This is a genomic window from Advenella sp. FME57 (assembly GCF_014897675.1).
Taxonomy (GTDB): Bacteria; Pseudomonadota; Gammaproteobacteria; order Burkholderiales; family Burkholderiaceae_B; genus Advenella.
In genome coordinates this window covers 574,974-632,644 of the sequence record NZ_JABUXU010000001.1, presented here as the reverse complement: position 1 = coordinate 632,644, position 57,671 = coordinate 574,974, and the positions used below count along the sequence as shown (strand labels likewise).

Sequence of the window (57,671 nt, the reverse complement as noted above, 5' to 3'; positions counted from 1 at the left end):
ATCGTGGCCGGTCACATGGTGGAATATTCCGGCATGGGTTTCGCGCTGTTCTTTCTGGCTGAATACGCCAACATGATTCTGCTGTCTGCCATCGCTGCGGTGATGTTTCTGGGCGGCTGGTCTGCGCCGCTGGATATCGTACCCTTTACCTGGGTCCCAGGCTGGTTGTGGCTGGGCTTGAAAGCGTTTTTCGTAGTGTCGTTGTTTATCTGGTTCCGCGCTTCCTTCCCCCGCTACCGTTATGACCAAATCATGCGTCTGGGCTGGAAGGTATTCATTCCGCTCACAGGGGTCTGGCTGCTGGTGGTTGCGATCTGGATGCAGACGCCCTTTAATATCTGGAAATAGGCTGACAGAGACATGAGTGCAATTAAGGATTTTTTTGGCAGCCTGTTATTGACTGAATTGCTGAAAGGCATGAGTCTGACGGGCAAGTACTTCTTCAAACGCAAGATTACGTTGCAGTACCCTCACGAGAAGACGCCGGCTTCGCCACGTTTCCGTGGCTTGCATGCGCTGCGCCGCTATCCCAATGGGGAAGAGCGTTGCATTGCCTGTAAGTTGTGCGAAGCGGTGTGTCCGGCCCTGGCGATCACCATTGAGTCGGAAGAACGTGATGACGGTACCCGTCGCACCACGCGCTATGACGTTGATCTGACCAAGTGCATTTTCTGCGGCTTTTGCGAAGAAAGCTGCCCGGTCGATTCTATCGTCGAAACACATATCCACGAGTACCACGGTGAGAAGCGGGGCGACCTGTACTTCACCAAGGATATGCTGCTCGCCGTAGGGGACAAGTATGAATCCGAGATCGCTGCGCGCCGCGAAGCTGATGCCCGGTATCGATAAAGGCAAATGAGAAGATAACCATGTTTACAACTGTTCTCTTTTATATTCTGGCCGTTATCCTGATCATTGCAGGTGCGCGGGTCATTACTGCGACCAGCCCGGTAACGGCGGTGCTGCACCTGATTTTGACGTTTTTTACTGCGTCCATGCTTTGGATGCTGCTGGGCGCAGAATTTCTGGCACTGCTGCTGGTTCTGGTTTATGTTGGCGCCGTGATGGTGCTGTTCCTGTTTGTCGTCATGATGATCGACATTACGCCAGCCAATTTGCGTTCCGGCTTCAAAACCTATCTGCCGCTGGGACTTGTTGTCGGTGGCGTCATGGTCCTGGAAATTGCCTTTGTACTGGGCAATATGTATCTGGGTTCCGGTCCGTCCATCTCCATGCCGGCTGATTACGACAACACCCGCCAATTGGGTATCGCCTTGTATTCCCAGTATTCCTACGCGATCCAGATTGGTGCAATGACGCTGCTGGTGGGCATGATCGCCGCGATTGCACTTACCTTGCGCGAGCGCCGTAATCGCAAGTACGTGACTTCCGATCAGCAGTTGCGCGTAAAGGCGTCCGATCGCCTGAAAATGGTCAATATTCCATCGCAGAGTGAAGTGCCGACAACAGAAGCACAGGATGTGAAACCAGCAGGGGAAGGCAAATGACCATATCACTCGCTCATTATTTAATCCTTGGCGCAATTATGTTTGCCATGGGCGTCTTTGGTATTTTTCTGAACCGTCGCAATCTGATCAGTCTATTGATGTCGATCGAGCTTATGTTGCTGGCCGTCAATATCAATTTCGTTGCTTTCTCCAGCTGGATGCCGGGTGCCGATGGCATGCCCGATACAGCAGGACAGGTATTCGTGTTTTTCATCCTTACGGTGGCTGCTGCCGAGGCGGCTATCGGTCTGGCGATTCTTGTGATGCTGTTCCGTAAAATCAATTCAATCAATGTGGACGACATCGGTCGTTTGAAAGGGTAAGGATCCGGAATGAACAACTCCTTATCATCTTCACTGCTTCTGGTCATTGCGCTGGCTCCCTTGCTGGGCGCCATCCTTACCGGTTTTTTCGGGACCGGCTTTGTCGGTCGCTCGGTCAGCCGCCGCGCCTCCCACATGATCACGATCGTCCTGGTGGCTGTGTCGTTCTTTGGTTCGGCCTACGTGTTGTATCAGGTCGGCTTTAATGGCGCTTACTATAACGATACGGTCTATACGTGGAGCCTGATTGGTACCCGCGTCGCAGAGGTGGGCTTCCTGGTTGATGCGCTGACTGCGCTCATGATGGTCGTGGTCACTTCCGTATCGCTGATGGTTCACATCTATACCATCGGCTATATGTCCGATGATCCGGGCTATCAGCGCTTCTTCTCGTATATTTCGCTGTTCACCTTCTCCATGCTGATGCTGGTGATGGCCAACAACATGCTGCAGCTGTTCTTTGGCTGGGAAGCGGTGGGTCTGGTCTCTTATCTGCTGATTGGTTTCTGGTACACGCGGCCTACGGCGATTTTCGCCAACATGAAGGCGTTCCTGATCAACCGCGTGGGCGATTTCGGCTTTGTGTTGGGCATTGCGCTGCTGTTTGCCTATACCGGCTCACTGAACTACACCGATGTTTTTGCCCAGTCTGACAAACTGGCAGCTACCGCATTTCCGGGTACCGACTGGCATCTGATCACCGTTGCATGTATCTGCCTGTTTATCGGTGCCATGGGTAAATCGGCCCAGGTGCCGCTGCATGCCTGGCTGCCCGACTCCATGGAAGGCCCGACACCCATCTCTGCCCTGATTCACGCGGCAACGATGGTGACTGCTGGTATCTTCATGGTCGCGCGTTTCTCGCCCCTGTTCGAATTATCTCCCACAGCGCTTTCATTTGTGATTGTGATCGGCAGTATCGGTGCGCTGTTCCTGGGTATTCTGGGGATCATCCAGAACGACATCAAACGTGTGGTTGCCTATTCGACCCTGTCTCAGCTGGGTTATATGACGGTGGCGCTGGGTGCATCGGCTTATCCGATTGCCATTTTCCATCTGATGACACACGCTTTCTTCAAGGCGCTGCTGTTCCTTGGCGCCGGTTCCGTGATTATCGGCATGCACCATGATCAGGACATCCGTAATATGGGTGGCTTGCGCAAGTACATGCCGATTACCTGGATCACCTTCCTGATCGGTACCTTGTCATTGGTCGGTACGCCATTTTTTGCCGGTTTCTACTCCAAAGAACATATCATCGAGGCTGCCGGTGCAGCAACGGTATGGGGTAGCGGATTTGCCTACTGGGCAACGCTGATTGGCGTATTCGTAACGTCACTGTACTCTTTCCGCGTGTACTTCCTGGTGTTTCACGGCAAGCCGCGATTCAATACAGATGGTCATGCACATCATGCCGCAGATGATACACAAGGCCATGATGACCACCACCACGGCGGCACGCCACACGAGTCTCCATGGGTTGTGACACTGCCTCTGGTATTGCTGGCGATCCCGTCCATTGTGATTGGCGCCTGGGTGATTGATCCGCTGCTGTTCGGCGATTTCTTCAAGGGCGTAATTGCGGTTTCCGAAGTGCATCCGGCCATGCAGGAACTGGCGCATGAATTCCACGGCTGGGTCGCATATGGCCTGCATGCTTTCGTCACGGTGCCGTTCTGGCTGATGATCGCCGGACTGGTAGTTGCGTGGTACTGCTATCTGGTCAATCCGGCGCTGCCCGCACGCGTGTATCGCTCGCTGTCGGGCATCAACCGGATCCTGGAAAACAAATACTATGTAGACTGGGTCAACGAAAACATCTTTGCGCGTGGTGCCCGCGGTCTGGGCACGTTGTTCTGGAACGTCGGCGACAAGGGTGTGATCGATGGCGGACTGGTCTCGGGCAGTACGCGTCTGGTCGGGCTGGTGGCTGCCCTTAGCCGTCATCTGCAGTCTGGTTATATTTACCATTATGCATTTGCCATGATCGTTGGCGTAATTGCCTTCATTTCAATATTTGTGCTGGTACTTTAAGATGGGCGAAATGACTTCTACCTTACCCTGGCTGTCCCTGGCAATTTTTGTGCCGATCGTTGCCGGTATTCTGGTTCTGATCATGGGCAGCGATGAACGCGCCGATTTCACACGCAAGCTGGCACTTTTTGGCTCCGTGATCAGCTTTCTGGTCACCTTGCCGGTGTATTTCGGTTTTGACGGCTCGACGGCGCAAATGCAGTTTGTCGAAAAAACGCCCTGGATCGATGCCTTCTCTGCGACCTATCATCTGGGCGTGGACGGTATTTCAATGTGGCTTGTGCTGCTCACGTCCTTTATCACCGTGATTGTCGTACTGGCTGGCTGGGAAGTGATTACCAAGCGTGTTGCCCAGTACATGGCCGCGTTCCTGATTCTGTCTGGCCTGATGGTAGGGGTGTTTGCTGCGCTGGACGGCCTGTTGTTCTATATATTCTTCGAAGCCACACTGATTCCGATGTATATTATCATCGGCGTTTGGGGCGGCCCGAACCGTGTTTATGCAGCGTTCAAGTTCTTTCTGTATACGCTGCTTGGCTCATTGCTGACGCTGGTCGCTTTCATTTATCTGTATACGCAGACCGGGTCATTCGACATTCTGGTCTGGCAGCAGGCCAAGCTGGGCTACACACCGCAAATGCTGATCTTCTTTGCATTGCTGGCAGCCTTTGCCGTCAAGGTGCCCATGTGGCCGGTGCATACCTGGCTGCCGGATGCCCACGTGGAAGCGCCTACCGGTGGTTCTATCGTGCTGGCCGCGATTATGCTCAAGCTGGGCGCATACGGCTTCTTGCGTTTTTCTCTGCCCATTGCTCCGGACGCATCGCACAGCATGGCCGGCCTGATGATTGCGCTGTCACTGGTTGCTGTGATCTATATCGGCTTGGTGGCGATCGTTCAGGACGACATGAAAAAACTGGTGGCGTATTCATCGGTCGCCCACATGGGTTTTGTCACACTGGGCTTTTTCCTGTTCAATACGGCAGGGATGGAAGGCGCGATTATTCAGATGATTTCGCACGGTTTTGTTTCGGGCGCCATGTTCCTGTGTATCGGCATACTGTATGATCGCCTGCATACGCGTCGCATTGCTGACTACGGTGGTGTGATCAACACAATGCCCAAGTTTGTGACATTCTTTGTGTTGTTTTCGATGGCCAATAGCGGTCTGCCTGCGACCAGCGGATTCGTTGGTGAGTTCTATGTAATTCTGGGCGCAGTCGAGCATAACTTCTGGATCGGCCTGTTGACGGCAACCGCACTTATCCTGGGTGCATCGTACTCGTTGTGGATGGTCAAGCGCGTTGCCTATGGCGATATTACCAATGAAGCAGTAAAGCAGATGAAAGACGTCAATTGCCGCGAATATGCACTGCTGGCGATCCTGGCGATCTTCGTGCTGGTAATGGGTATCTATCCGAAACTGTTTACCGATGTGATGCACGTGTCCGTCCAGCAATTGCTGGATCACGTCGCCGTTTCTAAATTGTAAGACTGAGTCATCATGGAAAATCAATTTAATTTTGCACTTGCGGCGCCTGAAATCATTCTGGCGATTATGGCCATGGGCATTCTGGTTTACGATGCACTCAGTCATGAAGTCAGTCGCAAAACCACCTATGTTTTCTCTCTGTGTGCGCTGATCATTCTGACAGTGGTGTCGCTGATGCAGTGGAATAGCGGTATTGGCGGCACGACCTTTTATGGCATGTATGTTGCCGATCCGCTGGCGCACTTTCTGAAGATTGCGTCATATCTGGCGGTGCTGGTCACGCTGATCTACAGCCGCCAGTATGTGGTGGATCGTGACATGTCCAAGTCGGGAGAGCTGTATCCGCTGACGCTTTGCGCGCTGTTGGGGCAGATGGTGATGATTTCCGCCAGCAGCATGCTGACTATTTATCTGGGTCTGGAGCTGATGTCTCTGGCTCTGTACACGATGGTTGCGCTGCGCCGTGATTCATTGGTTGCCACTGAGTCGGCCATGAAGTACTTTGTGCTGGGTGCATTGGCTTCAGGCTTCATGCTTTACGGTATTTCAATGGTGTACGGTGCGACCGGTCACGTGGATCTGGCCGGGGTAATGCAGGTCATCCGCAGTGGACAGGCGGGTGAAATGACCCTGGTTCTGGGTACGGTCTTTATCGTTGCCGGTCTGGCATTCAAACTGGGTGCCGTGCCATTTCATATGTGGATTCCCGACGTATATCAAGGGGCGCCCACAGCTATTACGCTGACTATCGGCGCCGCACCGAAGCTGGCCGCGCTGGCCATCACGCTGCGTCTGCTGATCGAGGGGCTCAATGGTGTTGCCTTAAGCTGGCAGCCCATGCTGATCATTCTGGCGGTACTGTCGCTGGCCATTGGTAATTTGACGGCGATCATGCAGACCAACTTCAAGCGGATGCTGGCTTATTCCACCATATCGCACGTCGGCTTTGTGCTGCTGGGACTGCTCTCGGGCGTTGCCGCCAACGGCACGGTCATGAGTGGTGCCTATGCTTCGTCGCTCTTTTATATCGTGACTTATGTGCTGACCACTCTGGCCAGTTTCGGTTTGGTGCTGTTGATGAGCCGTCAGGGTTTTGAATGCGAAAACATCGACGATCTCAAGGGCCTGAATCAGCGCAGTCCGCTCATGGCCTTCGGCATGTTGTTGCTGATGTTCTCGCTGGCAGGTATTCCGCCACTGGTAGGCTTTCACGCTAAGCTGGTCGTCTTGCAGGCAGTGGTGTCCGCCGGACATGTGTGGTTGGCGATCTATGCAGTCCTGTGCTCGCTGATCGGTGCGTTCTATTATCTTCGCGTTGTCAAAGTGGTGTACTTTGACGAACCGGTGCAAGGCGTACCGGCGCCTGATACGGCCTGGTCATTCCGCAGCGGCGTGATGTCCGTCAATGGTCTGCTGATCATTGTGCTGGGTATCTTGCCGGGCGGCCTGATGACCCTGTGCGTGCAGGTCATTGACGCTTCACTTAAATTCTGACGGACTGATCCTTTATGTATCCTGCTGAGTCGATCTGGATTTTCATAGCGCTGGCTTTTGTGTTTGCCATCGCACCGTTTCTGACCGAAAGAGCCTTTGTCTTTACGCTATGGTCGCAAGCGGGTGAGGGGCAAAAGCCATTCTGGTTCTATCCGCTGCGAGCTTTGCTATCTTATGCGGCGCTTGGCGCCGGTTGCTGGCTGCTTGGCACACAGGCTGGAAATCTGCCCTATATGCTTGCCGGTGTGCTACTGCTGGGTCTGTCGCTCTATGTGCCCGGCACCGTGGTCACGCCACACGTGCCGGTCAAGCATGTCAGTACGCGCCTGCTGGAAGTACTGGTTGGCTATTTTGTTGTGGGCGCCATCGGCTTTGCCATCGAGGCCAACTACGCGAACCCTTCAGTAAAAAACTGGGAGTTCTACGCCATTGCGGCGTGTCTGTACGTGGTGCTGGCTTACCCGGGCTTTGTCTGGCGCCATCTGATGAAGCATCCCGGGCGACATAAAACGGCCTGAAGGCAAGCTGGCTAGCAGACCGGATCCTGGCAGTGCGCGCACTGGCCGGGATTTTTTTATGGATACCGGCAATGCGATGTATAGGCCTGCGTTTATGTCCCTGGCGATGCGATGCCTATATCTACGTGTAGGCATTTGGCGTTGCTTGTATGTTTTCTGTGACGTCGCCCTGCGGTGCATCACAGCGCCACACCGCTATACTGCCACACTTTATTCCACCGTACTACACCGCACTGCATAGCAATGCACGGAAGCGTAAGCGGCGATCAAGCGGTCCTTCGCCTGTCTACTGCCCGAGTATTTGTCGGTACTGCCGTTCTGCGGCGCCCAGGGTGTTGAGCGTGCGCCAGCCCTGTTGCTCGCATTTCTTGTTGATGCACAGAAACAGCTCGGCGGTAGCCAATGCATCGGCCACTGCGTTGTGACGCCGATGGTTGTGTATCTGGAACAGGCGCATCCAGTCGTCCAGCGTTCTGTGATTCAAGGCTTGCTCGCGCAACAGGGCAGGGGCCAGATAGGCCAGGTCTATCCATTGTCTTTTTTTAAGATCGGTTTGTAGCCACATTTTCAGGCTTTTTTCGAGCATGGTCTGGTCAAAGGCGACGTGGAAGGCCAACAGGGGATCGGAGCCGATGTATTCAAGAAACTGCATGAGGGCCTCGGCCGGCTCAATGCCGTTGCGTTGTTTGCCACCGGCAATGCCATGGATCAGAATATTGCTTTTGCTGCTGATCTGCTCTTGCCGCAGAACAATATCGAAGGCATCGTCCAGCATGATGCGCCCGCGCTCGATGGCAACCGCGCCAATCGCGATCAAGGTATCTTTTTTTAGATTCAGGCCACTGGTTTCCACGTCCAGCACAACGATTCTGCTGTCGTGAACCGCCTGGGCACCAACGGGTTGCGGCAGCGCGCACCACGCCTCGAAGCGCGCTTGCAGCGAGGCAGGACGTGGATGTGAATTGCGCGAATGGAAAAAACCCCGCAAACTCATGTCTGTTGCCTCTTGACGGCTAATCGGTACGTCCCTGATGGCTGTGGCAGCGTCTTATAGTGCATATTTGACCGCCAGCATGCTTTGCAGGGACTTGGCCAGCCGGAAGGCTTCACGCAGGATCCGATTATCCAGGGCATTCAGCGTGCCAGGATCGATCTGGTTGGTGTAGGGCTGATTTTTTGCGGCTGCCTGATGATGTAATTGCATTCGTAATAACTGGATGTACAGGAATGCTTCGGCGTAGGCGTCGGCCTGTTCCTGTCGCAGTCCGGTTTTCGGTCCTGCTTCTTTGAGGCGCAGCACCGTATTGGTGTGGCTGCTGCCCGTCTGCAGCGCCAGTATGCGTGCGGCGTCAACAAAGAGCACAGCCGCCTGAGTCTTCAGATCCACGGTGTTATCCTGGCTGGTCACGAAATCACGGAACAGACCCAGTGGTGGTTTGCGTGACAGCGCAGTCTGGGTCAGAAAGCGCAGGAACAGCGGGTGTTGTGTTAGCGTCTGATTCAACCATTGGCGCAGTGACGTGGCCAGTTGCTCATTGCCATCAAGCGCACGAAAATCAAAGAAGATGGTCGAATGCATGATTGCCTGAGGATCGGGGCTGCTGATCCAGGCGCTGAAGCGGGCTCGCCATTCTTCGGTGCTCAGGCACCATTGCGGGTTCGACGCCATGATATTGCCTTTGCACAAGGGAAAGCCGCAGGTATCCAGCGCCTGATTGACCTCTTTTGCAAACGCCAGCAGGATAGGACGCGCCGCTTGGGCTTGCTGCGCATCGTTGGCGCTAAAGAGAATGCCGTTGTCCTGATCGGTATAGAGCATCTGCTCCATGCGACCTTCGGAGCCCAGCGACAGCCAGCAATAATCCAGGGTCTGCACCTGCGGGTGCCGTTCGCGCATCAAGCGGGAAAGCTGGCTTAGCGTCAGATCGTTCAAGGCCGAAATAATCTGCGTAATCTGCTCTACGGCGATACCCTGAGCCATCATATTGTCGCCCAGCTTGCGGATATCTTCGCAGCAGGCGGCTACATCTTGAACCGATTGGGCTGCCTGCAGGCGCAGATTGATTTGCCGCAGGCTGATTCGCTGCAGCGAGAACAGGTCCTTTTCCGATACCATCCCGCGTAGCCTGCCAGTGTCGGCATCGGCAACCACGATATGCCTGAATCCGCGCTTGGCCATGATGAGCGCGGCTTCGGAGGCAGGTGCGTCCGGCGGCAGCGAAACAGGCGCAGCCGTCATATAGCTGGCAAAGGGTGCATCCAGATCGGCCTGCGGCAGCGCCACCCGGGTAAGCAGGTCCTGCAACGTGAAAATGCCGACGGCCTGCTTATTGTCGTCTACCGCGATGATGGAACCCACCTGCTGTTCCTTCATGTGTTGCAAGACGTCGTGCAGAGGCAGGCTGGACGAACAGGTCACAGGTTCTCTTCGGATCAGTTGCTGCAGGGGCATGGTCAGCGCCGGGTGTTCAGCGCTGCTGCGGCTGTATTGCGCCTGGATAATCTGTTTGGAGTATTCAAGAAGCAGGGCGGTGCGCTGTTCGCAATAATCCCGGAAAACGGGCGATTCTGCGCGCAGTTGGGCAAAGCCTGCAAGGCTCAGTTCATAGACAAAGGTATCGGTCGCCGCGACAAACTGACTGCCAGGGGATCGACTGGCCAGGATCGCGCCCAGGGGGAAGCATTCGCCTTCGTGCAATTCGAACGTATTGCGATACTGACGGGCTGAACTGGCCAGCTGTTCGGTCTGGACAATACCCTGTTTGACGATATAGAAGGTTTCAGGTGGTGGCGCGTTGGCCGGGATAATGGTCTCGCCCTTGGCGAAGTAATTGATGGTCAGTCGGCACGCCAGTGCTTCCAGTACGTGCCCCTGCATGTTCTGAAAGGGTGAGAAGCGTTTGAGATGCTCAACAATGGCCTGATTCAACTGCATGATGTGTCCCTGGCATTGGGTTGTCGTCTGTCGGGCAGTATGCGATCCCGTCATGGGCAAGGTTATTTCAGGGTTATTTTATACCTGCTTGCGTCATTCAGAGATGAACAAGAATATTGACCAGGCGGTCAAAGGGATCGCGCACGTAAAAGCGGCGCACCCCCCAGGGCTCGGTCACCGGCCCGTATTCGGGTGTAATGGCTGCCGCCTCGCAACGTTGCAGGGCCTCATCCAGATCGTCAACTTCAATGGATAGATCGGGTACCGGGGCCCCTGATCCGCCTTCACTGGCGATACTCAGTTGTGTTTGCATGGTCTGGCCCGAACCGTAAGTGGCCAACCAGCCATGGTCCATCAGCAGGTCCAGGCCCAGGACGTCCTGATAAAACGCTTTGGCGGCAGCGACATTGGGACTTTGGATATTGGCGACAATACGTTTGACTTTCATGGATCCGGTTCCCTCTCAGCGGGAGTGCGTTGGCCACGGCTTGACGGCGTTGGCGACAAAGGGCTTGTGTGTCGGGTATTTAACAGTCCTTGCGCTGACCTGCGGCCGGACAGATGGACTGCTGCCCCTGTGGCCCGGTATTGGTTAATGGGGTCGTTCTGGCAGCGCTTCACCGTTGATTTCAATGATTTTAACTGATCTGGACTCAAGCGCATACAGTGCATATTGCACATTGGCGCTGGTCGGTTTGCGTGGTTGGTTTAGGCATAGGTTGTGGTTTCGGTCAGGTTGGCCTGTATATGTCGCCTTTTGCGGTGCTGGCTGCCGGGTCAGCGTTGCTTTGTCAGACTGCAGACTGTCGCGGCTGTGCTCGCCTGCGTCGGTGAAACGGCCAGGGCGGCAATGGGCAAGCGCGCAGCAAGAGTGGCTGAAGTCATGGTCTTGACGCGCTACGGATCGATTGTTAATCTGTTTCGCATCGTGACACGCTGAAGTTCAAACTGAAATGCAGCCGTGCAGGCGGGGTGCGGCTGAAGCACAAACTGAAGTGTACTATTGAACCGGGAGGAGCAATGATCGTGGCACACGCTATCGTCGTCCAATACGCAAGGCCAGGGCGCAGGCGCCGCCTTGCCGCCGTAGTGCAATGACTCCCACCATCACTGCCTTTGCGCACTCTCCCGATGGCGGCAGGGGGCTGGCGCGTGATATGCGTGTGCGCTGGGCGCTTGAAGAAGCCGGGCAACCTTATTCTGTACGTTACCTGTCGTTTGCAGACTTGAAAGAGCCCGGGTATTATGCGCAGCATCCTTTCGGACAGATACCCAGTTATGAAGAAGGCGACCTGGTTCTGTTTGAGTCAGGCGCAATCGTGCTGCATATTGCCCAGCAGCATGCGCAACTGCTGCCGGAAGATCCCAATGCTCGGGCGCGTGGTATTGCCTGGATGTTTGCCGCGCTCAACTCCATCGAACCACCGATCTGGGAATGGACCATGGCCACTGTCCTGGAGTCCGACCAAAGCTGGTATGAGCAACGCCAGCATATTCTGCAGGAGCGGGTGCGGGCCCGGCTGGAACAATTCAGTCGCCGGCTTGGACAGGCTGATTGGATTGAAGACCAGTTCAGTGTCAGTGACCTGCTGGTGATAACGGTGCTGCGCATTTTGAAGGAATCGACCCTGTTGGCCGAATACCCGAACCTGTCCGCCTATGTGGCGCGAGGCGAGGCGCGACCTGCTTTCAAGCGGGCGTTCGCTGCGCAATTTGCTGCATTCACCGGGCAAGTGCCGGCCGATTAAAGCGTGCATGGTGTACTACACGCAGCGGTGCCGGTGGCCAAAAGGCGCGTGCCTGGCGGCTGTATGGCGTGCAGCGAGGGTTGATCAGCGTGTTGCCAAAGCGATTAGCCTTGGTGGCGCTAACAACGCCAACAACGCCAACAACGCCAACAACGCCAACAGCGCCAATGACGCTAACAGTGTAAGTAACGCAAGCAACGCGGCGCAGGCGCGCCCGATTCCGACCAGGCCCCCGTCCGCGCTCCGATCGATGCCCGGCCGGCAGTGAGGTGATATCTGCGACGTGATCTCAACGCCCTCATGTCAGCGACATGATATCAACCTCAATATCAGTACCTCGATACCAACGACCCCATATCAGCGGCGTTGTGCTGCCTGCACAGCGTCCTTGCTGTCAAACCAGTTCAGCACGGCATCCAGACCCGCGTAATTGATCTGAAATGCGGCTGCTTCCTGCAATACAGGTTTGGCGCGATAGGCCACAGAATAGGCAGCATGGGACAACATGTTCAGATCGTTTGAGCCATCGCCCATGGCAATGCACTGGGCCGGCGTGGCATTGAGCGACGCCGCCAGTGACTTGAGGTATGCGGCCTTGCGGTCACCGTCGACGATATCGCCCACGACCTGTCCGGTTAATTTGCCATTTTCCACTTGCAGAACGTTGGCGTGGGCACTAGCGAGGCCCAGGCGGGCTTGCAGTTTTTCCGTAAAGAAGGTAAAACCGCCAGAGACGACCATGACGTGGACACCGGCCGCCTGCATGGTGCGAATCAGTTTTTCGGCGCCCGTATTCAGTTGCAGGCGTTCATCGTAAACGCGCTGCAGATCAGCTTCGGCTACGCCCTTAAGAAGGGCAACGCGCCGGCGCAGGCTTTCACTGAAGTCCTTGATTTCGCCGCGCATGGCTGCCTCTGTGATGGCCGATACCTCTGCTTTTTTGCCTACCATGTCGGCAATTTCGTCAATGCATTCAATATTGATCAGGGTCGAGTCCATATCCATGGCCAACACTTTTATCTCATCCAGGGGGCGGATGGTCTGCAGTGCGGCCAGATCGACATGGCGGGTTTTGGCCCACTCCTGCAACTGGGGCAATGCCGTTTCATCAACGTCTTCCAGGCGCATGGCGCAGGCATTCAGTGGTGTAATGCGGTTGGCGCTGGCCAGCGCAGCGGCCTGTTCGATCAGATCATGGCGAATGCCGGGGGCTTGGAGTACGAGATGCATGTTAAGGAAAATCCGGATAAAAAAGAGTCAGGCCGCCAGCGTCTTGAGCAGCAGGCGAATGGTATCGATGCGGCGACTGATGTCGGGCATATTGTTCAGTTCAATACGTAATTTATCGGCCCCCGAAAAACGGATGTGCTTTTGTTTTTGCACCAGCTCAATCATTTTAAGTGGGTCGGCGCAGGTCTTGGGGCCAAAGACAAGCAGCGCCTGTTCATCGCTGATATCGACCTTGATGATGCCCAGCGCTTCAGCCAGGATGCGCAGACGGTGCGTTGCGATCAACATGCGCGCCGGGTCTGGCATTTTTCCAAAGCGGTCGGTGAGCTCTTCCTGGATGGCCAGCAAGTCATCTTCGGTCTTGGCGTGGGCCAGCTGCTTATACAGGGACAGGCGGGCATGGATGTCGGTACAGTAATCGGCCGGCAGCAGGGCAGACGTATGCAGTTTGACTTCGCAGACGGAATTGAACGGGGTCTCCAGATCCGGCTCTTCGCCGGCCTTGAGCGCACGCACGGCTTCGTTAAGCAGATCGCTGTACATCGTAAAGCCGATTTCGTTGATATTGCCCGATTGCGAGTCGCCCAATACTTCGCCCGTGCCCCGGATTTCCAGATCGTGCATGGACAGAAAGAAGCCCGAACCCAGTTCTTCCAGGGACTGAATGGCCTCCAGCCGCTTTTTGGCATTGCTGGTGATGGCGTCTTCGCCCGGCGTGAGCATATAGGCATAGGCCTGATGGTGCGAGCGGCCGACGCGCCCGCGCAGCTGATGCAGCTGCGCCAGGCCCAGCCGATCTGCTCGATGAATAATGATGGTATTGGCGCTGGGGACATCAATACCCGTTTCAATAATGGTGGTGCACAGCAGAATATTAAAGCGCTGCTGATAAAAGCCCTTCATGATTTCTTCGAGTTCACGTTCGGGCATCTGGCCATGGGCCACGGCAATGCGCGCTTCGGGCAGGAGCTCTTCCAGGCGCGCACGGCGGTTCTGAATGGTTTCCACTTCGTTGTGCAGGAAGTAAACCTGGCCGCCGCGTTTCAGTTCACGCAGGGCGGCTTCACGGATGGTGCCATTGTCTTCGCGGCGTACGAACGTTTTGATGGCCAGGCGCTTTTGCGGCGCAGTGGCAATTACGGAAAAGTCACGTATGCCTTCAAGGGACATGCCCAGTGTGCGCGGAATCGGCGTTGCGGTCAGCGTGAGAATGTCCACTTCGGCGCGCAACGCCTTGAGCGCCTCTTTCTGTCGCACGCCGAAGCGATGTTCTTCGTCAATGATGACCAGCCCCAGCCGCTTGAATTTGACTTCCTTGCCCAGCAGTTTATGCGTGCCGATGACAATGTCAACCGTACCGTCCTGCAGCCCGTCCAGCGACGCCTTAACTTCCTTGGTGCTGCGAAAGCGCGACAGTTCTGCCACGCGCACCGGCCAGTCGGCAAACCGGTCGGCGAAGGTCTGAGCATGTTGCTCGGCCAGCAGCGTGGTGGGGCACAGCAGTGCGACCTGCTTGCCATTGGCGACGCACAGAAAGGCCGCGCGCAGGGCGACTTCGGTCTTGCCGAAACCCACATCGCCGCATACCAGGCGATCCATCGGTTTGCCGGAGGTCATGTCGCCAATGACAGCATCAATGGCGGCCTGCTGGTCGACAGTTTCCTCAAATCCAAAGCCTTCGACAAAGGTCTGGTAGTCGGAAAAGGGCAGCTTGAAAGAAAAGCCTTCACGCGCTGCGCGCAGTGCATACAGGGCCAGCAGCTCGGCGGCTGCATCGCGGATTTGCTTGGCAGCCTTCTTGCGGGCCCGGTCCCATTGGCCGGATCCTAATTGATGCAGCGGCGCATGCTCAGGATCGGCGCCACTATAGCGGGAGATCACGTGCAGTTGCGAGACCGGAACGTATAGCGTGCTATTGCCTGAGTATTGCAGATGCAATAGTTCGATATCGCCTTCGCCCAGATCCATCGTGACCAGGCCATGGTAGCGCCCGATACCGTATTGCATATGAACGACCGGATCGCCCTCCCGCAACTCGGACAGGTCGCGCACCATGGCGTCAACGTTGCTGCTGCGTTCCTGTTTCTTGCGACGGCGCTGGGCGACCGATGCGGAACCGGGATACAGGTCGTTTTCGGTGACCAGGCACAGCTGTCGGTCGCGAATGATAAAACCGGTGTTCAGCGGCGCAATGGCAATGCCAAAATCAATATCGGAGGCGACAAAATCCTGGACGTTGTCAAAGGCTGCACTGGGCTCCAGCTGTTGTTCGCGCAGCAGTTGCAACAGCGTTTCACGGCGGCCGGCTGAATCGGCACAGAGCAGCAACCGCTGTTGGCCGCTCTTGAGCCAGGCGCGCAGGCGTGCAAAAGGATCATCGCTGCGTCTGAGCACGGCAATATCGGGGGCCGGCGCAAATTGTGCATTGGGGGAACTTTCGTCCAGGTGCAGTCGGGCGAAGGATTTCAGATGGACGAAAAACTGTTCTTCAGACAAAAACAGGAGCTCGGGCGCCAGCACGGGCCGTTCGCGATCGCTTTTGAGGAACCGGTAGCGACTTTGCGTGTCGTCGTGAAATTGCCGGATGGCCTCTTCGATCGTGCCGACGGTGACCGTGATGGTTTCGGGGCGCAGATAGTCAAACAGCGTTGCAGTATCGTCAAAGAACAGCGGTAGATAATACTCGATACCGGCAAAGGCAATGCCGTTGCCCATGTCTTTGTAGGGCATGGCGCGGGACGGATCGCCTTCGAACAGGTCGCGAAAGCGCGAGCGAAAATGATTGCGGGCGGTTTCGTCCATGGGAAACTCGCGGCCGGGCAGCAGTTCCACTTCATTGACCGGGTACAGGCTGCGCTGCGTGTCCATGTCAAAACTGCGAATGGATTCGATTTCGTCGTCAAACAGGTCAATGCGGTAGGGCAGCACTGAACCCATGGGAAACAAATCGATCAGCCCACCCCGGATACAGAATTCTCCGGGAGCGGCTACCTGCGAGACGTGTGCATAATTGGCCAGCATCAACTGGTCACGCAGGGCGGATTCGTCGAGTTTGTCACCCTTTTTGAATGAAAAGGAATAGGCTGCCAAAAATGCAGTGGGCGCCAGGCGATACAGGGCTGTTGTGACCGGCACCGCCAGAACGTCGACTTTGCCTTGCATGAGGGCCGACAGCGTTTTAAGCCTTTCTGAAATCAGATCCTGGTGTGGCGAAAAGCCATCGTAGGGTAGTGTCTCCCAGTCTGGAAACTGGCGTACCCGCAGCTTTGGGTCAAACAGCACAATTTCGTCATGCAGCCTTTGTGCCTGCAGGGGATCGGCGCAGAGCAGCACAAGCGGCCTGCCGGCGGCCCGGGCAAGTTCGGCCGACAGCCAGGCGTCACCCGAACCCGGCGGGCGTGGGTAGCTATAGCGTTGACCGGGTTTAAGCGTGGAAAGGAGCGGGGTGAGGGCAGTGTTTGACACAGAGGCGGAAGCAGGGAATCGAATCTGCTCATTTTATCAGATACCGGGGTGTCGCCGCCCGCCAGGACTGCAGTTCGCGGCGGGCGGGGCAATGGCCTGCTGCTGCTTGCCCCGGCCTGCGCTGACAGAAGCTGACCGGCGCTGCGCGAGCCACCGCATCGCCCGCTGCAATTTGGCTTGGCAGCGGGGCGGCGTGATATTATCTGATCTCTTGAATGATGCAATTGCCGCTTCAATGGCGGCGACCTCTATGACTGACAACATCTTTGCGATTATTCCCGCAGGCGGCGTGGGCAGTCGGGCCCTGACTGCCGGCCGGCAGATCCCCAAGCAGTATTGCACGATCAACGGCGTGGCGATGTTGCAACTGGCCGCCGATGCCCTGCGCGCAGACGCCCGGGTTGCTACTGTCCATATCGGGGTCACGGCTGAGGACACCTGGATTGATACACTGAACCTGGGCAGCAATGTCTACGTTCATCGCACTGCCGGCGCTACGCGGGCGCACACCGTAAGCAGCACGCTGCAGGCTGTTCTGGATGGTGACGATCGCGATGGCTGGGCGCTGGTGCACGATGCGGCAAGGCCGGGGTTACGGGCCGATACGCTCACGGCATTGATTGATACCTGCCTGAGTCAAAACAAGGGCGGGTTGCTGGCAGTGCCTGTGCCCGATACCGTCAAACGCGCAACCGTGGATGAACAACAGCAGGTGTGTGTGGCGCAGACCATTCCGCGTGAAGGCTTGTGGCTGGCGCAGACGCCGCAGCTTTTTCCTGCACGTGCCCTGCTGGACGCGCTGAATGCTGCGATCGACCAAGGGCTGGATATTACCGACGAAGCCTCGGCCATGGAAGCGGCGGGCATCCATCCCCTGCTGGTGCGTGGTTCGGCAGAAAATATGAAAGTGACCTGGCCTGCAGATTTTGCCATGGTGCAACGGTGGTTGGCATTCGCTGGAGCGGCGTCGGGGCAGGCGACAGGATAAAGTACGGTTGAACGGTTGATCTGCTACGCGGCATGGATGCCAAATGAAGTTAAAGAAATGATGTTGACGCAATGATATGGAGAGTGCTGTATGACAATTGGCTTGCGGGTTGGGCAGGGGTTTGATGTCCATGCGTTACAGGAGGGGCGGCCCCTGATATTGGGGGGCGTTACCATTGCCCACACCCATGGTCTGCTGGGACACTCGGACGCCGATGCGCTGTTGCATGCGATTACCGATGCTATCCTGGGTGCGGCAGCGCTGGGCGATATCGGCCGTTTGTTCCCTGATACCGATCCGGCATTCAAAGGCAGTGACAGCCGAGTATTGCTGCGCGAGGCGTACCGTCGTGTCTGCGAAGCCGGCTGGCAGGTCGTGAACGTGGACGCCACCATTCATGCCCAGGCGCCGAAAATCATGCCCTATGCGCCGGCCATGGTAAGCAATATTGCCGCTGATCTGGCGCTGGACCCCGCCTGTGTGAATGTCAAGGGTAAAACGAACGAGCACTTGGGGTATCTAGGGCGCAAAGAGGGCATTGCGGCCACGGCTATCGCCCTGCTGGCCAGACAATAAGATGCCCAGCGGACGGCAGCACGCACGAAGCGCTGGCTGAGGCGTGCTCACCAAACAAAAAAATGCCGCGACATAGGGTCACGGTATGACATTATTTGAGAGGCAGACTGATTTATTTGCCTTCGGCTGTCAGGGCCAGCGCGGCGGCGTTGACTACAGCGGCGATACGTCCGGCATCGCGCAACTGCTCAATCGTGAAGCCCGCTTTTTTCAGATTGTCAAAATGCGATTTAACGCAAAAGTGGCATTTGCCGACAATCGAGGCCGCCAGGGCAAACAGTTCAAAGCGTTCATGCTCAATGCCCCCATGCGAGGAATAGGCATTCATGCGCAATAGCGGTGGCAGGGTTTTGAGTTGACTGTCGTCAGTCATTTCGACATAGGGATACCAGATGTTGTTCATTCCCATCAGGGCCGCAGCGGTCAGAACACCATTGACATCTTCTGGCGACAAACCAGACTTGAACTGTTCGATCAGAAACGGATTCTTCGCAGCATAGGCGGCTGCCAGGGCCACACCAACCGCATCGGCCGGTTTCAGGGAGGAGCGGGCAATGGTGCCATCCAGATTCAGGCGGATATCTTTGGCCCAATCGGGAATTTCATTTTTTATCGTAGTTAAAAATTGCATAGTTTTTTCCTATTAAAAAGAGGAGGAAAAACCCGGCGAACCGGGTTTGATGCAAATTACAGTGTATCGCCACCGGCAACGCGGTTGCATGGGCACAGTTCATCTGTTTGCAAGCCGTCCAGAATTCGCAGAACTTCTTCTGGATTGCGTCCCACGTTCAGGTTATTGACTGAAACGTGCTGGATGACGTTGTCCGGGTCAACAATGAATGTGGCGCGCAGGGCAACGCCCTCATTGCGTTCACGCACACCCAGCTGATCGATCAGCGAACCGGTAGAGTCGGCAAATGAGTAGTGACCCAATTTGTTCAGATCAGGGTGCTCACGGCGCCATGCCAGTTTGCAGAATTCGTTGTCGACAGAGCCGCCCATCAGTACAGCGTCACGGTCTTCGAAGTCTTTGGCCAGGTTGTTAAAGCCAACGATCTCGGTAGGACACACGAATGTGAAATCTTTTGGATAGAAGTAGATCACTTTCCATTTTCCGGGGAAAGAAGATTCTGTGATGTCTTCGAATGCAGAAACGCCGTTTTCTTCATGGTTGTTGAAACCAGGTTTGACACCGACGACTTTGAACGATTCGAGCTTTTCACCAACTGTTTTCATAACTGTTCCTCATAAGAAGTTGAACAACCGCCCGGTGGTACCGGGCCTGCTTATTGGCCGCGCCGCAAGGCATGGCAAGGGAGCGAGCGGTTTGCCACGATGGCCGACGCCCACTTCCCAATATAAGTTTTAATGTTATTTTACACTATCAATACTAGCTGTCTAATTGATAATTTCTATCTCGAGCTTTAGGGATTTCTATGTGTCCGATCAGTCCGGTTGGCTGGTTCGGCAGCAGTTTCAAGGTGCCACCCACGTGCTGCAGCAGTCGTTCGACAATAGACAGGCCCAGGCCGGCGCCCGATACGCCAGTGCGTGCGGCTTCGCCCCGGGAAAAGGGACGCAGCAGCCTCTCGGTATCCTTTGCATTGATGCCCGCTCCATTGTCGCAGACATCGATTTCGATCATGCCACCTTTCTCGCGGGTCCGCACCAGGATGTGTGATTGGCCGTCAGCGACGGAGCGACCGTAGCGGCGACTGTTTTCAATCAGATTACTGACAATTCGCTTCAGATTGAGTTCCCCGATCCGGGCGTACAGATTCGGCTGGATCATAGTGTGCAGCGTGCCACCCAGCGATTCCGTATGCGCTTTTTCCCTGTCGGTGATGTCTCGCAAAATGGAAGATACATTGACGGCTTTGTCCGGGAGCACCCCGGCCGGACGGGCATACTCCATCAACTGGCCGATACTGTGATCAATCTGTCCAAGGTCTTCATCGATGGCGCTGCGGGTTTCATCACTGACATTGCTCAGTTCGATCTCCAGGCGCATGCGCGCCAGAGGAGTGCGCAGATCATGAGAAATGCCGGCCAGCATCAATTCCCGGTCGGCTTCGGTCTGGCGAATATCGCGCGCCATGCGGTTAAAGGCATTATTGAGCTCACGGATCTCCAGTGGTCCCTGGTCGTCCGGCAAGGGGGCTGGGTTTTCGCCCCGCGCTACCTGCTGGGCGGCCTTGGCCAACCGTGATAATGGCGTATTGACAAACCGGACGCTGATCGCAGCGCCGATCAGCGCTAGCAGCAGGGCGATCACGCCCCAGCCGATCCATTCGCGCATTTGCGGCAGATTATCTGTGGAAGATTTGAGCAGCAGCCAGTACAGTTCGTCGCCTACATTGAAACTGATCCAGATGCCTGGCTCGCCATTCATGCTGGACGCGATCTTGGTCTCCGTCTGGGTATCGGAGCGCTGGATCTTATCTGCGAAAATGCGCCAGAACGTGGTATCTGGCAACGGCTGCAATACATCGTCCAATTGTCGGGGAAAGACCTGGATATCCCCGGTGGTGGCCAGATCGATAACCAGTGCATTGCGATCATTGGGCGGGACGTAGGCAAGCGACTTGCGGGTGATTTTGAGTGCCGTAATACCGCGCTCGGCCATTTGCGCGGCGCGCGGCTCTTCCTGCATGTTGAAAAATACGATCAGCCAGCACGTCAGACTGACGGCCAGCAATGCTGCCAGCAGGAAAAAAGACCGGCTGAACAAGCTCAGCCGGATTTTTGATGCGAAATTCTGCAGTTGAGGAAACTGAACCGGAGCAGCGGCCATGGCGGCGCCGTCTTTTAGTTACCGCCGTCCGGAACGAAGACGTAACCCAATCCCCAAACGGTTTGAATAAACACCGGTTTGGCCGGATTCGGCTCTATCAGCTTGCGCAGGCGGGAAATCTGGACGTCAAGACTACGATCGAAAGCTTCATATTCGCGGCCACGGGCCAGCTCCATCAGTTTGTCGCGTGACAGCGGCACCTTGGGGTGGCGGGCAAATACTTTGAGCACCGAGAATTCACCCGTGGTGATGGCAACAACTTCTTCGCCGCGGGACAGCGTGCGCGTGGACAGATTCAGGGTGTAGGGCCCGAAAGCAATCGATTCGTTTTCCTGGCTGGGTGCGCCGGGGTGTTCTTCGGAACCGCGGCGGCGCAAAATGGCATTAACCCGCGCGAGCAGTTCACGAGGATTGAACGGTTTGGACAGATAATCGTCGGCACCCATCTCCAGGCCTAGAATACGGTCGATTTCTTCGGCCTTGGCAGTCAGCATGATGATAGGGGTATTATCATTGGCGCCGCGAAGCCGGCGACAGATGGACAGACCATCTTCCCCTGGCAGCATCAGATCCAATACCAGCAGGTCGAAATGTTCGCGCTGCCAGAGCTTGGTCATTTCCTTCCCGTCTTCGGCTACGAACACATTGAATCCCTGTTCAGTCAGATAACGGCGCAGCAGGTCGCGAAGGCGTGGGTCATCATCGACTACCAGAATTTTGCGTGGAGGTGTTGACGAGGCAGTTTGTGGTGTATTCATACTAATTGGTTAAGAGCTTCCGAGAGAAGTGACAGGGCTATTTGAGCACATGTTACAGTTTCTGCTGTCGCACATGGCTGAATTTTCACCATCAGTTACACTAAAAATATTTCTCCGGATTTGTGTTGATGGTGCGATACAAATAGACACATTTCGCTGCAAAATGCAAGCAAAAACGTTATGCCGATGGTTTTGTGCTTATAACAAAAAACGGGCGGAACGTGCAAATAGGTACTACTGTTCATTTTAGCGCAAATCGTCCCGGGCAAAACCGGCTTCCTGTTTATAATTGCGGGATCATTTGCCCGAACGTTGGTCACCCATCGCCGCTCGTTCGCGGGGCAATCGGCCGCTGGCCTTGGGGTTCGCGGCTGTTAACACCTTTTTTTGAATAAGCGCAGTTTATGAATGTCAATCTGATCTCCCTGGAAAGCTCGGCCACCTGTTCGTCAGCGGCACTGCTGCGGTTCGAGGGCGGTCAGTCTCAGACCACCGAGCAGGTCAGCAATCAGGCTAACGGCCATGCCGAACAATTATTGCCGATGCTTGATCACCTGCTCAATTCGGCAGGGCTTGACCGGATAGATATCAGCGGCATCGTTTTCGGACAGGGACCTGGCGGGTTTACCGGCCTGCGTATTGCAGCAGGCATGGCGCAAGGCCTGGGTTTGGGGCTGGACATCCCGGTGTTTCCGGTATCATCGCTGCTAGCCGTTGCCGAGGCCGTAAGGCCGGTCGCGCCTTCAACGATGATTGTCAGCCTGCTGGATGCCCGTATGCAAGAGGTCTTTCTGGCCTGTTTCAGGGAAACCGGCGATGGCGAACTTGTTCAGGTGCAAGCGCCGTGCCTGATTGCTGCAGAACAGGTTCCGCTCTGGTTAAGTGGGGTCAGTGTTGCTGGCGGTACAAATGAAGCCGCGCCGGTCGTGAATGGGCCGCTGGCAGAGCGCGAGCGCGACATGGACGGACAGCCTCCTGTTATATTGGTTGGCTCTGGCGTACATGTATGTTCAGGACTGGCCCATTTGACCGGCATCAAGCTGATACCGGATGCTGAACCGCGTGCTGCGATCATGGCCCGTATTGGTCTGCGCGCCTGGCTCGCAGGTCGATTTATCGCGGCCGATCAGGCGGCGCCGCTGTATGTGCGCGACAAAGTTGCATTTACTATCAAGGAAAGGGGGCAGGGTCAAGGGGGTAATCCGCGTGCTGTTCCGCTATCGGCTGAGCAGATCACGCCAGGCGGCGAAGCGGCAGTATCGCCCGAAAGCCAAGCGCGCAGTCGGGTGATCAGGGCATTGCAGCAGGCGCATACGATCCGGCGCATGACGCAGCAGGATATTGATGCGGTCGTGGAAATCGAACGCCGTGTACAGTCTCATCCCTGGACCGAGGGTAACTTTTTTGATGCGCTAAAAGCGGGTTACGAGGCCTGGGTGGTGTGCCATGGTGACGAGATAGTGGGGTTTTCCTTGCAATTGATGGCGCCCGACGTGGCGCATCTGCTGCTCATTGGCGTTGCGCCCGACTGGCAGAGCAAGGGGATTGGCGCCGGTTTGCTTGCCTGGAGTGAAGAGCGCCTGCTGTTGCAACAGCTGGAGAGCCAGGTACTGGAAGTGCGTCCGTCCAATGCGGGGGCGATCGCATTCTATCACCGCTGGGGTTATGAGCAGATCGGCGTGCGCAAGGGCTACTATCCGGACGGGCGAGGTCATAGCGAAGATGCCTGGGTCCTGCAGAAAGCCGTGGTATCCTGATGGCTATGGAATCTTCTTCAGTTTCTGCCGGCGCCCAGCCCGTGGCGCATCCGGCCAATGTCACGGTCAACCCTCTCCAGTTGCTTTGGTTGCAGGAGAGCGGGATTGATCGTCTATGGGGGCGTGCGCTGACCGTATCCGCAGTGGCCGAACCCCACGCTGTAGCACATACCAAACACACCCCGGCGGCAGGCGCTGCATCGACAGCAGAACCTGCCCAGACGTATTCGGATCAGCGGCCTGCGGCGCCAGTCTCAGCGACCACAAGAGAGCCAGGCACGCCATTGGCAGCCGCACAAGAAACGGTGCCGGGTGCAGCATCGGCAGTCCAGAACGATGCTTCGCCTGCACGCCAGGCATTGGCAAAGCTGCGCGAACAAATGCAGCGGCAACGTCGGCCGGCAGGGCGTGCCGCCGCCGATACGCGTCGTGTGAAAGAAGACGGCGCCCGTGGGGCAATGAGCGAGTTTACCGGTGGTGCTGACAGCGCGTCCGGGACCGCTGTTCCTGAGCCCCAAGGTAGTCGTTCGGTGGATCCATTGGCGCCGGCAGATGCCCGGATCGAGTGGCCGGTATTGGCTGCGACTATCCGGCAGTGCACGCGTTGCGGTCTGTCGGAGCATGCCCGTCAGCCGGTACCAGGCACCGGCACCGCGACAGCGCGCTTGATGATTATTGACCAGGCGCCAGGCGCGCAGGATGAAATCAGCGGTGAACCCCTCAGTGGACAGGCGGGCCAGTTGCTGGACAATATGCTCGCCGCGATCGGCATCTCCCGTGAAGCGACGTTTATTACTGATGTGGTCAAGTGCCGGCCAATGGTGAGCCGGCCAGCCGAGCCGCATGAGATTGCGGCCTGCGCCGATTATCTGCAACAGCAAATCGCCATGGTGCAGCCATCATGTGTCCTGTTGTTCGGCAATGCTGCCCAGTCTGTGCTTGGCACTACTGAATCGGTAGGCGAACTGCGTCAAATGCATGACCTGCAGATCACCGTACAGGGCAGGGCGATTCCGGTCTTGGTCACCTTTCATCCGAATCATCTGATGGCCAATCAGGCCGCCAAACCGCTGGCGTGGGTCGATCTTAAACGCCTGCGACAGCTATTGCAGCAGACTGCAGCATAAGACGTCGGATATCCGGCAGATAGCGGTGGGGGTTGTGCCCGCCCCGCAGCCGGATTTGATGCCGCCGTCTGGCTGCATCGGCAGCCTGAACGCATGGCGCGCATGTCTGCGCAATATCTGACCGTGATCGGCCAAACTGGTATAAGGCGATATGGAATAAGCGGTGTGTATTCAAGCGCTTTGAGATAAAACCGGGCCAGTGCGGCAAACCAACCGTGGGTAGGGGATGCGACCCGGGATGCCAGCGCCACGGACCTACTGGCCCGCAAATGCCCGGATGCTAATGCCCGGTCTGGGCCCGACCATGGCCTTCTTCACCAATTTCTGCAAAGATCGCCGGATAGCGCCGCTGGTTGCGATAGCACCAGGCAATCACCAGCGCCATGAGCACGGCGACAATGACGCCAAAGATAATAATGATGGTATTGATGTGCAGGTTCATTTCCAGCATGAACCAGTACGCCGCCACCATGAACAGAATGTTCAATTGTTCGTTGAAATTCTGTACGGCAATGGAATGGCCGGCCGATAAAAGAACATGTCCGCGGTGCTGCAGCAGCGCGTTGAGCGGCACCACGAAAAAGCCGGAGAGCCCGCCTACCAGGATCAGGGTGAAGTACACCGCCCAGGTATCTTTGACAATGGTCATCAACATGACGGAAAAGCCCATGACAACGCCGATAGGCAGTACATGCAATGCGCGCGTCAGCGGGACCCGACCGGCCAGAACCGAACCGACAATGGTGCCGATGGCCGCTACACCCATCAGATTGGCCGATTGGGCGATGCTCAGTTGCAGGTGGTCACGCCCCCATTGCAGCACGATCAGCTGCAGAGTGGCGCCCGCGCCCCAAAACAGGGTGGTGACCGCCAGTGAAATTTGTCCGACCTTGTCCCGCCACAGGATGCGCACATAACTGGCAAACACGCTGAGCAGCTTCACTGGATTGGATTCTTGTTTCGGATACACGAAGTGCGTATTGGGGATCAGCAAATTACAGATAGCGGCCAGAATATAAATTCCGCCAATGACGACAATGGCCGCCTCGGCCGGCGTTTTTGCCAGGACCGACATCCAGGGCAGGGCCAGCAGGAAATCGGACAGGGGTGGCTCGATCAGCTTGCCTCCCAGAACGACCCCGAAAATAATCGAAAGTACAGTGAGCCCTTCGATCCAGCTGTTACCCTTGACCAGATCCCGCGGGGGCAGCAGCTCGGTGACGATGCCGTATTTGGCTGGCGAATAGGCAGCCGCGCCGATACCCACCAGGGCATAGGAAAAACAGACGATGTAGGCGTGCAGGCTCTTGTCGGACGGGGCCATCATGGCAAAGCCGAACATCAGCAGGCAGCCGGAAATTTTAATTGCATTGGTGACAAACATGACACGACCCTTTGGAAAAGAATCGGCGATGGCGCCAACGAACGCAGCCAGAATGACATAGGCGAACGCAAAAAACCATTTCATGGCGGGCGTCATCCAGTCGGGTCCGGAAAGTTCAGCGATAAGGGCGATGGCAGCGATAAAAAGCGCATTGTCGGCCAGGGACGAGAGCGCCTGTGCCAACATGACGAGAAAGAAACCTTTTTTCAAACTGAATATCCCGTTTTAACTTGTTATCGCGTATCCGAATCCGGTGCAAGCACCAGACGATAAAGTAACCATATGTCGTGGTCATGAAATGATGCTGGCAGAAAGACCAGACAGGTGCCGGTGTTTTCCGTTGTGCTCAATCGCAACATAATATCAGGTTCAGTGGCGCTTCGTTACTCATTGCCCCCAACCGATAGCGAATTAGATCCAAACCTGTGCGGGACGATGGCCTGACGTAAATATCTGCCGACCGGATTGATTTGCCAGGCCATGTAGCAGGCTGAAATATTTGTTGTCGGGGGCCGTAGCAGACCGGTGTTGGCTGAGCATGCGGGAGTGATCCATCGCGACGTTGCGCCAGAACGCGGCACGGCTTGCGCTGGCGTTCAGAAATCAGTGCTGCACCGGAATCCGGAGGGGGTGATTTGCGCCCTGCGCAAATATTGCTATTATGACTTTTGTTTACTATCAAATCGGATCGCCTGGGTTATCATACAGGGCTGGAGCCTGACTGTCGGGCCGGTTCTGTATCGGCACCGCCTCAGGGCATTTTTTTTACTTTGTATTGTTCCTTACGTGCGCCTTACCCAACTCAAACTAGCTGGATTCAAGTCTTTTGTTGATCCTACGGTCATCCCGGTGCCCAGCCAGATGGTGGGCGTGGTCGGTCCCAATGGCTGTGGCAAATCCAATATTATCGACGCCGTACGCTGGGTGATGGGTGAAACACGCGCCTCTGAACTGCGCGGCGAATCCATGCAGGACGTTATCTTCAACGGCTCGGGACACAGAAAGCCGGCTGCACGGGCGTCAGTTGAACTGGTCTTTGACAACAGCGACGGTCGTGCCGTTGGTCAGTGGAGCACATACGGAGAAATCGCCGTCAGGCGGGTTCTGACCCGCGATGGCACCAGCAGCTATTACGTCAACAACCAGCAGGTCCGCCGCAAGGATATCCACGATATTTTCCTGGGCACCGGTCTGGGCGCGCGTGGATACGCCATCATTGGCCAGGGCATGATCAATCGCCTGATCGAGGCCAAACCCGAAGAACTGCGTGTGTATCTGGAAGAGGCCGCCGGCGTGTCCAGGTATAAGGAGCGTCGCCGGGAAACCGAAAACCGTCTGGGCGATACCCGTGAGAACCTGACTCGTGTCGAAGACATCATGCGCGAGCTTGAGTCACAGCTCAGCCGCCTGGAAGCGCAGGCCGAAGTGGCACGCAAGTATCGTGACCTGCAGCACGATGGCGAAAAAAAGCAACACGTGCTTTGGCTGATCCGGGAAGAGAATGCCCGCGCCGATCAGGAGAAAAAAGCCCTGGAGATCGAAAAGGCGCAGACTGAACTGGAGGCCTCGCTCGCTGAATTGCGCGCTTCAGAAAGTGAGGTGGAAAAACGCCGGCAGGCGCATTATCAGGCCAGCGACGCCGTGCACGCAGCCCAGGCCGCCATGTACGAGGCCAATACCACAGTCAGCCGTCTAGAGACCGAAATCCGCCATGTGGTGGATGCACGTAACCGTCTGCAGGCGCGCAAGACGACGCTCAACACCCAAATGCAGGAGTGGCAGGATCAACTGACGCATTGCACGGAACAGATTGCCGAGCTTGAAGAAGAACTGGCCGCTGCTGCCGAGCGCGCGGCCATGGTCCAGGATGAACTGGAATCGCGTCAGGCCCAGATGCCTGATGTGGAAGAAAAAGTACGCAGTGCGTCGGCAACCCGCGAGACTATGCGATCCGAGCTGGCTCGCGTTGAACAGAAGCTAGCGCTCACGGCCCAGGCGCAGCGTGACGCCGACCGCCAGTTGCAGCAGTTGGAGCAACGCCGTGAACGCCTGGAGCGCGAGCTGGGCGAGATCCAGAGCCCTGATGCAGGACGTCTTGAGCAACTGACCGGTGATCGCAACGCGGCCGAAGCCCAGCTGGAAGAAGTGCAGGCAACCCTGCAGGACATGGAAGAGCGGTTGCCGCAGTTGGATGAGGCACGCCGCAATGCACAAAACAATTCGCAAAAGGAAACGCAGGATGTGGCCAGGCTTGAAGCCCGGCTGAACGCGCTTAGCGCCCTGCAGGAAGATGTGCAGAAGAAGGGGGCGCTCGAACCCTGGCTGCAAAAGCATGATCTGGCTGGTTTTGGCCGGCTTTGGCAACAAATACATATTGAACCGGGCTGGGAAGCGGCACTCGAATCCGTATTGCGTGAACGGCTGACCGCGCTGCCATTGCGCGACCTGGATATGGCGCGTGCCTTCACGGATGATCCGCCACCGTCGCGGCTTGCGTTTTACCAGAAACCGACAGCCGAGGCGCTGCCGGCTGCGCTGCCGGGCCATACGCCGCTGCTGTCGTTGTTGCGGTGCAGCGATCCTGATCTCAAAAGCTTGCTGGGACGTTGGCTGCAAGGCGTCTACACTGCTTCATCGCTGACTGAAGCGCTGGGACAGCGGCAATCGTTGCCGGTCGGTGTGCAATTGGTGGTGCGCGAAGGGCACATGACCGATGCACATGGCCTGTGTTTTTATGCGGCCGATTCCGAGCAGTCGGGCATGCTGGCCCGCCAGCAGGAGATTGACAATCTTAAGCGCGAAATCAAGGCGCGCCAGTTGATTGCCGATCAGGCCGTTACGCAGCTGGCCCGCAGCGAAGCGGCCTGGACTGCGCTGTCGCAATCGATGACACCGGCGCGCCAGCGCCTGTCAGAGCTGACCCGCCGGGTGCACGATCTGCAGATGGAGCATTCCAGGCTACACGGGCAGATGCAACAAAGCGAAGAGCGCAACGCACGCATTAACGAAGATCTGGCCGATATCCGCATACAGCAGGAAGAGTTGCTGGCCCAGAAGGAAGAGTCCGAAGCCAGTTTTGAAACATTGGACAATGAGCTGGCCACGTTGCAGGAAACCTATGCTGAGGCGGAAATGGCTGGCGAGACGCTGGCCGAAACGGCCGAAGCTGCGCGCCAGCAAATTCGCGAGCTGGAGCGTAATGTACAGGAAGCGGGCTTTACCCAGCGTGGTCTGACGTCGCGGATTGCCGACTTGACCCGTAACAGGGACCTGGCCGGCAATCAGATTAATCAGGCCCGCAACGAACTGGAAAACCTGGAAACCGAGCTGTTTGATTTCGATGAGTCCGCAACACAGGCGGGGCTGCAAGACGCGCTGGAAACCCGCGTGATCCGCGAGGAAGCATTGGCAGCCGCCCGTCTTGAACTGGACAATCTGGCTGCCACGCTGCGCGGTGCCGACGAAACGCGCATGCGTACCGAGCAGTCGCTGGAGCCGCGTCGCGCCCATATTATGCAGCTGCAGTTAGATGAACAGGCAGCCCGGCTGGCCGTGGAGCAGTTTTCCGAACAGCTGGACGAACACGAGGTCGATCGCACAGCGCTCAAAGCTGATTTGAACGATTTGCCCGAGGATTGGTCCAAAGTGACTTGGCTGCATGCCGAAGTGCAGAAAATATCCCGACAGATCGAAGCGCTGGGGTCGGTCAACCTGGCCGCGCTGGACGAACTCACCGAGTCGCGTGAGCGCAAGGGGTTTCTGGATGCGCAACACGCGGATCTGACCGAGGCCATCGATACGCTGGAAGACGCGATTCGTCGCATCGACCGGGAAACGCGCGATTTGTTGCAGGAAACGTTCAATCAGGTCAATACGCATTTTGGCGAGTTGTTTCCGAAGCTGTTCGGTGGCGGCGAGGCACGCCTGTCCATGACCGGCGAAGAAATTCTGGATGCTGGCGTGCAGGTGATGGCGCAGCCGCCGGGTAAACGCAACAGCACGATTCATCTGCTGTCAGGCGGTGAAAAGGCACTGACGGCCACTGCGCTGGTATTCGCGTTGTTCAAGCTGAATCCGGCGCCATTCTGTCTGCTGGACGAGGTGGATGCGCCGCTGGACGATGCCAACACCGAAAGGTATGCCAACCTGGTTGGCAGCATGAGCGAACAGACGCAGTTTTTATTTATTTCTCACAATAAAATAGCCATGCAGATGGCGAAGCAGTTAATCGGTGTTACGATGCAAGAACAAGGGGTTTCCCGAATTGTTGCTGTGGATATCGAGTCCGCCGTCCAGCTTGTTGGCGAAGCGTAAACAAAAGGGTCAATCACACAATGAGTAATTTGCAACTGGCTTTAATTGCGATCGGAATCGTGCTGATTCTGCTGGTGCTGCTGTTCAATTGGTGGCAGGACCAACGAGTGCGCAGGCAAATGCACGAACAGTTCAGCATGGGCGACGAACACGAGAATGACGTTCTGCTCAAGGATCGCAAACCGGTTACGCCAGTCCAAAAAGCGCCGGCCGACCGGCAGGATCCGGTCTTTGCCAGCGACCTTGATGAGGCTGCTTCCCCAGCGCCCGCCGCTGCGCCTATGGGCGCAGCAGTGCCCGCTCGTGATATGGACGGGCAGCACGACCAAGAAGCCGTTGATGAAATGACCGAAGGCGTTATTGAGTTGCATTTTGCCGCTCCCGTCGGTGGCGCCGACCTGCACCGTTATACCCGAAGCGCCCTGTACGCTGGTTCCAAGCCATTGCGCTTTTTTGCCGAGACCGACGACGGGCTGCATCGCGCTGATTTGCGTGCTGACGAGAATTACGTATCGTTGCAAATGGCCGTCCTGTTGGCTAACCGCGCCGGAGCACTGGGCGAAATAGAGTGGTCGCAGGCCTGGGCCAAGGCCGATGAAATTGCCCATGAATTTGATGCCAGCGTCGAAAGCCCCGATGTGCCCGGCTTGCTGCGCCGCGCCGTGAAACTGGATCAGGTATGCGCCAATCTGGACACGCAAGTGGGTCTGACTGTGCAACTGGCGCAGCCGCATCCTGTTCGCAGTGTGATCGACGTTGCCCGCGCCAAGGGCTTTACGGAATATCGCAATGGTCTGGCCTGGATGAACCATGACGGTCTGCCACGCTTTGTCTTGTTGCTGGCGGGTGAACATGCCGATGACCCTGCAAACGCTGGCGTCAATCGCGTGGACCTGCTGCTGGACGTTCCCTGCAGTCCGCCGGACGACACGCCCTTTGCCCGCATGATGGCCGTAGCCCGTGATCTGGCGCTGTCTCTTGACGGCCAGTTGATCGATGATTCTGGACGCCCGGTGATGGAAGGGTCCGAGCACGCTATTGACGAGCAGATTCGCGGTATATACCAAGAGCTGGAGCAGCAGGGCCTGCAAGCCGGCTCGCCACGCGCCTTGCGGGTCTTCTCCTAAAGGCATGTGTCATGGCGCAGGGCAAAGAACAACAGTTGCAGGCCGAACTGGAGCGCTTGCGTGCACAAATCAATGCACACAATCACGCGTATCACGTTCTGGATGCGCCAACGATCAGCGATACGGAATTTGACGGTCTGATGCAGCGGTTGCTGGCCATCGAGGCCGAGCACCCTGCATGGGTCAATGCAGATTCTCCGTCGCAGCGCGTGGGCAGCGCACCGTTGCCTTTTTTTGAAAGTGTCCGTCATGCCGTGCCCATGCTGTCGTTGGGCAATGCATTCAGCAGTGAAGAAGTGATGGCCTTCGACAAGCGGGTTTGTGACGCCTTGCGTGCTGCGGGCCTGCTCGGCCCGGCAGAAAAAGTGGAATATAACTGCGAAGTCAAAATGGACGGGCTGGCCATCAGCATCCGTTACGAGAACGGTCGCCTGGTGCGAGCCGCGACACGTGGCGATGGCTTGTCCGGCGAGGACGTGACTGCCAATATCCGCACCTTGCGCTCGGTCCCGCTGACGCTCTCGCCCGGCTTTCCAGCGGTGCTGGAAGTGCGCGGCGAAGTACTCATGAACAGCAGCGACTTTGAAAAACTCAATAAGCACCAGGCCGCAGCAGGGGACAAGACATTTGTCAATCCTCGCAATGCGGCGGCAGGCAGCTTGCGCCAGCTGGATCCGCGGCTCACAGCCAAGCGGCCGCTGCGATTTTTCGCCTATGGCTGGGGTCAGCTGGATGGGCTCACCGCCCCTTTGCCCGATACTCATTCCGGCATGCTTGACTGGTTGTCCTCCCTGGGTTTGTCCGTAGGCAAATATCGAAAGAGCGTGACTGGCCCCGACGCGCTGCTTGCTTTTTATGAAGAAATTGGCCAGTCGCGGACAAATTTACCCTTTGATATTGATGGGGTGGTGTACAAGGTCAACTCGCTGAAGGCACAGACGGAACTGGGCTTTGTTTCGCGCGCGCCCAGGTTTGCGCTGGCGCACAAGTTTGCTGCCGAGGAAGCGACGACCTTGCTGTTGGATATCGAGGTGCAGGTGGGCCGCACCGGAGCGCTCACGCCGGTGGCCAGGCTGCAACCTGTCTTTGTAGGCGGCGTGACGGTGACGAATGCCACGCTGCACAATGAAGACGAGATCCGACGCAAGGATGTGAGAATTGGCGATACCGTGGTCGTGCGCCGAGCCGGCGACGTAATCCCGGAAGTGCTGCGCCCTGTACTGGAAATGCGTCCGGCCGATGCTCGGCTGTTTGCCATGGTGACCCAGTGTCCAGTCTGCGGCTCTGCGGTGGAACGCCTACCCGACGAGGCGGCGACTCGCTGTACCGGTGGCCTTTTTTGTGCCGCCCAGCGCAAGCAAAGCCTGTTGCATGCAGCAGGACGTAAGGCCCTGGATATCGAAGGGCTGGGTGAAAAGCTGATCGACCAATTGGTTGACCACGACTGGGTTCGCTCGATTGCCGATCTGTATTCGCTCTCGGTAGAGAAAGTCATGGGACTGGATCGCATGGGGCGCAAATCGGCAGAAAACCTGATCGCAGCCATTGAAGAAAGCAAGCACGTAGAGCTCTCCCGCATTGTGTATGCGCTGGGCATCCGTCATGTTGGCGAAACAACGGCACGGGACTTGGCGCGTTACTTTGGTTCACTTGATGCCCTGATTGCCGCCGATGAGGCCGCTTTCCTTCAGGTCAATGATGTCGGGCCGGTTGTCGCGGAGTCGCTGCGGGCATTTTTCGCTGAACCCCATAATATTGCAGTGCTCGATGCGTTGCGCGCAGCGGGCGTGACCGTCAAAATGCCCGAGTCAGTCAAAAGCACGGTTCTGCAGGGCAAGACTTTTGTCCTGACCGGCACGCTGCCGACGCTGACACGCGATGAAGCCGGCAAGTTGATCATGGAAGCCGGCGGCAAGGTAAGCGGCAGCGTATCAAAAAAGACCAGCTATGTGGTTGCGGGTGAAGAGGCTGGCAGCAAGCTGGAGAAGGCACGTGATCTGTCCGTGCCGGTGCTTGACGAAGAAGGCCTGTTGGACCTGCTCAGGCAATAGGGCACCCTTGATCGACCGATGCCAGTACTGTTTGGCATCCGGATCGCCGGTGTCGATTGCCATATCGGTCCCAGCTCACACAGATCGAGCCGTAGCCGGATGCGCTGGCGCGCCTGCTGAATCGGTTCGATAGGGCGTCGTGGGCCGGCTACCTGGCCGGCTGCTCGGGTAAAAGCTAAAAGCGTTTGATGCGCGCTGCGGCGGCAAGCTGCGGCAGCGTGTGCCCGCCTCATTCGAAAACATTCGAACGGTGACTGATGCCGCCTTTCAGGCAGTCAACATCAGGATCCCGATCAGGTCCACAATAAAAAATCCCCCATTGGCCCTGAGAGCGGGCAGATGGGGGATAATCGTCAGTAATAGGGTAAATCGGATAAAGAATCCGACTTACAAAACCTTACTGCTTGGGCGCCTCTACTGCGGGAGCAGCAGCGGGTTTTTCGGCAGCGCCTTCGCTAGCCGTTTTCTCAATCTTGGCTTCGTCACGCAGTTTTTTCATCTGTTCCTGCAGTGACTGCTGACTGAGCATCTGGCTGATTTGCGGTTTGGCCTCTTCCAGCGTTGGCACCTTGACTGGACGTGAGTCGGTCAGCTCGATGATGTGCCAGCCGAACTGGCTTTTAACAGGTTTGTCCAGCAACTGACCTTTTTTTGCTGCTTTTACAGCTTCGGCAAATTCAGGTACGTAGTTTTCGGCAGGGGCCCAGCCCAGATCGCCACCGTTTTTGCCACTCCCAGGATCAATGGAGTTTTTCTTGGCAGCATCGGCAAAGCTGACCTTTTTGGCCTTGATATCTTTCAGCAGCTTATTGGCGGCAGTTTCGTCTTTGACCAGGATATGCTTGACCTGATATTCCTGTTCACCGGCCGATTGGGTCTTGAACTCTTCATAGGCTTTCTTGACGTCTTCATCGCTGACAGGATGGGTTTTGGCCCAGTCACGCATCATGGAGCCGATCAGGATTTCCTGGCGGGCATTGTCGATGGCGAACTGCACTTCAGGGTTTTTGTCCACACCCTGTTTCTCGGCTTCCTGGGACAGGACGGCACTGTTAATTAGCTGTTCTGTAATCTGTTCGCGCAGCGCAGGGCTGTCTGTCGCGCCACGGGCAATGAGCGTTTTCACTGCCGTATCTACCTGATCTTTGGTAATGGCTTTACCATTCACAGTGGCCACGTTTTGGGCCAAAGCCGGTACTGTCATGGCGCAAGTTACAGCAAGTAAAATAAAACGTTTCATAGTTTTCCTTTTGGTTAAGAAATCGGTTGGGTCTGTATGGACAGTGCATGAATGGGGTAAGGGATCAGATCTCCCAGCGCGTCATAAACCAGACGCTGGCTGGCTACCCTGGACAATCCATTAAAGCGGGCAGAGCGGATACTCAGGCGGTAATGGCCTGCGCCATTGCTGGCGCCTGCATGCCCTTTGTGTAGGTGGGACTCGTCTTCAATATCAAGCGCTTGCGGTTCAAGCGAGGCCAGGCGTTCGCGGATCAGTGCAATGCGATCAAGATCAGTCATTGGTTTTCTCCGGCAAGGGAACAGGTCCGGGGGCGGCGGGTACTTCCTGCATATGCCGTCCGAGCCAGATTGATTGGCCAATCGCAAAAATAACCAGCAGGATGGTCATGCCGAAGGCCTTGAAAGTTACCCATTGGTCCTGCGTAAAGTAACCGGAAAAGGCCACTGCTAAATTGACGGCGCCGGCAAACAGGAAAAAGCCGGCCCAAGTATCAGACAGGCGATCCCAGATACGATCCGGAAGGCTCATTTGCGTGGCCAGCATTTTGCGCAATACGTTTTTGTTCATCAGCAGACGCGCGCCCAGCAGAATCAGGGCAAACATCCAGTAAAGCACGGTGGGCTTCCATTTGACGAAGGTGTCGTTATGGAAATAAATGGTGGCGCCGCCAAAAACCACGATGATGATCACATTCATCCAGTTGGTGGCTTCGATCGGGCGGCCACGCAATTTCAGCCACAGGATCTGCAGTACGCTGCTGGCGATGGCTACCCATGTTGCTACGTAAATGTCTGCAACCTTGAATGCGACAAAGAAGAGGACCAGCGGGAAAAAATCGAACAGAAGCTTTTTCATTCTACAGGGTCAAAGCGAAGGGACAGCGAATTGATGCAATAGCGCAGGCCGGTGGGAGGAGGGCCATCGGGAAAAACGTGGCCAAGATGTGCATCACAGACGTTGCACAGCACTTCTGTGCGCGTCATGCCGTGCGAGGTGTCTACTTCTTCGCGGACATTGTGCGGATTAAGGGGCTCGAAATAGCTCGGCCAGCCACAGCCGGCGTCAAATTTCGTATCTGACGCGAACAATGGCGTTTCACAGGCGACGCACGTATAGATGCCGGGCTGGAAATGATCCCAGTACTCTCCAGTGAAGGCGCGCTCTGTGCCTTTCTGCCGCGTGACGTGATAGCTTTCCGGAGAGAGCAGCTCACGCCATTGCTGTTCGGACTTGATGACTTTCAATGGTAGCCTTTACATCAAAAACGGTGGCGGCTATGAGAATAACGATGAGCCGCCGTCCCGGGTTTTCCTTAAATAACATGCCTGCAACCTGCCGGCCGCACGCTTTACGATGCCTTGCGCCGTGTATTCAAAATGCAGACAGTAACCATTCTATTTTAAAGTAAATTGGGGTCTCATTCCTGAATTACCAGGACAAAACTGTATGATTACGCGTTTAAGTGTGACATATTATTGTCCACGGCTTCTGACTATAGCTGCATCCGATTATCTTATAGACAGTTGTAATTAAGCGAAATCATAATATTTGAGAGACAAATCATGAAAAAGTTCCTGCCCTGCCTGCTTGGTGTGGCGCTTGCTGCCAGCGCTCATTCGGTATTTGCCGAGGACATAACCGTTAATGTGGGCGTCGTGGTATCGGCGACCGGTCCGGCAGCCTCGCTGGGCATTGCCGAGCGCAACAGTGTGGCGCTGCTGCCGCGTCAGATCGGATCAACCAAAGTCAACTATACCATTCTTGACGATGCGACCGACGCCACGCAAGCAGTGCGCAATATGCGCAAGCTGATCAGCGAGAATAATGTAGATGTGATTATCGGCACTACCGCCACACCCGGTTCGTTGGCAATGATTGATGTTGCGGCCGAAAAGAAAACCCCCATGATCAGCCTGGCCGCCAGCGCCAGCATTGTCGAGCCTGTGGAGGGCGCGCGCATCTGGTCGTTCAAGACACCACAGAACGATGTGTTGATGGCCACGGCCGTGGTGCAAGCTATGGAAAAAGCAGGAACCGGCAAAATCGGTTTCATCGGCTTTTCTGATGCTTATGGCCAGAACTGGCTAAAGGAGCTCAAAAATGCACTGCAGGGTAAGCAAATAGAGATCGTAGCAACGGAAAGCTATGCCCGCCCTGATACCAGTGTGACCGGTCAGGTACTCAAACTTCTGGCGGCAAAGCCCGATGCCATTCTGATTGCGGGCTCAGGTACTGCAGCTGCGCTGCCACAGCGTGAGCTCAAGCAGCGCGGCTTCAAAGGTCAGATTTATCAGACCCACGGGGCGGGAAATAGCGAGTTTCTGAAAATGTGCGGTAGCGCCTGCGAAGGACTGGTTTTGCCGGCTGGCCCGATCCTGGTTGCAGACCAATTGCCGCCAGCTAACCCCATGCGCGCCACCGGCCTGGACTACACACAGAAATATGAGGCGCAATATGGCAAGGGCTCGGTCAGCGGGTTCGGCGGACATATGAGCGATGCTGGCGCGCTGGTTGCGGCCGCCATTCCTAAGGCGCTGGCCGGTGGCGCCAAGCCCGGTACCGAGGGCTTTCGCCAGGCGCTGCGCGATGCGCTGGAAAACACCAAGGATGTGGTCGGCGTGCACGGCGTCTTTAATATGTCGGCCAAAGATCATTCAGGGCTGGACGAGCGCGCCCGGGTTCTGCTACGCGTCAAGAACGGTCACTGGGAATTTGCCCAGGACCTGAACTGAGCAAAAAACCGAAAGGAAATCAACGGGACGACAATGGATTGGTCAATCGCAAAGATTCTGATGCAGGATGGGCTCGTGACGGGCGTCATTTATGCATTACTGGCAGTATCGCTGGTACTGGTGTTTGCCGTCACGCGCATTATTCTGATTGTGCAGGGAGAGTTCGTGACCTACGGGGCACTCACCTTTGCGGTCCTGGCCGACGATCAGGTGCCGGGAACCCGGTGGCTGCTTGTGATCGCCGGTTTGCTGGTCTTTGCGCGTGAACTGTGGCAGGTATTCCGTGGCAAGCCCATGGTTACGCTGGTCAGGTCGGCGCTGTTTTGCCTGGCGTTACCCATTATCGTATTTTTTGCGGTGCCGGCCATTTTGGGCACGACACCTTCGCTCTGGATCAAGGCCTTGATGACATTGTTCCTGGTCGTCCCGCTAGGGCCCATGCTTTACAAGCTTGCCTACGAATCCATGGCCGACAGTTCGGTGCTGGCGCTCTTTGTGATTTCCATTGCCGTGCACTTTGTTTTCGTTGGCATGGGTCTGGCTTTCTTCGGTGCCGAAGGGCGTCTGGTTGCCCAGCCATTTTTTGACGGCCAGCTTGAGCTGTTCGGCCTGAACTGGACTTATCAAAGCTTGTTCGTGATCGCAATGACAGCAGTCATTATCGCTGCATTGTGGCTGTTTTTCGGCTATACCCTGTATGGCAAGGCATTGCGGGCGACGGCAGTGAACCGGCGCGGCGCGCGACTGGTCGGCATCAGCACCAATATGTCCGGTTTCCTGACCTTTCTGCTTTCGTCCATTGTTGGGGTGCTCTCGGGCATCATGATCGTATCGTTTATTTCGATTACGTACGAGACGGGTTTTATGATTGGCTTGAAGGGCTTTGTGGGGGCCATCATCGGTGGGCTGCTGAGCTATCCGATCGCCGCCGCGGGCGCGCTGCTGGTGGGTATCATTGAATCGTTTTCGACCTTCTGGGCAAGTGAGTACAAGGAAGTGATTGTTTTTGCGCTGATCATACCGGTATTGCTGATTCTGTCTGTGACGACTCGTCACGACGAAGAGGAGTAAGCCATGAAAAAATGGTCTGTACCGTTGTTCATTTTGTTGCTTGCCCTGTTGCCAGTGGTGCCTGGCGTGCCTGAATTCTGGATCAATCAACTCAATGCAATCGGCATTGCCAGTCTGGTCGTGATCGGGCTGGTCGTGTTAACCGGCGTGGGCGGGCTGACCTCGTTTGGCCAGGCAACGTTTGTCGGTATCGGCGCCTACGCCACCGCGTGGCTGTCTGCCACCATGGATGGATCTCCCTGGCTGGGGCTGGTTCTGGGCATTGTGCTGACATTGCTGCTGGCTTTTGTGCTGGGGCAGATTACATTGCGTCTGTCGGGACATTACCTGTCGTTGGCGACGATCGCCGTATGCCTGATTTTCTATTATCTGTACGGAAACATGCCCTTTCTGGGGCGACATGACGGCATCCCGGGAATTCCGCCAATTTCGTTATTTGGCTATCCATTGTTACAGGCCCAGAGTATTTATTATCTGATCTGGTTGGTCGTACTGCTGGCGGCATGGACGGCAATCAACTTGCTCAATTCGCGCAGCGGTCGCGCCATCCGTGCCTTGAAAAACGGCGAAAAAATGGCCGCTTCTTTTGGTGTGCATACTTTTCGCTATAAGGTGATCGCCTTTGTATATGCCGCCGTGCTCGCCGGTCTGGCCGGCTGGTTGTACGCGCACGAGCAGCGTGCTGTCAGCCCCAGCACGTTCGGCATCAACTATGGCATTGAATATCTGTTCATGATGGTGGTGGGCAGTGTGTCTTCTGTCTGGGGCGGCATTTTCGGCGCCGCCGTCATTCTAACGCTCAAAGACCAGATCCAGGACATCGCGCCGCGCCTGTTCGATACCTCTACCAACTTCGAACTGATTGTTTTCGGCGTACTGGTAGTGCTGGTGTTGCATCATGCGCGGGAAGGGCTATGGCCAATCGTGACCGGTTTTTTTTCCGGCGGCAGCAGCGAACGCAAAGCGGCCGGTGGCGTTTTAACCCAATGGTGGGCCGATGCCCCGTTATTGGCTAAAAGTGAAAGACCGCCAGCAGGCCGCACGTTGCTGCAGGTAGCCCAGTTGCGCAAAGAGTTTGGTGGGCTGGTGGCAGTGAACGATATCTCCTTCAGTCTGACTGCCGGTCAGATTGTGGGGCTGATCGGCCCCAACGGCGCCGGTAAAAGCACGACCTTCAATCTGATTACTGGCGTCATGCCATTGACGCGCGGTTCGATCGTTTTTCGCGACAAATCCTTGCAATCGGCGACAGCAGCAGATATTGCCCGATTGGGGATCGCGCGTACCTTTCAGCATACCCAATTGCTGCCGCAGATGAGTGTGCTGGAAAATGTGGCGCTGGGTGCGCATCTGCGGCGCTCGGCAGGTGCCATACGCAGCATATTGCGGCTGGATCGGCGTGACGAGGCGGCCCTGCTGCGCGAAGCGGCCATTCAACTGGAGCGGGTTGGGCTGGGCGATTGCATGTTCGAGTTGGCCGGCAATCTGTCGCTGGGTAAACAGCGGATCGTGGAAGTCGCAAGGGCGCTCGCGCTTGATCCAACACTGCTTTTGCTGGATGAGCCGGCAGCGGGCCTGCGCTATATGGAAAAGCAGGAGCTGGCTGCCGTGTTGTCCGGATTACGTGACGAAGGCATGAGCATCCTGCTGGTAGAGCATGATATGGACTTTGTGATGAAACTGACCAGCCACTTGGTGGTAATGGATTTCGGCACAAAAATTGCTGAAGGCACGCCGGCACAGATTCAACAGAACGACAAAGTCCTGCAGGCCTATCTGGGCGGGATTGACGATGCTGTTATCACAGATGAAATTGCTGCGGACACGGCCGTCAATAACGAGGTGCGCGCATGAGCCGACTACTGGAAGCACATAATATCAACGCGCAGTACGGTAAAGTACTCGCGGTCAATGACGTGTCTCTGGCCATGGACCAGGGGCAGGTTGTGACGGTGATTGGCGCCAATGGTGCCGGCAAGTCGACACTGCTCAATACCCTGATGGGCGCCTTGCCGACGTCCGGTCGGGCCCACGGGCGCATTCTATATCGCGGGCAGGACATCAGCCGGATGCCCGTGGAAGAGCGCGTGGCCGCAGGCCTGTGCCTGGTGCCGGAAAAGCGCGAGCTGTTTACCAGCATGTCGGTGCAGGACAATCTGCTGCTTGGCGGGTTTCGTCAGTATCGCCAGCGTGTCGCCGGCTGGCGAGACACGCTGGACCAGGTTTATCAGTTGTTTCCGCGTTTGCTGGAGCGCCGCGATCAGCGCGCCGGCACGCTCTCGGGCGGCGAGCGGCAGATGCTGGCCGTAGGGCGGGCGATGATGGCAAAGCCTACTTTGCTTATGCTCGATGAGCCCAGTTTGGGGTTGGCGCCGCGTGTGGTGCAGGAAGTATTTCGCATTATCTTGCGACTGCGCGAAACCGGTGTGTCGATACTGCTGGTCGAGCAGAACGCACGTGCCGCGCTGCAGGCCTGCGACTACGGTTATGTGCTGGAAATGGGCGAAGTAGCGATGGAAGGCTCGTCGCAGATTCTGCGCGCCGATCCCAAGGTGGCGCAAAGTTATCTGGGGCTGGGTCACAGCAATAGCAATCAGGGGCAGAACTGACCCAAATCGCAAGACACCGTTGCCCGCGCGCGGGCAGTGAGAAACCGAATTGGCCTGCTTCGATAGCGTCTGGCAGGCCACTCGCATTATGCTTCGTATTGCTTTGATTGCGCCGGGCGTACACACCAGGACAGAATGAGGGCCAGCAGGCAAATTCCCGCGATAACTACAAATGTGATTGTGAATGCCTGGGCAATACTGTCTGGCGCAGTGCCGGTAATGTCCTGTGGTCCAAGTGCCATGGCGAACACGCCAGACATGAGCGATGCCCCGGTCATCAACCCCAGGTTGCGTGACAATCCCAGCAATCCCGAGAGCAGCCCACGTTGCGCCTGGGACGCGCCCAGCATGATGACAGCACTGTTGGCTGCCAGAAAAAGCTGAAAACCCGGGGTCAACAGTATCAACGCCATGATATAGCCGGCAACGCCCAGAAACCGCGGGAAATAGGCAAGCGCAATCAGACCTAGCGTTGTCTGGATCAGGCCCGCCATGCGCGTGCGCTGCGCGCCAATGCGGTCGGCCAGTCGGCCCGCCGGGACCCCCGAGATGGCCGCCACCAGCGGACCGACTGCCATCACCAGACCGATTCCCGCTTCGTTCAAGCCAAGCCCGAAGGACAGGAAAAACGGACCGATAACCAGGGTGGCCATCATCGGAATGGACACGAGTAGATTCATCAACAGCGCCGTGCCCGTTAGCGGGTCACGCAAGTGTGCGAGCGGTACCAGGGGCGAGGGTGCACGCGACTGGACCCGAAGGAACAGGACAAGCGTGCCGGCGGCGCACACCAATAGCAGGGTTGAATGCATTGGCGTATTGCTTTGGCCGCCGACCGTGCCCAGTCCATACAGAATGAGCGTTGCCGTCAACAAGGCTGCGCCTGTCCAGTCTGGCGAGGCGGCCCTCAGGCTTTTGTCGACGGCAACCGCAGGAATGACCCTGGCTGCAAATATCAACAGACCGGCGCCTAGCATGGTCAGCACGATGAACGCTGCGCGCCAGCCCATACTGCCAATGAGCACACCACCGAGCGAGGGGCCCAAGGCTGTGCCGATGGCGGACATGGTACCGAAAAGCCCCATCGCTGAGCCGATCCGCTCTCTTGTCACGAAGGCGTGGACAATCGAGATAGGCAATGCCATCAGGGTAGCGCCACCCACACCCTGAACCACCCGTCCCAGTACGAGCACATCCAGCGTCGGCGCAGCCGCGCAAAGCCCTGACGCCAGCACAAAGAGCGTCAACCCGACGATAAGCACGCGCCGATGACCGATAAGGTCACCAAGCTTGCCCGCAAGTACGATTGCGACTGTGATTGTGATCAGGTAGGCGAGCATGACCCATTGCACGGCGGGCAGCGTTGCGTTGAAATTCCGCATCAGGGCGGGCAGCGCCACAGTGGCAATACTGACGCCGAGCGATGCCAGCAGCATTGCGCCAGCCAGCGCCGTCAATATGAGCGTAGATGCTTGTTTCCCTGGGAGTACATTCATGATTTTTTCCTTGCCTGCGGATGTTGTGGCAAGTATTATGCAACTTCAAGCCAACTTTAAGTCAAGCCATGAATCTGATTGATATTGCGGCGCTGTCCAAAAGCAGTGGCGTTCCTCCTTCGACGTTACGCTATTATGAAGAGCTCGGATTGATCCACTCCTGCGCGCGGCATGGTCTGAGACGCCAGTACGATGAGCAGACGCTTACCCAACTGGCATTGATATCTCTGGGAAAGGCAGCCGGCTTTTCTCTGGAACAGATCAAGGGGATGTTCGGTCAGGACGGATCGCCCAACCTGTCTCGCCCTGTTCTGCATGAACGTGCCGATGCCATTGAAGATCAGGTCCGCCGGTTAAAGGCGCTCCGGGATACGCTGCGACATGTGGCTGATTGTCCTGCGCCCAGTCATATGCAATGTCCGAAGTTTCAGCAACTTTTGCGCGTCATACACCCGCAGGCAGCCGGCGCGCGGCCCAAGCTTTATAAAATCTAAGTAATTTTTTAATCTTATTAAAAGTCAGTTGCTGATAGACAGAATAGTCTATTTAATAATGCTGAGGAATGAGATTCTCTTTTGGCCATATAAATACCGGTATAGTGTTCGTGCGAAAAACAGTCCAGGTCGATGAATCTGACAGGTGCACTGATGAGCGGAATAGTTGATTTTGGGACTAGGGATACACCAAGTCCACAGCCGACCATAGCTGCCACAGTTTGAATTTGGCATACCTCTTGAGCGATAAACGGATTGACGTTATTCTCCTGGCAAAACAGGCGCATGGCATGTCGAAGCACACTGCCTTTATCGTACATGATGAAGGCTTCTGAACAGAGCATTTCAGGAGAAACTCGAAGGCAATCTGCCAGCGCATGGCCTTCACTCGTTATAAGCACAAATTCATCCCGACCTAGATTGATGACTTCCAGTTCGGAAGGCAAATCAATCGGGCCGCGCAGTAAACCCATATCTATTTGTCTTTCGAGCAACATGTGAATAATACTTTTGGAAGTGCTTTCATGAACGTTGACATTAAAGTCTGGCTGGGTCTTTTGTAAAATGGACAACACTCTGGGAAAAATAGTGTGCGCTGCGGAAGAAACAAGTCCCAGGTTTATGGTGGCAGCGCAAGCTTTTGCGGTAGAACGAGCGCTCCAAACTGCCCGTTCTGAGTATTCGAGACAGAGTCGACAGTGCCTGGCAAAATCAGCACCAGCAAGTGTCAATTCAAACGAGCTGGCCTGTTGATTTATAAGAGAAACACCGATTGCATCTTCAAGTTTTTTAATGACAGCCAGTAGTGTTGACTGAGCGATACGAAGCCTTTCTGCGGCTTTTGTAATACTATTTGATTCCGCGACAGTCAAAAACTGCTTCATCTTCTTCAGGTCTATGTTTTTCACAGTCTGTTATTTACCTTGTATCTGGTGTCTGGCCGTTATTTCGTGTGGGTAAGAAATACACGAGCGCCCAATAAAGGTTTCCTACGTGTTGGAAGCGTCCAAAAGCTCAGCGACAGATGGAGAACTAAAAATATTCTGGTGTTCCCAGAGGGCATCCCCTCGCTTTATTTCATATCAGCCGAAAACCGAGCATGCCCGCAGTAATGATAAGGGTGACGACAAATCCGATTGTGATAATCGACCAAGTGATTGCATTTGAACGGGCGTATGTCATATTGTGATTTCTTAATACGATTCGCAATCCACATGCAAGGTGAGCAAGAAGTAAAAACACAGCAAGAGAGTAGTGCGGCAGTAATCGGATATTCCATGGATCCATTAATAAACCGACAGGTTCTCCAGTAGCCCAAGCGTAATCAGTTTCTGTGCCGAAGTAGCGAGCGAGAATAAAAACGGAATTGATGTGAGAAGCAATGAAGAATGCAAGATATACACCAGAGGCAGCTTGTAGACTATCTAAAATGTCCCCGGAACGTTCTGACTTGGGTTTTACCAGAACAATGCCACTTAGAATCTGTATAAAGAAAGCTGCGATAAGTATTGGTTCCACAGCGGGGTGACGATACACCTTGCGGAGCACGTCCATGATTGCAAGATGAACGTTGTTGCCAAATAGGCCCAGTGAGTGATTAAACAAATGCGGAGCGAGAAAAACAAGCAGTATAAAAACTGCAAATACGCCGTGGAGTACTCGCAGCCGTCTGTACATAGCAGGATCATTCAGTACGATCGGTCTGCGTGGCATGGTATGAATCATCATGGTCGATAAAATTGTTAGTACTAGCCATATTCCTGTCCACACCGCATTATCGTGGCCATTGATTTTCATTAGAAATAGTAATACGCCAACCAAGGTAAAAGCCGGTGGAGCCGCAACAACCAAATATGATAATCGCCGAGCAAGCACAAGTCGATCCGTAAGGGTTTCTTGTTTTCCCAGATGGTGCAAGACCGCAAATCCAATAATTGGCACCGTATACGCTGTCAAGATTTGAATGAACGCATATGGGGTAATCTGTCCAATTGACGCGATCGTGGTATTTGCCCATTGAAGTGCCCATGGATAATATAGTGCCGCTGCAAATGGAATCAACCATAACCATTCTCGTTGGCTGTTGGCCAGATTAAATTTTGTTGACGACGCGTTTTCTTGATGGATGGGCTGGCTTGAATTTTGCATCTTAGTGACCGAAGGAATAAGTTGCGAAAATTCTGACATATCTTGTTATGCGCCAAAAGATGTCGTCAAGGAACTACGGAATTAACTTTAGATATAAATGCTTAAAATCCAAGTTTAGACTGTAAGTAATCAATGAATAACTTTACTCGCAGCGGCATCTGCTTGCGACTGGAGTAACAAATATAGTGACCGCGACCCTCTGCGATATGTTGAGTCAAGACGGCGATAAGGTCGCCCTGTGCGATCAATGAATCTGCTTGGTAGTTTGCTATTTGTGCCAAGCCACTTCCTGCTCTTGCTGCCTGTGCTACCAGTTCCGGATCGTTGAATATCTGATGAGGGAGAATCTTATGTTTATAGAAACTGCCGTTCAGGAAAAACTCCCAATCGTGAATTTTTCCACTATCTTCAAGGCGAAATCCAATTGTTTTGTGGCGATCCAGATCTTCGATGCTGGTTGGCGCACCATTTTTCTCGAAATAGTCGGGTGATCCACAGACGATCAGTCTCATAGGGGCAATTTTTCGAGCGATGATGCCTGAATCCTCCAATCTACCGTTTCGTATTGCTATATCGATTTTTTCTTCGAAAAAATCTGTCATTCGATCATTCAGTTCAAACTCAAGCTGAATGTCCGGGTGCTTGACACAAAACTCACTCAATAGTGGCGCAATACACCGCCGGCCATATCCCACCGTAGCGCTGACTCTCAAACTACCGGCATCTGAGCTGGCAGCGTCTTTTAGGTCAGCTGCCACACGAACTAAATGATCAATGCTCGGCAAGCACTGATCAAAAAACCTGGCTCCTTCCGTGGTGATCGATACAGAATGGGTGTTGCGATTCAGTAACCGAACATTAAGTTGGGTTTCCAGCCGTTGGATACTGCGGCTTACAGCCGGTGGTGAAATACCTAAGTCTTTTGCTGCGGCATTGAAGCTGCCAAGAGCGGCAACTTTCATGAAGGCGACGATGCCAGAGAAATTTTTGCTAATCATTTTGCGCTTATACCAAAATAATGATCGAGAGAGTCTTACGGCGGAAAGAGTAAAAATTGTAGTAGACCGAACAGATGATTTAAGGGCATCTTGAGAGTGGGACGAGTATTGCCGATATGGCAGAGTGTGTTGGCGTTTTAACCTGAACCGTGATAGAGGCGGGTAATGACGCGCGACAAATTGAAATATGATTATTGACTACAAGTTAATGCAGGTCAAAGGATTCGGCCGTCAAGGCATACTCGAGAAAGCAGGATTGAGTATCTACGGCTTTCTTTATTGTTATGCAAGCAGCGCGGATCAGGCAGTTGCACTATATATTTGCACAGCCCCGTTATGCCACTTCTTTAATTGTCTTTTTGACCGGTTTTGCGGTCTTTTTTAATGCAGCTTTCTTTGCTGGCCGGGCTGTGCCCGTTGTTCTGGCGGGTCGACGCTCAGCGGCCCCCAGATTCTTTTCTTTGAATTCACACAGGTCTTCAATCCCGCATTGCGCGCACTTGGGCGTTCGCGCGACGCAGATGTACCGGCCATGCAGAATCAGCCAATGATGCGCGTCCAGCAGGTATTGCCTGGGCACGAAGCGCATCAGCTTGTCTTCGACTTCCCTGACGTTCTTGCCCGGGGCCAGGCCGGTTCGATTGGATACGCGAAAAATATGCGTGTCCACCGCCATGGCTGGCTGGCCGAAAGCGGTATTGAGCACGACGTTGGCCGTTTTTCGTCCGACACCGGGCAGCGCCTCAAGCGCTTGGCGACTGTCCGGTACCACACCCTGGTATTGCTCCTGCAGGATGGCGCAGGTTGCCAATGCATTTTTGGCCTTGGTCTTGTAAAGCCCGATCGTGCGAATCTTTTCGGTAAAGGTGTCCAGCCCCATATCCAGAATGTCTTGCGAAGTTTTACAGGTGTCGAAAATGTGGCGGGTAGCCAGGTTGACCGATTTGTCGGTCGCCTGCGCCGAAAGCAAAACGGCGATCAGTAACTGGAACGTGTTTTCGTATTCAAGCTCTGTGGTGGGGCTGGCGTTGGCGGCGGCCAGTCGTTCGAAAATGAGTTTGCGTTTTGCTGCATTCATGAACTACTACCCGATTGATTGGTTGGTTTGCGACGTGCGCGTGCCCGTTGCAATGCCAGTGCAATGGCTGCTTTTTTTGTGTCTTCGGCAGTTGGCGCAGCCATGGGCGCCTGGGTCGATTGTGCCAGGCTGTCAGCCGACTGCCCGGGACGGTCGGCCTGGGCGTCTGTCTGCTGGCTTGAGGCAGCCGCCTGGGCGCCTGCACGGCGCATCCGTTCTTCTTTTTCCTGGGTGTTCAGTTGCAGGCGGTGTGCCCGTTGTTCATGGCGCGTTCGGGCAGCGTCGGCGTCTTCCTGCGTCCACGGGCGATTGGCATCGACCATGGCGATACAGTCTACCGGACAGGGGGCAACACACAGCTCGCAACCCGAACACAAATCGGGGATGATCGTGTGCATGAATTTATTGGCCCCCATAATGGCATCCACAGGACAGGCCTGGATACACAGCGTACAGCCGATGCAATGCGCTTCATCAATAACCGCCACGAGCAAGGGGCCCGGCTGGCCACAGGATTCATCCAGCGGCAAAACAGGGGTGTCGAGCACGTGCGCCAGCTTTTCAATGCCGGCGTCGCCGCCAGGTGGACAGCGGTTGATCAGCGTGGTGCCCGACGCCAGGGCCTGGGCGTACGGACGGCAGCCGTCGTAGCCGCATTGGGTGCACTGCGTCTGAGGTAATACCGCGTCTATGCGGTCGATGAGGAGGGCGTGGTTCATAGGGGGCAATAAGGAAAGGACGCGGCCAGAGCCACGTCCCTCTCATTGTACCGAAAAAGGCAGTGCCAGTTGCTTTCAGGCGGCAGCAACAGCCTGACTGACGCTCTTTTCTTCGGTTTCGGCGATAAAGGCTTCTACCACAGGGAAAATCTGCTTTCTCCATTTGGAGCCGGAGAAGATGCCGTAGTGGCCGCAGCCTTTGGCCAGAAAGTGCTTCCTGTCCTGTTTTTTGAGGCCGGAACACAGTTTCTGGGCGGCTTCGGTCTGACCATACCCGGTGATGTCGTCGTTTTCACCTTCGATTGTCAGCAGGCGGGTGTGGGCAATGTCCTGGGGTTTGACCAATTCATTGCGCACTTTCCATTCACCCTTGGGCAGCAGGTGATCCTGGAATACGACGCGGATAGTGTCCAGATAGTATTCAGCGGGCAGATCCAGCACGGCATTGTATTCGTCGTAAAACCGCCGGTGGTGTTCTGCTTCGGACAACTGGTCGGACATCAGGTTCATGTAGAAGTCATAATGCGCTTCCATATGCTTGTCCGGATTCATTGCAACAAAACCTGCATGTTGCAGAAAACCGGGGTAAACCTTGCGGCCGGCGCCGGGGTAGCGACCGGGCACAACGTGAATCAGCTTGTTTTCGAACCACGAGAACGGATTTGAGTCTGCCAGGCTATTGACCTGTGTAGGCGACAGCCGTGTATCGATGGGGCCGCCCATCATGATCATGGATTTGGGCATGGCGTCGTGTTCGCCGGCAGAGGCCATGAGCGAGACGGCGGCCAGCACCGGTACGGTGGGCTGGCAGACAGACATGATGTGCATGTCGGGGCCGACAACGTGGATGAATTCGCGTACATAGTCAACGTAGTCGTCCAGGTGAAACGGTCCCTTGCTGGGAGGCACCATGCGGGCATCCACCCAGTCTGTGATGTAGACGTCGAAACTGGTCAGCATGGTTTTGACCGTGTCGCGCAAAAGGGTGGCGTGGTGTCCCGACAGGGGAGCCACGATAAGCACTTTTGGATCGCCGCCTGGGTTCTTGCTGTGTTCGCGTTCGAAGTGAATCAGATTGCAGAAGGGCTTGGCCTGCGTGGTGGAAATCGTGATGTTGCTTTTTTTGTCCCCCACTGTAACCGTGTCGATATTCCACTCTGGCTTTTCGTAATCTTTGCCCAGGCGATGGAACAGTTCAAAGCCGGCTGCAATGTTTTTTGACAGGGGGAGGTAGGTGTAAGGACTGAAGGGGTTGGTAAAGAGGTTGGAACCGACTTGTGTGAACGATGCCATCGGCGACAGAAAACTGCGGGTTAGCTCATGGAGCTGGTAAAGCATGATCATATTCGGTCCATATCCAACGAAGGTCGGCGTTCAATGAAAAAATTCTAACACTCGCGACAGGCAAGAATGTGAAATATGCGTGCGTATTTGTTAAGAATCGCCAAGAAACGACCGTATGTTGCTACGCAGCAATAGATACGAAGGAAATATTACCAAGAATTTTCATGAATTACCATTCGGTAATATACGGACTTACCCGCCTTGCCGACCACAAGGCTGGCAAACATGGCCACAATCCTTACCAGTAGTTTTCCACGGCCAAAGAGCCGGCAACGCCGCGTCGTCCGGGGGCAAAGCCACGGTCGCCAAGGATTTTGCGGGCGTCCTTAACCATGGCCGGGTTACCGCAGAGCATGACACGGGCCACCGTCGGATCCAGGTTGGCGCCAGCCAATTGTTCCAGTTCACCCGATTCGATCAGTGTGGTAATGCGCGCTTGCGGCATGCCCGGCAAGGGCTCGCGCGAGGCTACAGGCAGGTACACGAACTGTTGATCATTGGCCGCATGGGTCCGGGCAAAGCGCGCAATATCGTCCTGGTAGGTCAGTTCATTGGCTTGCCTGACGCCATGCACGAGGATGATGCGTTCAAACTGCTGCCAGGTCTGCGGATCGTCCAGCATGGGCAGGTACGCAGACAGGCCGGTGCCGGTAGCCAGCATCCACAACTGTCCCCCCTGGGGAAATCGCTCAATGGTCATGAAGCCAAATGCGGTTTTGTCGATGTACACGGCATCGCCTACCTGCAGATCATGAAGGCGCGGGCTGAACTGGCCATCCGGGACCACAATTGAATAGAACGCCAATTCATGGGCGTGCGGCGGGGTGACCATGGAATAGGCACGCCAGATGTCGGGTTTGGCATCGATCTGCGGATTGTCCGGCAGGCCGAGCCGGGCGAACTGGCCGGGAACAAACGCGAATGCAGGATCTTTGGTCGTAACAATTGAGAAAAGTTTTCCGGGGATCCATTCTGTTCGGGCAGTGACGATCTGGCTTGTGTATTTTTCCTGTGTCATACGGCGGGGCGTGCCTTCTCTCAACGTTCGAGGTGTTGCAGTTTATTTTCTTTACCGTTCCATTCGTCGGCGTCAGGCAAAGGCTTGACAGACCGGCTGATGGTTGGGTAATCAGCACTGAGCTCGGCGTTGATGGCGATAAACTTCATTTGGTCCTGGGGTACATCTTCTTCAGCGAAAATGGCATTCGCAGGGCATTCGGGTATACAGACGGCGCAGTCGATGCATTCGTCCGGATCGATAATCAGAAAATTGGGGCCTTCCTTGAAGCAATCAACCGGGCAGACATCGACGCAGTCGGTGTATTTACATTTGATGCAGTTTTCGGTCACGACGTGAGTCATTACCACTCCAGATTAAATATTTATTTGTCAAACTAGGATTTTACCTAATCTTTAGGGGAATATGCTCAAAACCCTATAGCTGTGATATGGTTATGAAAACATCTATGACGTTACCATGATCATCCAATCCCTACTCGATACAGACCTGTATAAGTTCAGCATGATGCAGGTGGTACTGCATCACTTTCCGGGGGCACAGGTCGAATACCGGTTCAAATGCCGCTCCAAAGGCATTGACCTGCAGCCGTATATCGAAGAAATCCGCAGCGAAATCCACGAGTTGTGCCAACTCAAGTTTTCCGAAGACGAGCTGGACTATCTGCGTAATCTGCGCTTTATCAAAGGGGATTTTGTCGAGTTTCTGGGGCTGTTTCATCTGCCCGAGAAATGCATTTCCGTTACCCCAGGCCAGGAACCGGGCGAAATCTCGATTGAGGTCAAGGGCTCCTGGCTGCACACCATCCTGTTCGAAATACCCGTACTGGCTATTGTCAACGAAGTGTATTTTCGCAACAAGGCGCCGGGCCTGCACTACGAAGAGGGGCGACGGCGCCTTGAAGAGAAAATCCAGCTGATCACCAGCTCGGCCGATATGGCTCACTTCAAGGTGGCCGAATACGGCACCCGCCGCCGTTTTTCCGGCGAGTGGCACCACGAAGTGGTGCAGACACTACAAAAACAGATGGGCGTCAACTTTGCGGGCAGCAGCAACGTGTTGATGGCCAAGCAATATGGTGTCACGCCTTTGGGAACCATGGGCCACGAGTATTTGCAGGCCTGCCAGGCATTGGGACCGCGCTTGCGTGACTCCCAGGTCTTTGCCTTGGAAAAATGGGCTATGGAGTATCGGGGCGACTTGGGGATTGCGCTGTCCGATGTGTACGGAACCAACGCATTCCTGCGTGATTTCGATATGTATTTCTGCAAGCTGTTCGATGGCGCCCGGCATGATTCGGGCGATCCGTTCGAATGGGGCGAGCGGTTGCTGGCCCACTACCGCAATAACCGGGTTGATCCGTCCACCAAGACATTGGTGTTTTCCGACGGCTTGAGTTTTCCGGTGGCCATGGATATCCATCGGCGCTTTAGCGGACGCTGCAAAGTGTCCTTCGGGATTGGCACCAATCTGACGAACGATTTGGGTGTCAAGCCGTTGCAGATCGTCATGAAAATGGTGCGTTGTAATGGGCAGCCGGTCGCCAAGGTTTCGGACGAACCGGAAAAAACCATGTGCGATGATCCGGCCTATCTGACTTACCTGCGTCACGTCTTTGACCTGCCGCCTGCGTGATTGAAAAAACGACATTCTGTTTGCGCCGCAATCGTGTTGGCTGTGTGATAATGCACGCTTTCGACAACGATCAAACAGGAGTCAATCATGAGTGAGATCAAGCGCACCAACGTAGGCAGCCGCCTTTCCGATATGGCCGTATTCAACGGCGTAGCCTATCTTGCCGGCCAGGTGCCCGACGATGCCACGCTCGATATGGAAGGCCAGACCAAGCAAGTGCTGACCACCATCGATTCCCTGCTCAAGGAAGCGGGTACCAGCAAGGAGCGTTTGCTGATGGTGCAGATCTTCGTGGCCAACATGAAGGAATTCGATCAAATGAACAAGGCCTGGGACGAGTGGGTTTCAAAAGAAAATGCCCCGCCACGCGCCACCATCGAAGCCCGTCTGGCCAACCCGGACTATAAAGTGGAAATCGTCGCAACGGCGGCGCTGTAAGCCCGCAATTTATCCGATAATGCGCAAGTAACGACGCCGGCCAGTCACGCGCTGGCGCCCGTCGACAACAGCGGCGGGCGCGCTATGTTACCTGCCTATGTTACCTACATTCCCTGCGCCGTCCATAACACTCACCTTGACATCGTTGTTGCACTGGCGGGCACCCGCACGCTGCGGCGCTGGCCCGACGCCATGCGTGACGACGACGATGACATCCGGATTCCTCCTTTGCGGGTGGCTACGCCCGATGAAAAGCAGGTTGTGTCGGCAGGCCAGTTCCCGATTGATAGACCGCAAGGCGGCGCAACAGAGGCTTACAGCAGCGCGAACAGGGTTGCACCGATTTCCCCAGCCTGCTGCTGTTGTGTCTCGGAGAGCGTTTTGGGCGCCAGAATGGACTCTTCGGTATCGCTGCGCATATTCAGGATAATACCGGGCACCTGTTCATTGAGCCGCCAGCCGCTGCAAATGCGCCGCAACTGGCGCAGCGCGCCTTCACCATCGCTGCCGGCGGTAATGATCACACCGAAAATGCGGCCTTCTATACGGTGCAGCACCGGATAATACAAGCGGTCGAGGCACTCCTTCATCTGGCCGCTGAGCGAAGCCAGATTTTCCGGTGCGCAAAACAGGTATGCGCCCGCTTCAAGCATATCTTGGGGCGTCACGTCGCAGGCACGCTTGAGGTAGACGTTGCGGTGGGGCTCGCCAAGCTCGTTGCGGATCGCCTGCGCCGCCTTGTAAGCCTGCCTTGCCGCGGCTTCGGCGGCACCGGTTCTGGAGTGCCACACGATCAGCAGCGAGTTGCCGGTAATATCATTTGACATAGAATAAAATGCCGGCAGGTCCGGCGGCAATAAAGTGACGCCAGTCCTTATGGGTGCTACAAGCCGGCAACGCGTCTCCTGTCGATAAACGGTTGGTGGGACGAGACAGCAATGCGCGCCAATCTGCGCAGGCAGTCTGCGAGCCAGGGGCAGGGCGCTGGTCTGATCTTGCAGCGCATCTGGTTGTGCTACAAGGAATTTGCGGTTGCCGCCGGCTATTTACTGTACTCGTCAAATTGTCTACCGGATAAACAAATCACGCAAGCCTGCTCTTTTTTGGCCAGCGGCGTTAAAATACCTATTTGTACAAACATGCCGTTGCTGGCCCGATCGTTTCTGTCCGCCTGGTGTTGCCATGATGGATTGACAATCAGGGAACGCAGGCTGTTGCCACTTTTATTGACATTTCCAATATATCCACCTGCTCCCGCTTATGAAAACAACAGAACCCGAGTTCATACCGGATTCCTTCCAGGACAACGCATGGATGAATGCCGTATGTGCCGGTCTGGACGATGCTGGCCGCAAAATGGTGGAGCAGGCCGTCGCCTGGTGCGACCCGATTTTGCAGGATGCATCCATCGCAACCGGCGAGCCGTCCATCCATCACGCCAAGGGCATGTTGCAAATCCTCTGCCAGTTGCAACTGGATGCCGCTACGCTGGTTGCGGCATTGGTGCTGGCCATCCCCATTGATCTGGAGGACGATTCTGCGCGGGATCAGAAAAATGAGCTTATCAAGCTTTTCGGACTGGAAACCTTCAGTTTGATCAACGGCTCGCGGGCGCTGTTACGGATCGGGGCGATCGCGCGCAACGCCTCATCGCAAGGGCACAACGAATCGTCCGGCCAGCGGGAAATGCTGCGCAAGATGCTGCTGGCGATGGCCAGCGACCTTAGGATTGTGTTGATTCGCCTGGCGTCGCGCCTGCAAACGCTGCGCTGGTACGCTGAAACCAAAAATCCGTGCCCGATCGAACTGGCCGAAGAAACGCGGGACGTCTATGCGTCCCTGGCCAACCGACTGGGTATCTGGCAAATCAAGTGGGAAATGGAAGACTTGTCTTTCCGGTTCCTGTCGCCCGATATCTATAAGGATATTGCTCGCAAACTCGAGGGCAAGCGCATCGAACGCGAAGCGCGCATCCAGTGCCTGACCGACGACATCGCCGGATCGCTGGCCGATATGGGTATCGAGGCCGACGTGTCGGGGCGCGCCAAGCATATCTACAGTATCTATAACAAAATGCGCAACAAGCGTCTGACGTTTGACCAGCTGTATGACCTGCTGGCCATCCGCATCATTGTTGCCAATGAGCGGGACTGCTATGCCACGCTGTCGCTGCTGCAAGCCCGCTGGACGCCGGTCATGAACGAGTTTGATGACTACATCGCGCGTCCCAAGCCCAATGGTTACCGGTCTTTGCATACGGTGCTCCAAACCACTGATGGGCATACTTTCGAAGCTCAGATTCGCACCCGCAAGATGCACGATTTTGCCGAGTACGGGATGGCGGCGCACTGGCGTTACAAAGAGGCGGGTCCCAAGGGCGGCCAGATCGCTGCCGTGTCCATGTACGACCGCCAGGTGTCCTGGATGCGCCAGTTGCTGGCATGGCGCAAGGAAGTCGGCCTGCCGGTCAACGATCCACCGGATAGTTCTCTCCAGGCATCGACCGCAGCCGCAAAGGCACCGGTCGATGCAGCGGTGCCGGCCGCACCGGAGCCCAAAGTAGGGCAGTCCCGGCAGGAACGCCACAATACAAAAGCGGCTGAACGCATTTATGTGCTTACGCCGCAGGCGCGCGTTATCGAATTGCCTGAAGGCGCCACGCCGGTAGATTTTGCCTATCATCTTCATACAGACCTGGGGCATCGCTGCCGGGGCGCGCGGGTAGACGGGCAGATGGTGGCGCTCAATACCAAGCTGCTCAACGGGCAGACGGTGGAAATCATCGCCGCCAAGTCAGGCGGACCGTCGCGTGACTGGGTCAATACCCAGCTGGGATATCTGGCCAGCCCGCGTGCCCGTGCCAAGGTGCGATTGTGGTTCAACGCCATCGAACTGCAAAAGCGGATAACGACCGGTCAGGATCTGGTGGAAAAGGAGTTGGCCCGGCTGGGCAAAACAGCGGTCAATCTGGAGCAGCTGGCTGAGCGCCTGGGCTTTGCCAACAGCGATGATCTGTATGTCGCTGTTGCCAAGGATGAATTCAGTCTGCGACAGATCGCGACGGCCTTTCAGGAACCTGATCCTGACCCCGGCGCTGCGTACGATACCATCGTGGCGCGCGAGTCGGGGGCGCAAAGCGCGGTCAAGACTGGCAAAAGCGGTGTGCTGGTGGTCGGCGTCGATTCACTGCTTACGCAACTGGCCCGGTGCTGTCATCCGGCGCCTCCGGACCCGATCAGCGGCTTTGTCACGCGGGGGCGGGGCGTGTCCATTCACCGCAGCGATTGCCCCTCGTTTGCGGTCATGAAAAACAAAAGCCCCGAGCGTGTTATCGAGGTTGCCTGGGGAGATACCGAAGATACGGTCTATCCGGTCAATATAGCCATCCATTCGCAGGATCGTAGCGGCCTGCTCAAGGATCTGACTGAATTGTTTTCTCGCATGAAACTGAATGTGGTGGGTGTCAACACGCAGAGCAAGGCCTCGATTGCCCATCTGCATTTCACCGTTGAGGTGCGGGACGGCGAACAGCTGCGAAAGGCCATGAACGCCATATTGGATATCCCCGGAATTATCAGCGCTGCACGTTGTTAAAACATGTAAAATAGCCCTTTACTGCTCGTCTGAACCCGACGCCAGGAGCCAATTTGACTGCTTATTCCTTTCCCGACAACAGGGGCCATTTCGGCCGTTACGGTGGCGTTTTTGTCGCCGAAACGCTGATGCACGCTGTTTCGGAACTGAATGACGCCTATGAAAAGTACAAGGAAGACCCTGATTTTGTCGCTGAGTATCGGTACGAACTGGCGCATTTTGTCGGGCGTCCCAGCCCGGTCTATCACGCCCGCCGCTGGTCTGAGCAGCTGGGCGGGGCGCAAATCTGGTTCAAGCGCGAAGACCTGAACCATACCGGTGCGCACAAGATCAACAATTGTATTGGGCAAATCCTGCTGGCACGCAAAATGGGCAAAAGGCGCATTATTGCGGAAACCGGCGCGGGCCAGCATGGCGTCGCGACGGCGACGGTGGCTGCGCGCTATGGGATGGAATGCGTAATCTATATGGGCGCCGAAGACGTGCGGCGGCAGGCTTCAAACGTGTACCGCATGAAGCTGCTGGGGGCGACGGTGGTGCCGGTAGAATCCGGATCGCGTACCCTCAAAGATGCCCTGAACGAAGCCATGCGTGACTGGGTCGCCCGCATTGACGACACCTATTACATTATCGGCACTGTTGCTGGTCCTCATCCCTATCCGGTGATGGTGCGAGACTTCCAGCAAATCATTGGCCAGGAGTGCATAGAGCAGATGCCGGCCTGTGCCGGTCGCCAGCCGGATGCGGTCATCGCCTGTGTTGGTGGCGGCTCCAATGCAATGGGCATTTTCTATCCGTATCTGTCGCATGCCAAGGTCAAGCTGATCGGCGTTGAAGCCGCCGGCCAGGGACTGGATACGCCCCGTCACGCGGCCTCCATCAACGGCGGCCGGGTGGGCGTCCTGCATGGCAATCGCACTTACGTACTGCAGAATCGCGACGGGCAGATTCAGGAAACCCATTCTGTATCGGCCGGGCTTGATTACCCCGGTGTCGGGCCTGAACACGCCTGGCTGCACGACAGTAAACGCGCCACCTATGTGGCCGTAGGCGACAATGCTGCCCTGGACGCGTTTGGCCAATGCTGCCGTCTGGAAGGCATCATGCCGGCCCTGGAGTCGGCGCATGCGCTGGCCTACGCAGCGACGTTGGCTCCCACCCTGTCACGCGACTCCATTTTGCTGGTGTGCCTGTCGGGCCGCGGCGACAAGGATATGCATACCGTTGCCGAATATACCGGCATTGCGTTGTAAGGAGCGGTAATGAGCCAGCAACGGATCAATAAAACATTTGCAAGGCTGGGACGGCGTACTGCCCTGATTCCTTACATCGCGGCAGGTGACCCGAATCCGGCGGCAACAGTTCCGCTCATGCACGGGTTGGTCAGGGCCGGGGCCGATATTATCGAGCTGGGCGTGCCTTTTTCCGATC

The 57,671-nt window shown here is 55.8% G+C and carries 50 protein-coding genes (2 of these 50 cut by a window edge); 26 read left to right on the top strand and 24 right to left on the bottom strand.

Annotation, left to right across the window (positions count from 1 at the left end):
* The 8 genes in view from nuoH to INT32_RS22065 are tightly spaced (at most 20 nt apart) and all read left to right on the top strand, a layout consistent with a single transcriptional unit that may run on beyond the window.
* Nucleotides 1-348: the final stretch of an NADH-quinone oxidoreductase subunit NuoH gene (gene nuoH / locus INT32_RS02845; RefSeq protein WP_193087185.1), read on the top strand. 747 nt of this gene lie to the left of the window's left edge; 348 of the gene's 1,095 nt are visible here — the last part of the coding sequence; its start codon lies beyond the left edge, outside the window; its stop codon occupies nt 346-348.
* A gap of 12 nt (nt 349-360) precedes the next feature.
* Nucleotides 361-849, top strand: a complete 489-nt coding sequence (gene nuoI, locus INT32_RS02840; RefSeq protein WP_193087184.1) for an NADH-quinone oxidoreductase subunit NuoI — start codon at nt 361-363, stop codon at nt 847-849.
* Nucleotides 850-869: 20 nt separating this feature from the next.
* The gene (locus tag INT32_RS02835) at nt 870-1,508 is read left to right on the top strand and encodes an NADH-quinone oxidoreductase subunit J (RefSeq protein ID WP_193087183.1); all 639 of its coding nucleotides are present in this window, start codon (nt 870-872) and stop codon (nt 1,506-1,508) included.
* Nucleotides 1,505-1,831 carry an NADH-quinone oxidoreductase subunit NuoK gene (nuoK, locus tag INT32_RS02830; protein WP_014750301.1) on the top strand — a complete coding sequence of 109 codons (327 nt, stop codon included), beginning with the start codon at nt 1,505-1,507 and terminating at the stop codon, nt 1,829-1,831. Before INT32_RS02835 ends, nuoK begins: the two co-directional genes overlap by 4 nt.
* A 9-nt stretch (nt 1,832-1,840) precedes the next feature.
* Entirely contained in the window at nt 1,841-3,865 is a 2,025-nt protein-coding gene (nuoL, locus tag INT32_RS02825; protein ID WP_193087182.1) for an NADH-quinone oxidoreductase subunit L, read from the top strand.
* A gap of 10 nt (nt 3,866-3,875) precedes the next feature.
* Nucleotides 3,876-5,357, top strand: a complete 1,482-nt coding sequence (locus tag INT32_RS02820; protein ID WP_193087181.1) for an NADH-quinone oxidoreductase subunit M — start codon at nt 3,876-3,878, stop codon at nt 5,355-5,357.
* A gap of 9 nt (nt 5,358-5,366) precedes the next feature.
* A complete protein-coding gene (gene nuoN, locus INT32_RS02815; protein WP_193087260.1) occupies nt 5,367-6,851 on the top strand; it encodes an NADH-quinone oxidoreductase subunit NuoN in 1,485 nt (494 codons plus the stop codon).
* Between the two features lie 14 nt (nt 6,852-6,865).
* The gene (locus INT32_RS22065; RefSeq protein WP_226816389.1) at nt 6,866-7,369 is read left to right on the top strand and encodes a DUF2818 family protein; all 504 of its coding nucleotides are present in this window, start codon (nt 6,866-6,868) and stop codon (nt 7,367-7,369) included.
* Between the two features lie 286 nt (nt 7,370-7,655).
* Here the strand turns inward: INT32_RS22065 and INT32_RS02805 are convergent, their stop codons facing one another.
* The 3 genes from INT32_RS02805 to INT32_RS02795 all read right to left on the bottom strand — a co-directional run bounded on the left by INT32_RS02805 (nt 7,656) and on the right by INT32_RS02795 (nt 10,752).
* Nucleotides 7,656-8,363 (bottom strand): 3'-5' exonuclease, encoded by a 708-nt coding sequence (locus tag INT32_RS02805; RefSeq protein WP_193087180.1) that lies wholly within the window; start codon nt 8,361-8,363, stop codon nt 7,656-7,658.
* A 54-nt stretch (nt 8,364-8,417) separates the two neighbouring features.
* Entirely contained in the window at nt 8,418-10,304 is a 1,887-nt protein-coding gene (locus INT32_RS02800) for a DUF294 nucleotidyltransferase-like domain-containing protein (protein ID WP_193087179.1), read from the bottom strand.
* Between the two features lie 97 nt (nt 10,305-10,401).
* Nucleotides 10,402-10,752, bottom strand: coding sequence for a VOC family protein (locus tag INT32_RS02795; RefSeq protein ID WP_193087178.1), 351 nt, complete (start codon nt 10,750-10,752; stop codon nt 10,402-10,404).
* A gap of 646 nt (nt 10,753-11,398) precedes the next feature.
* On the opposite strand from INT32_RS02795, the gene INT32_RS02790 reads away from it, so the two are divergent.
* Nucleotides 11,399-12,052, top strand: a complete 654-nt coding sequence (locus INT32_RS02790) for a glutathione S-transferase family protein (protein WP_193087177.1) — start codon at nt 11,399-11,401, stop codon at nt 12,050-12,052.
* A gap of 357 nt (nt 12,053-12,409) precedes the next feature.
* On the opposite strand, the gene serB is transcribed toward INT32_RS02790, so the two are convergent.
* Nucleotides 12,410-13,282, bottom strand: coding sequence for a phosphoserine phosphatase SerB (serB, locus tag INT32_RS02785; protein ID WP_193087176.1), 873 nt, complete (start codon nt 13,280-13,282; stop codon nt 12,410-12,412).
* A 27-nt stretch (nt 13,283-13,309) separates the two neighbouring features.
* Nucleotides 13,310-16,747 carry a transcription-repair coupling factor gene (mfd, locus tag INT32_RS02780; RefSeq protein ID WP_370540153.1) on the bottom strand — a complete coding sequence of 1,146 codons (3,438 nt, stop codon included), beginning with the start codon at nt 16,745-16,747 and terminating at the stop codon, nt 13,310-13,312.
* 250 nt (nt 16,748-16,997) lie between these two features.
* Between mfd and INT32_RS02775 the strand changes: the two genes are divergently transcribed.
* Entirely contained in the window at nt 16,998-17,735 is a 738-nt protein-coding gene (locus INT32_RS02775; RefSeq protein WP_193087175.1) for a 2-C-methyl-D-erythritol 4-phosphate cytidylyltransferase, read from the top strand.
* A gap of 90 nt (nt 17,736-17,825) precedes the next feature.
* Complete coding sequence (ispF, locus tag INT32_RS02770) at nt 17,826-18,311, top strand: 2-C-methyl-D-erythritol 2,4-cyclodiphosphate synthase (protein WP_193087174.1); 486 nt, start codon at nt 17,826-17,828, stop codon at nt 18,309-18,311.
* A gap of 112 nt (nt 18,312-18,423) precedes the next feature.
* On the opposite strand, the gene INT32_RS02765 is transcribed toward ispF, so the two are convergent.
* From INT32_RS02765 to ompR, 4 genes are all read right to left on the bottom strand, one after another.
* Nucleotides 18,424-18,942, bottom strand: a complete 519-nt coding sequence (locus INT32_RS02765) for a carboxymuconolactone decarboxylase family protein (RefSeq protein ID WP_128394527.1) — start codon at nt 18,940-18,942, stop codon at nt 18,424-18,426.
* Nucleotides 18,943-18,998: 56 nt separating this feature from the next.
* Entirely contained in the window at nt 18,999-19,547 is a 549-nt protein-coding gene (locus INT32_RS02760; RefSeq protein WP_128394526.1) for a peroxiredoxin, read from the bottom strand.
* A 154-nt stretch (nt 19,548-19,701) separates the two neighbouring features.
* Nucleotides 19,702-21,105, bottom strand: a complete 1,404-nt coding sequence (locus INT32_RS02755) for a sensor histidine kinase (RefSeq protein ID WP_193087173.1) — start codon at nt 21,103-21,105, stop codon at nt 19,702-19,704.
* A gap of 14 nt (nt 21,106-21,119) precedes the next feature.
* Nucleotides 21,120-21,863 (bottom strand): two-component system response regulator OmpR, encoded by a 744-nt coding sequence (gene ompR, locus INT32_RS02750; RefSeq protein WP_025373153.1) that lies wholly within the window; start codon nt 21,861-21,863, stop codon nt 21,120-21,122.
* Nucleotides 21,864-22,267: 404 nt separating this feature from the next.
* Between ompR and tsaB the strand changes: the two genes are divergently transcribed.
* Nucleotides 22,268-23,620 (top strand): tRNA (adenosine(37)-N6)-threonylcarbamoyltransferase complex dimerization subunit type 1 TsaB, encoded by a 1,353-nt coding sequence (gene tsaB / locus INT32_RS02745; protein ID WP_193087172.1) that lies wholly within the window; start codon nt 22,268-22,270, stop codon nt 23,618-23,620.
* Nucleotides 23,621-23,625: 5 nt separating this feature from the next.
* A complete protein-coding gene (locus INT32_RS02740) occupies nt 23,626-24,747 on the top strand; it encodes a uracil-DNA glycosylase (protein WP_193087171.1) in 1,122 nt (373 codons plus the stop codon).
* A gap of 280 nt (nt 24,748-25,027) precedes the next feature.
* On the opposite strand, the gene lplT is transcribed toward INT32_RS02740, so the two are convergent.
* A complete protein-coding gene (gene lplT / locus INT32_RS02735) occupies nt 25,028-26,341 on the bottom strand; it encodes a lysophospholipid transporter LplT (RefSeq protein WP_193087170.1) in 1,314 nt (437 codons plus the stop codon).
* Between the two features lie 576 nt (nt 26,342-26,917).
* On the opposite strand from lplT, the gene smc reads away from it, so the two are divergent.
* The 3 genes from smc to ligA are packed head-to-tail and all read left to right on the top strand — an operon-like array spanning nt 26,918 to nt 33,623.
* Nucleotides 26,918-30,445, top strand: a complete 3,528-nt coding sequence (smc, locus tag INT32_RS02730) for a chromosome segregation protein SMC (protein ID WP_193087169.1) — start codon at nt 26,918-26,920, stop codon at nt 30,443-30,445.
* 20 nt (nt 30,446-30,465) lie between these two features.
* Nucleotides 30,466-31,572 (top strand): cell division protein ZipA C-terminal FtsZ-binding domain-containing protein, encoded by a 1,107-nt coding sequence (locus tag INT32_RS02725; protein ID WP_193087168.1) that lies wholly within the window; start codon nt 30,466-30,468, stop codon nt 31,570-31,572.
* A gap of 11 nt (nt 31,573-31,583) precedes the next feature.
* The gene (ligA, locus tag INT32_RS02720) at nt 31,584-33,623 is read left to right on the top strand and encodes an NAD-dependent DNA ligase LigA (RefSeq protein ID WP_193087167.1); all 2,040 of its coding nucleotides are present in this window, start codon (nt 31,584-31,586) and stop codon (nt 33,621-33,623) included.
* Nucleotides 33,624-34,020: 397 nt separating this feature from the next.
* On the opposite strand, the gene INT32_RS02715 is transcribed toward ligA, so the two are convergent.
* Genes INT32_RS02715 through msrB form a run of 4 tightly spaced genes read right to left on the bottom strand, consistent with a single transcriptional unit; the run spans nt 34,021 to nt 36,110 of the window.
* The gene (locus tag INT32_RS02715; protein ID WP_193087166.1) at nt 34,021-34,863 is read right to left on the bottom strand and encodes a peptidylprolyl isomerase; all 843 of its coding nucleotides are present in this window, start codon (nt 34,861-34,863) and stop codon (nt 34,021-34,023) included.
* Between the two features lie 14 nt (nt 34,864-34,877).
* Nucleotides 34,878-35,144, bottom strand: coding sequence for a BolA family transcriptional regulator (locus tag INT32_RS02710; protein WP_193087165.1), 267 nt, complete (start codon nt 35,142-35,144; stop codon nt 34,878-34,880).
* Complete coding sequence (locus INT32_RS02705) at nt 35,137-35,721, bottom strand: septation protein A (protein WP_193087164.1); 585 nt, start codon at nt 35,719-35,721, stop codon at nt 35,137-35,139. The genes INT32_RS02710 and INT32_RS02705 overlap by 8 nt, the downstream gene beginning before the upstream one ends.
* On the bottom strand, nt 35,718-36,110 hold the full coding sequence (gene msrB / locus INT32_RS02700) for a peptide-methionine (R)-S-oxide reductase MsrB (protein WP_193087163.1): 393 nt from the start codon (nt 36,108-36,110) through the stop codon (nt 35,718-35,720). The genes INT32_RS02705 and msrB overlap by 4 nt, the downstream gene beginning before the upstream one ends.
* Nucleotides 36,111-36,428: 318 nt before the next feature.
* Between msrB and INT32_RS02695 the strand changes: the two genes are divergently transcribed.
* The 4 genes from INT32_RS02695 to INT32_RS02680 are packed head-to-tail and all read left to right on the top strand — an operon-like array spanning nt 36,429 to nt 41,278.
* On the top strand, nt 36,429-37,598 hold the full coding sequence (locus tag INT32_RS02695) for an ABC transporter substrate-binding protein (RefSeq protein ID WP_193087162.1): 1,170 nt from the start codon (nt 36,429-36,431) through the stop codon (nt 37,596-37,598).
* Between the two features lie 33 nt (nt 37,599-37,631).
* The gene (locus INT32_RS02690; protein ID WP_193087161.1) at nt 37,632-38,669 is read left to right on the top strand and encodes a branched-chain amino acid ABC transporter permease; all 1,038 of its coding nucleotides are present in this window, start codon (nt 37,632-37,634) and stop codon (nt 38,667-38,669) included.
* Between the two features lie 3 nt (nt 38,670-38,672).
* Complete coding sequence (locus INT32_RS02685) at nt 38,673-40,523, top strand: ATP-binding cassette domain-containing protein (protein ID WP_193087160.1); 1,851 nt, start codon at nt 38,673-38,675, stop codon at nt 40,521-40,523.
* The gene (locus tag INT32_RS02680) at nt 40,520-41,278 is read left to right on the top strand and encodes an ABC transporter ATP-binding protein (protein ID WP_193087159.1); all 759 of its coding nucleotides are present in this window, start codon (nt 40,520-40,522) and stop codon (nt 41,276-41,278) included. The genes INT32_RS02685 and INT32_RS02680 overlap by 4 nt, the downstream gene beginning before the upstream one ends.
* An 86-nt stretch (nt 41,279-41,364) precedes the next feature.
* On the opposite strand, the gene INT32_RS02675 is transcribed toward INT32_RS02680, so the two are convergent.
* A complete protein-coding gene (locus INT32_RS02675; protein WP_193087158.1) occupies nt 41,365-42,774 on the bottom strand; it encodes an MFS transporter in 1,410 nt (469 codons plus the stop codon).
* A gap of 68 nt (nt 42,775-42,842) precedes the next feature.
* Between INT32_RS02675 and INT32_RS02670 the strand changes: the two genes are divergently transcribed.
* The gene (locus tag INT32_RS02670) at nt 42,843-43,268 is read left to right on the top strand and encodes a helix-turn-helix domain-containing protein (protein WP_193087157.1); all 426 of its coding nucleotides are present in this window, start codon (nt 42,843-42,845) and stop codon (nt 43,266-43,268) included.
* A gap of 17 nt (nt 43,269-43,285) precedes the next feature.
* On the opposite strand, the gene INT32_RS02665 is transcribed toward INT32_RS02670, so the two are convergent.
* From INT32_RS02665 to fdxA, 8 genes are all read right to left on the bottom strand, one after another.
* The gene (locus INT32_RS02665; RefSeq protein ID WP_193087156.1) at nt 43,286-44,176 is read right to left on the bottom strand and encodes a LysR family transcriptional regulator; all 891 of its coding nucleotides are present in this window, start codon (nt 44,174-44,176) and stop codon (nt 43,286-43,288) included.
* Nucleotides 44,177-44,345: 169 nt separating this feature from the next.
* A complete protein-coding gene (locus tag INT32_RS02660) occupies nt 44,346-45,455 on the bottom strand; it encodes a hypothetical protein (RefSeq protein ID WP_226816387.1) in 1,110 nt (369 codons plus the stop codon).
* A gap of 62 nt (nt 45,456-45,517) precedes the next feature.
* Nucleotides 45,518-46,414: a LysR family transcriptional regulator gene (locus tag INT32_RS02655; protein ID WP_193087155.1), complete on the bottom strand. Its 897-nt coding sequence runs from the start codon at nt 46,412-46,414 to the stop codon at nt 45,518-45,520.
* 334 nt (nt 46,415-46,748) lie between these two features.
* Entirely contained in the window at nt 46,749-47,492 is a 744-nt protein-coding gene (gene nth, locus INT32_RS02650) for an endonuclease III (protein ID WP_193087154.1), read from the bottom strand.
* Nucleotides 47,489-48,211 carry an electron transport complex subunit RsxB gene (rsxB, locus tag INT32_RS02645; protein ID WP_193087153.1) on the bottom strand — a complete coding sequence of 241 codons (723 nt, stop codon included), beginning with the start codon at nt 48,209-48,211 and terminating at the stop codon, nt 47,489-47,491. Before rsxB ends, nth begins: the two co-directional genes overlap by 4 nt.
* 75 nt (nt 48,212-48,286) lie before the next feature.
* The gene (locus INT32_RS02640) at nt 48,287-49,549 is read right to left on the bottom strand and encodes a polyhydroxyalkanoate depolymerase (protein ID WP_193087256.1); all 1,263 of its coding nucleotides are present in this window, start codon (nt 49,547-49,549) and stop codon (nt 48,287-48,289) included.
* A gap of 244 nt (nt 49,550-49,793) precedes the next feature.
* A complete protein-coding gene (locus INT32_RS02635; protein ID WP_193087152.1) occupies nt 49,794-50,573 on the bottom strand; it encodes a ferredoxin--NADP reductase in 780 nt (259 codons plus the stop codon).
* Between the two features lie 20 nt (nt 50,574-50,593).
* On the bottom strand, nt 50,594-50,917 hold the full coding sequence (fdxA, locus tag INT32_RS02630) for a ferredoxin FdxA (protein WP_193087151.1): 324 nt from the start codon (nt 50,915-50,917) through the stop codon (nt 50,594-50,596).
* A gap of 115 nt (nt 50,918-51,032) precedes the next feature.
* Here fdxA and pncB point away from each other — a divergent pair, with 115 nt between their 5' ends.
* Nucleotides 51,033-52,208: a nicotinate phosphoribosyltransferase gene (gene pncB / locus INT32_RS02625; protein WP_193087150.1), complete on the top strand. Its 1,176-nt coding sequence runs from the start codon at nt 51,033-51,035 to the stop codon at nt 52,206-52,208.
* Nucleotides 52,209-52,295: 87 nt separating this feature from the next.
* On the top strand, nt 52,296-52,646 hold the full coding sequence (locus tag INT32_RS02620) for a RidA family protein (RefSeq protein WP_128394499.1): 351 nt from the start codon (nt 52,296-52,298) through the stop codon (nt 52,644-52,646).
* Nucleotides 52,647-52,960: 314 nt separating this feature from the next.
* Here INT32_RS02620 and INT32_RS02615 read toward each other — a convergent pair whose 3' ends face one another.
* Nucleotides 52,961-53,473 carry a flavodoxin family protein gene (locus tag INT32_RS02615; RefSeq protein WP_193087149.1) on the bottom strand — a complete coding sequence of 171 codons (513 nt, stop codon included), beginning with the start codon at nt 53,471-53,473 and terminating at the stop codon, nt 52,961-52,963.
* 433 nt (nt 53,474-53,906) lie between these two features.
* Here INT32_RS02615 and INT32_RS02610 point away from each other — a divergent pair, with 433 nt between their 5' ends.
* The 3 genes in view from INT32_RS02610 to trpA are tightly spaced (at most 53 nt apart) and all read left to right on the top strand, a layout consistent with a single transcriptional unit that may run on beyond the window.
* Complete coding sequence (locus tag INT32_RS02610) at nt 53,907-56,240, top strand: bifunctional (p)ppGpp synthetase/guanosine-3',5'-bis(diphosphate) 3'-pyrophosphohydrolase (RefSeq protein ID WP_226816384.1); 2,334 nt, start codon at nt 53,907-53,909, stop codon at nt 56,238-56,240.
* A gap of 53 nt (nt 56,241-56,293) precedes the next feature.
* Nucleotides 56,294-57,493 carry a tryptophan synthase subunit beta gene (gene trpB / locus INT32_RS02605; RefSeq protein WP_193087148.1) on the top strand — a complete coding sequence of 400 codons (1,200 nt, stop codon included), beginning with the start codon at nt 56,294-56,296 and terminating at the stop codon, nt 57,491-57,493.
* A 9-nt stretch (nt 57,494-57,502) separates the two neighbouring features.
* Nucleotides 57,503-57,671, top strand: partial view of a tryptophan synthase subunit alpha gene (gene trpA, locus INT32_RS02600; protein ID WP_193087147.1) — the 5' portion only. It continues 662 nt past the right edge of the window; the window shows 169 of its 831 coding nt (coding positions 1-169); it begins with the start codon at nt 57,503-57,505; its stop codon lies beyond the right edge, outside the window.

Bases quoted from the DNA above. Each gene is read 5' to 3' on its own strand.
- INT32_RS02610 (WP_226816384.1), top strand. From the start codon at position 53,907: ATGAAAACAACAGAACCCGAGTTCATACCGGATTCCTTCCAGGACAAC.
- INT32_RS02710 (WP_193087165.1), bottom strand. From the start codon at position 35,144: ATGACTGATCTTGATCGCATTGCACTGATCCGCGAACGCCTGGCCTCG.
- INT32_RS02685 (WP_193087160.1), top strand. From the start codon at position 38,673: ATGAAAAAATGGTCTGTACCGTTGTTCATTTTGTTGCTTGCCCTGTTG.
- INT32_RS02790 (WP_193087177.1), top strand. From the start codon at position 11,399: ATGACTCCCACCATCACTGCCTTTGCGCACTCTCCCGATGGCGGCAGG.
- INT32_RS02660 (WP_226816387.1), bottom strand. From the start codon at position 45,455: ATGTCAGAATTTTCGCAACTTATTCCTTCGGTCACTAAGATGCAAAAT.
- INT32_RS02705 (WP_193087164.1), bottom strand. From the start codon at position 35,721: ATGAAAAAGCTTCTGTTCGATTTTTTCCCGCTGGTCCTCTTCTTTGTC.
- INT32_RS02670 (WP_193087157.1), top strand. From the start codon at position 42,843: ATGAATCTGATTGATATTGCGGCGCTGTCCAAAAGCAGTGGCGTTCCT.
- INT32_RS02820 (WP_193087181.1), top strand. From the start codon at position 3,876: ATGACTTCTACCTTACCCTGGCTGTCCCTGGCAATTTTTGTGCCGATC.
- ligA (WP_193087167.1), top strand. From the start codon at position 31,584: ATGGCGCAGGGCAAAGAACAACAGTTGCAGGCCGAACTGGAGCGCTTG.
- INT32_RS02640 (WP_193087256.1), bottom strand. From the start codon at position 49,549: ATGCTTTACCAGCTCCATGAGCTAACCCGCAGTTTTCTGTCGCCGATG.
- nuoK (WP_014750301.1), top strand. From the start codon at position 1,505: ATGACCATATCACTCGCTCATTATTTAATCCTTGGCGCAATTATGTTT.
- INT32_RS02760 (WP_128394526.1), bottom strand. From the start codon at position 19,547: ATGAAAACAGTTGGTGAAAAGCTCGAATCGTTCAAAGTCGTCGGTGTC.
- INT32_RS02740 (WP_193087171.1), top strand. From the start codon at position 23,626: ATGGAATCTTCTTCAGTTTCTGCCGGCGCCCAGCCCGTGGCGCATCCG.
- INT32_RS02695 (WP_193087162.1), top strand. From the start codon at position 36,429: ATGAAAAAGTTCCTGCCCTGCCTGCTTGGTGTGGCGCTTGCTGCCAGC.
- nuoI (WP_193087184.1), top strand. From the start codon at position 361: ATGAGTGCAATTAAGGATTTTTTTGGCAGCCTGTTATTGACTGAATTG.
- ispF (WP_193087174.1), top strand. From the start codon at position 17,826: ATGACAATTGGCTTGCGGGTTGGGCAGGGGTTTGATGTCCATGCGTTA.
- nuoL (WP_193087182.1), top strand. From the start codon at position 1,841: ATGAACAACTCCTTATCATCTTCACTGCTTCTGGTCATTGCGCTGGCT.
- rsxB (WP_193087153.1), bottom strand. From the start codon at position 48,211: ATGAACCACGCCCTCCTCATCGACCGCATAGACGCGGTATTACCTCAG.
- INT32_RS02680 (WP_193087159.1), top strand. From the start codon at position 40,520: ATGAGCCGACTACTGGAAGCACATAATATCAACGCGCAGTACGGTAAA.
- pncB (WP_193087150.1), top strand. From the start codon at position 51,033: ATGATCATCCAATCCCTACTCGATACAGACCTGTATAAGTTCAGCATG.
- INT32_RS02615 (WP_193087149.1), bottom strand. From the start codon at position 53,473: ATGTCAAATGATATTACCGGCAACTCGCTGCTGATCGTGTGGCACTCC.
- INT32_RS02715 (WP_193087166.1), bottom strand. From the start codon at position 34,863: ATGAAACGTTTTATTTTACTTGCTGTAACTTGCGCCATGACAGTACCG.
- INT32_RS22065 (WP_226816389.1), top strand. From the start codon at position 6,866: ATGTATCCTGCTGAGTCGATCTGGATTTTCATAGCGCTGGCTTTTGTG.
- INT32_RS02675 (WP_193087158.1), bottom strand. From the start codon at position 42,774: ATGAATGTACTCCCAGGGAAACAAGCATCTACGCTCATATTGACGGCG.
- tsaB (WP_193087172.1), top strand. From the start codon at position 22,268: ATGAATGTCAATCTGATCTCCCTGGAAAGCTCGGCCACCTGTTCGTCA.
- INT32_RS02620 (WP_128394499.1), top strand. From the start codon at position 52,296: ATGAGTGAGATCAAGCGCACCAACGTAGGCAGCCGCCTTTCCGATATG.
- INT32_RS02775 (WP_193087175.1), top strand. From the start codon at position 16,998: ATGACTGACAACATCTTTGCGATTATTCCCGCAGGCGGCGTGGGCAGT.
- INT32_RS02800 (WP_193087179.1), bottom strand. From the start codon at position 10,304: ATGCAGTTGAATCAGGCCATTGTTGAGCATCTCAAACGCTTCTCACCC.
- INT32_RS02805 (WP_193087180.1), bottom strand. From the start codon at position 8,363: ATGAGTTTGCGGGGTTTTTTCCATTCGCGCAATTCACATCCACGTCCT.
- serB (WP_193087176.1), bottom strand. From the start codon at position 13,282: ATGCATCTCGTACTCCAAGCCCCCGGCATTCGCCATGATCTGATCGAA.
- ompR (WP_025373153.1), bottom strand. From the start codon at position 21,863: ATGAATACACCACAAACTGCCTCGTCAACACCTCCACGCAAAATTCTG.
- INT32_RS02690 (WP_193087161.1), top strand. From the start codon at position 37,632: ATGGATTGGTCAATCGCAAAGATTCTGATGCAGGATGGGCTCGTGACG.
- INT32_RS02725 (WP_193087168.1), top strand. From the start codon at position 30,466: ATGAGTAATTTGCAACTGGCTTTAATTGCGATCGGAATCGTGCTGATT.
- INT32_RS02795 (WP_193087178.1), bottom strand. From the start codon at position 10,752: ATGAAAGTCAAACGTATTGTCGCCAATATCCAAAGTCCCAATGTCGCT.
- fdxA (WP_193087151.1), bottom strand. From the start codon at position 50,917: ATGACTCACGTCGTGACCGAAAACTGCATCAAATGTAAATACACCGAC.
- nth (WP_193087154.1), bottom strand. From the start codon at position 47,492: ATGAATGCAGCAAAACGCAAACTCATTTTCGAACGACTGGCCGCCGCC.
- INT32_RS02635 (WP_193087152.1), bottom strand. From the start codon at position 50,573: ATGACACAGGAAAAATACACAAGCCAGATCGTCACTGCCCGAACAGAA.
- INT32_RS02655 (WP_193087155.1), bottom strand. From the start codon at position 46,414: ATGATTAGCAAAAATTTCTCTGGCATCGTCGCCTTCATGAAAGTTGCC.
- INT32_RS02835 (WP_193087183.1), top strand. From the start codon at position 870: ATGTTTACAACTGTTCTCTTTTATATTCTGGCCGTTATCCTGATCATT.
- INT32_RS02765 (WP_128394527.1), bottom strand. From the start codon at position 18,942: ATGCAATTTTTAACTACGATAAAAAATGAAATTCCCGATTGGGCCAAA.
- INT32_RS02755 (WP_193087173.1), bottom strand. From the start codon at position 21,105: ATGGCCGCTGCTCCGGTTCAGTTTCCTCAACTGCAGAATTTCGCATCA.